The 57,671-nt window shown below is 45.1% G+C and carries 56 protein-coding genes and 1 other annotated feature (1 of these 57 only partly in view); of the genes, 39 read left to right on the top strand and 17 right to left on the bottom strand.

The features are described 5' to 3' along the window. Positions 1-434: the 3' end of a tyrosine--tRNA ligase gene (tyrS, locus tag L5M49_RS05400; RefSeq protein WP_219250080.1), read on the top strand. The gene continues 760 nt to the left of window position 1, outside the view; 434 of the gene's 1,194 nt are visible here — the last part of the coding sequence; its start codon lies off the left edge, out of view; its stop codon occupies positions 432-434. Positions 435-533: 99 nt separating this feature from the next. Here tyrS and L5M49_RS05395 read toward each other — a convergent pair whose 3' ends face one another. The 8 genes from L5M49_RS05395 to gltB all read right to left on the bottom strand — a co-directional run bounded on the left by L5M49_RS05395 (position 534) and on the right by gltB (position 10,546). Further along, the gene (locus L5M49_RS05395; protein WP_113940677.1) at positions 534-962 is read right to left on the bottom strand and encodes a hypothetical protein; all 429 of its coding nucleotides are present in this window, start codon (positions 960-962) and stop codon (positions 534-536) included. A 126-nt stretch (positions 963-1,088) separates the two neighbouring features. After that, positions 1,089-1,580 (bottom strand): nuclear transport factor 2 family protein, encoded by a 492-nt coding sequence (locus L5M49_RS05390; protein ID WP_028760847.1) that lies wholly within the window; start codon positions 1,578-1,580, stop codon positions 1,089-1,091. Between the two features lies 1 nt (position 1,581). After that, positions 1,582-2,208, bottom strand: coding sequence for a trimeric intracellular cation channel family protein (locus L5M49_RS05385; RefSeq protein ID WP_105249873.1), 627 nt, complete (start codon positions 2,206-2,208; stop codon positions 1,582-1,584). Continuing rightward, positions 2,205-2,582 (bottom strand): DUF2721 domain-containing protein, encoded by a 378-nt coding sequence (locus tag L5M49_RS05380; protein ID WP_263265621.1) that lies wholly within the window; start codon positions 2,580-2,582, stop codon positions 2,205-2,207. The genes L5M49_RS05385 and L5M49_RS05380 overlap by 4 nt, the downstream gene beginning before the upstream one ends. Before the next feature lie 56 nt (positions 2,583-2,638). Then, positions 2,639-3,628 carry a cobalamin biosynthesis protein gene (locus L5M49_RS05375; protein WP_028760845.1) on the bottom strand — a complete coding sequence of 330 codons (990 nt, stop codon included), beginning with the start codon at positions 3,626-3,628 and terminating at the stop codon, positions 2,639-2,641. A gap of 22 nt (positions 3,629-3,650) precedes the next feature. Then, positions 3,651-4,361: a 5'-methylthioadenosine/adenosylhomocysteine nucleosidase gene (locus L5M49_RS05370; RefSeq protein ID WP_173246143.1), complete on the bottom strand. Its 711-nt coding sequence runs from the start codon at positions 4,359-4,361 to the stop codon at positions 3,651-3,653. A gap of 323 nt (positions 4,362-4,684) precedes the next feature. Beyond that, complete coding sequence (locus L5M49_RS05365) at positions 4,685-6,091, bottom strand: FAD-dependent oxidoreductase (RefSeq protein ID WP_263265590.1); 1,407 nt, start codon at positions 6,089-6,091, stop codon at positions 4,685-4,687. Positions 6,092-6,097: 6 nt separating this feature from the next. Next, the gene (gene gltB, locus L5M49_RS05360; protein ID WP_263173314.1) at positions 6,098-10,546 is read right to left on the bottom strand and encodes a glutamate synthase large subunit; all 4,449 of its coding nucleotides are present in this window, start codon (positions 10,544-10,546) and stop codon (positions 6,098-6,100) included. 587 nt (positions 10,547-11,133) lie between these two features. Between gltB and L5M49_RS05355 the strand changes: the two genes are divergently transcribed. The 3 genes from L5M49_RS05355 to oxyR all read left to right on the top strand — a co-directional run bounded on the left by L5M49_RS05355 (position 11,134) and on the right by oxyR (position 13,827). Next, complete coding sequence (locus L5M49_RS05355; RefSeq protein WP_028760841.1) at positions 11,134-12,063, top strand: TIGR01212 family radical SAM protein; 930 nt, start codon at positions 11,134-11,136, stop codon at positions 12,061-12,063. Positions 12,064-12,267: 204 nt separating this feature from the next. After that, the gene (locus tag L5M49_RS05350; RefSeq protein WP_028760840.1) at positions 12,268-12,633 is read left to right on the top strand and encodes an Hpt domain-containing protein; all 366 of its coding nucleotides are present in this window, start codon (positions 12,268-12,270) and stop codon (positions 12,631-12,633) included. Between the two features lie 282 nt (positions 12,634-12,915). Continuing rightward, complete coding sequence (gene oxyR / locus L5M49_RS05345) at positions 12,916-13,827, top strand: hydrogen peroxide-inducible genes transcriptional activator OxyR (protein ID WP_105249867.1); 912 nt, start codon at positions 12,916-12,918, stop codon at positions 13,825-13,827. A 55-nt stretch (positions 13,828-13,882) separates the two neighbouring features. Here the strand turns inward: oxyR and L5M49_RS05340 are convergent, their stop codons facing one another. Both L5M49_RS05340 and mutH read right to left on the bottom strand, forming a co-directional pair. Next, positions 13,883-14,950 carry an adenylate/guanylate cyclase domain-containing protein gene (locus L5M49_RS05340; RefSeq protein ID WP_105249866.1) on the bottom strand — a complete coding sequence of 356 codons (1,068 nt, stop codon included), beginning with the start codon at positions 14,948-14,950 and terminating at the stop codon, positions 13,883-13,885. Between the two features lie 122 nt (positions 14,951-15,072). Then, positions 15,073-15,744, bottom strand: a complete 672-nt coding sequence (mutH, locus tag L5M49_RS05335; RefSeq protein ID WP_131523041.1) for a DNA mismatch repair endonuclease MutH — start codon at positions 15,742-15,744, stop codon at positions 15,073-15,075. Positions 15,745-16,434: 690 nt separating this feature from the next. Here mutH and rppH point away from each other — a divergent pair. From rppH to L5M49_RS05285, 10 genes are all read left to right on the top strand, one after another. Further along, a complete protein-coding gene (gene rppH / locus L5M49_RS05330) occupies positions 16,435-16,959 on the top strand; it encodes an RNA pyrophosphohydrolase (protein ID WP_006080762.1) in 525 nt (174 codons plus the stop codon). Positions 16,960-16,982: 23 nt separating this feature from the next. After that, positions 16,983-19,217 carry a phosphoenolpyruvate--protein phosphotransferase gene (ptsP, locus tag L5M49_RS05325; RefSeq protein ID WP_263265589.1) on the top strand — a complete coding sequence of 745 codons (2,235 nt, stop codon included), beginning with the start codon at positions 16,983-16,985 and terminating at the stop codon, positions 19,215-19,217. Between the two features lie 59 nt (positions 19,218-19,276). Further along, positions 19,277-20,077, top strand: coding sequence for a sulfite exporter TauE/SafE family protein (locus tag L5M49_RS05320; RefSeq protein ID WP_028760835.1), 801 nt, complete (start codon positions 19,277-19,279; stop codon positions 20,075-20,077). A gap of 42 nt (positions 20,078-20,119) precedes the next feature. Continuing rightward, the gene (gene lgt / locus L5M49_RS05315) at positions 20,120-20,929 is read left to right on the top strand and encodes a prolipoprotein diacylglyceryl transferase (RefSeq protein ID WP_263184803.1); all 810 of its coding nucleotides are present in this window, start codon (positions 20,120-20,122) and stop codon (positions 20,927-20,929) included. Then, a complete protein-coding gene (gene thyA / locus L5M49_RS05310; RefSeq protein WP_105249861.1) occupies positions 20,926-21,720 on the top strand; it encodes a thymidylate synthase in 795 nt (264 codons plus the stop codon). Before lgt ends, thyA begins: the two co-directional genes overlap by 4 nt. Positions 21,721-21,837: 117 nt before the next feature. Beyond that, positions 21,838-23,007: a Na+/H+ antiporter NhaA gene (gene nhaA / locus L5M49_RS05305; protein WP_168823431.1), complete on the top strand. Its 1,170-nt coding sequence runs from the start codon at positions 21,838-21,840 to the stop codon at positions 23,005-23,007. 2 nt (positions 23,008-23,009) lie between these two features. Then, positions 23,010-23,396: a hypothetical protein gene (locus L5M49_RS05300; RefSeq protein ID WP_105249860.1), complete on the top strand. Its 387-nt coding sequence runs from the start codon at positions 23,010-23,012 to the stop codon at positions 23,394-23,396. A gap of 115 nt (positions 23,397-23,511) precedes the next feature. Further along, positions 23,512-24,420: a transcriptional activator NhaR gene (gene nhaR, locus L5M49_RS05295; RefSeq protein WP_028760830.1), complete on the top strand. Its 909-nt coding sequence runs from the start codon at positions 23,512-23,514 to the stop codon at positions 24,418-24,420. An 85-nt stretch (positions 24,421-24,505) separates the two neighbouring features. Continuing rightward, positions 24,506-24,754: a succinate dehydrogenase assembly factor 2 gene (locus tag L5M49_RS05290; RefSeq protein ID WP_028760829.1), complete on the top strand. Its 249-nt coding sequence runs from the start codon at positions 24,506-24,508 to the stop codon at positions 24,752-24,754. Further along, positions 24,735-25,175 (top strand): protein YgfX, encoded by a 441-nt coding sequence (locus tag L5M49_RS05285; RefSeq protein ID WP_263265588.1) that lies wholly within the window; start codon positions 24,735-24,737, stop codon positions 25,173-25,175. The genes L5M49_RS05290 and L5M49_RS05285 overlap by 20 nt, the downstream gene beginning before the upstream one ends. A gap of 28 nt (positions 25,176-25,203) precedes the next feature. On the opposite strand, the gene nadB is transcribed toward L5M49_RS05285, so the two are convergent. After that, positions 25,204-26,817 carry an L-aspartate oxidase gene (gene nadB / locus L5M49_RS05280; RefSeq protein ID WP_219253001.1) on the bottom strand — a complete coding sequence of 538 codons (1,614 nt, stop codon included), beginning with the start codon at positions 26,815-26,817 and terminating at the stop codon, positions 25,204-25,206. 190 nt (positions 26,818-27,007) lie between these two features. Between nadB and rpoE the strand changes: the two genes are divergently transcribed. The 12 genes from rpoE to L5M49_RS05220 all read left to right on the top strand — a co-directional run bounded on the left by rpoE (position 27,008) and on the right by L5M49_RS05220 (position 37,111). Then, positions 27,008-27,586 carry an RNA polymerase sigma factor RpoE gene (rpoE, locus tag L5M49_RS05275; RefSeq protein WP_028760826.1) on the top strand — a complete coding sequence of 193 codons (579 nt, stop codon included), beginning with the start codon at positions 27,008-27,010 and terminating at the stop codon, positions 27,584-27,586. Positions 27,587-27,627: 41 nt separating this feature from the next. Continuing rightward, a complete protein-coding gene (locus L5M49_RS05270; protein WP_263265587.1) occupies positions 27,628-28,254 on the top strand; it encodes a sigma-E factor negative regulatory protein in 627 nt (208 codons plus the stop codon). A 12-nt stretch (positions 28,255-28,266) separates the two neighbouring features. Continuing rightward, positions 28,267-29,199, top strand: a complete 933-nt coding sequence (locus L5M49_RS05265; protein ID WP_263265586.1) for a MucB/RseB C-terminal domain-containing protein — start codon at positions 28,267-28,269, stop codon at positions 29,197-29,199. A 10-nt stretch (positions 29,200-29,209) separates the two neighbouring features. Next, entirely contained in the window at positions 29,210-29,683 is a 474-nt protein-coding gene (locus tag L5M49_RS05260; RefSeq protein ID WP_105249858.1) for a SoxR reducing system RseC family protein, read from the top strand. Positions 29,684-29,849: 166 nt separating this feature from the next. After that, a complete protein-coding gene (gene lepA / locus L5M49_RS05255; RefSeq protein WP_028760822.1) occupies positions 29,850-31,640 on the top strand; it encodes a translation elongation factor 4 in 1,791 nt (596 codons plus the stop codon). 194 nt (positions 31,641-31,834) lie between these two features. Continuing rightward, positions 31,835-32,752 carry a signal peptidase I gene (lepB, locus tag L5M49_RS05250; protein ID WP_028760821.1) on the top strand — a complete coding sequence of 306 codons (918 nt, stop codon included), beginning with the start codon at positions 31,835-31,837 and terminating at the stop codon, positions 32,750-32,752. Position 32,753: 1 nt separating this feature from the next. Continuing rightward, a complete protein-coding gene (gene rnc, locus L5M49_RS05245; protein WP_012088603.1) occupies positions 32,754-33,434 on the top strand; it encodes a ribonuclease III in 681 nt (226 codons plus the stop codon). Continuing rightward, complete coding sequence (era, locus tag L5M49_RS05240; protein ID WP_263265585.1) at positions 33,431-34,447, top strand: GTPase Era; 1,017 nt, start codon at positions 33,431-33,433, stop codon at positions 34,445-34,447. Before rnc ends, era begins: the two co-directional genes overlap by 4 nt. A 28-nt stretch (positions 34,448-34,475) precedes the next feature. After that, a complete protein-coding gene (gene recO, locus L5M49_RS05235; RefSeq protein WP_263265584.1) occupies positions 34,476-35,186 on the top strand; it encodes a DNA repair protein RecO in 711 nt (236 codons plus the stop codon). A 70-nt stretch (positions 35,187-35,256) separates the two neighbouring features. After that, on the top strand, positions 35,257-35,994 hold the full coding sequence (pdxJ, locus tag L5M49_RS05230; protein WP_263265583.1) for a pyridoxine 5'-phosphate synthase: 738 nt from the start codon (positions 35,257-35,259) through the stop codon (positions 35,992-35,994). After that, a complete protein-coding gene (acpS, locus tag L5M49_RS05225; protein ID WP_105249855.1) occupies positions 35,994-36,377 on the top strand; it encodes a holo-ACP synthase in 384 nt (127 codons plus the stop codon). Before pdxJ ends, acpS begins: the two co-directional genes overlap by 1 nt. Positions 36,378-36,586: 209 nt before the next feature. Next, entirely contained in the window at positions 36,587-37,111 is a 525-nt protein-coding gene (locus L5M49_RS05220) for a DUF962 domain-containing protein (RefSeq protein WP_105249854.1), read from the top strand. Positions 37,112-37,252: 141 nt separating this feature from the next. On the opposite strand, the gene L5M49_RS05215 is transcribed toward L5M49_RS05220, so the two are convergent. Both L5M49_RS05215 and L5M49_RS05210 read right to left on the bottom strand, forming a co-directional pair. Further along, positions 37,253-38,527 (bottom strand): HlyC/CorC family transporter, encoded by a 1,275-nt coding sequence (locus L5M49_RS05215; protein WP_113940661.1) that lies wholly within the window; start codon positions 38,525-38,527, stop codon positions 37,253-37,255. Between the two features lie 99 nt (positions 38,528-38,626). Next, a complete protein-coding gene (locus L5M49_RS05210; protein ID WP_028760813.1) occupies positions 38,627-39,415 on the bottom strand; it encodes an inner membrane protein YpjD in 789 nt (262 codons plus the stop codon). Between the two features lie 289 nt (positions 39,416-39,704). Between L5M49_RS05210 and ffh the strand changes: the two genes are divergently transcribed. The 11 genes from ffh (at position 39,705) to L5M49_RS05155 (ending at position 50,729) form a co-directional block, all read left to right on the top strand. Continuing rightward, complete coding sequence (ffh, locus tag L5M49_RS05205; protein ID WP_006080787.1) at positions 39,705-41,078, top strand: signal recognition particle protein; 1,374 nt, start codon at positions 39,705-39,707, stop codon at positions 41,076-41,078. A 217-nt stretch (positions 41,079-41,295) separates the two neighbouring features. After that, positions 41,296-41,547: a 30S ribosomal protein S16 gene (gene rpsP, locus L5M49_RS05200; protein ID WP_006080788.1), complete on the top strand. Its 252-nt coding sequence runs from the start codon at positions 41,296-41,298 to the stop codon at positions 41,545-41,547. A gap of 20 nt (positions 41,548-41,567) precedes the next feature. After that, positions 41,568-42,098 (top strand): ribosome maturation factor RimM, encoded by a 531-nt coding sequence (gene rimM, locus L5M49_RS05195; RefSeq protein WP_263265582.1) that lies wholly within the window; start codon positions 41,568-41,570, stop codon positions 42,096-42,098. Between the two features lie 15 nt (positions 42,099-42,113). Continuing rightward, positions 42,114-42,860 (top strand): tRNA (guanosine(37)-N1)-methyltransferase TrmD, encoded by a 747-nt coding sequence (trmD, locus tag L5M49_RS05190; RefSeq protein WP_028760810.1) that lies wholly within the window; start codon positions 42,114-42,116, stop codon positions 42,858-42,860. A gap of 34 nt (positions 42,861-42,894) precedes the next feature. Next, positions 42,895-43,248 carry a 50S ribosomal protein L19 gene (gene rplS / locus L5M49_RS05185; protein ID WP_006080791.1) on the top strand — a complete coding sequence of 118 codons (354 nt, stop codon included), beginning with the start codon at positions 42,895-42,897 and terminating at the stop codon, positions 43,246-43,248. 260 nt (positions 43,249-43,508) lie between these two features. Next, positions 43,509-44,600 carry a 3-deoxy-7-phosphoheptulonate synthase gene (locus L5M49_RS05180; RefSeq protein ID WP_113940660.1) on the top strand — a complete coding sequence of 364 codons (1,092 nt, stop codon included), beginning with the start codon at positions 43,509-43,511 and terminating at the stop codon, positions 44,598-44,600. 27 nt (positions 44,601-44,627) lie between these two features. Continuing rightward, entirely contained in the window at positions 44,628-45,767 is a 1,140-nt protein-coding gene (tyrA, locus tag L5M49_RS05175; RefSeq protein ID WP_263265581.1) for a bifunctional chorismate mutase/prephenate dehydrogenase, read from the top strand. A gap of 216 nt (positions 45,768-45,983) precedes the next feature. Continuing rightward, positions 45,984-47,648 (top strand): hydroxylamine reductase, encoded by a 1,665-nt coding sequence (hcp, locus tag L5M49_RS05170; protein WP_113940658.1) that lies wholly within the window; start codon positions 45,984-45,986, stop codon positions 47,646-47,648. Between the two features lie 74 nt (positions 47,649-47,722). After that, positions 47,723-48,898 carry a hybrid-cluster NAD(P)-dependent oxidoreductase gene (locus L5M49_RS05165; RefSeq protein ID WP_263236495.1) on the top strand — a complete coding sequence of 392 codons (1,176 nt, stop codon included), beginning with the start codon at positions 47,723-47,725 and terminating at the stop codon, positions 48,896-48,898. 156 nt (positions 48,899-49,054) lie between these two features. Beyond that, on the top strand, positions 49,055-49,390 hold the full coding sequence (locus L5M49_RS05160) for a hypothetical protein (RefSeq protein ID WP_105249849.1): 336 nt from the start codon (positions 49,055-49,057) through the stop codon (positions 49,388-49,390). A 43-nt stretch (positions 49,391-49,433) separates the two neighbouring features. After that, positions 49,434-50,729, top strand: a complete 1,296-nt coding sequence (locus L5M49_RS05155; RefSeq protein WP_263265580.1) for a cation:proton antiporter — start codon at positions 49,434-49,436, stop codon at positions 50,727-50,729. Positions 50,730-50,903: 174 nt separating this feature from the next. On the opposite strand, the gene L5M49_RS05150 is transcribed toward L5M49_RS05155, so the two are convergent. Together L5M49_RS05150 and hpf are read right to left on the bottom strand one after the other, a co-directional pair. Then, positions 50,904-52,898: a chorismate mutase gene (locus L5M49_RS05150; protein WP_263236491.1), complete on the bottom strand. Its 1,995-nt coding sequence runs from the start codon at positions 52,896-52,898 to the stop codon at positions 50,904-50,906. 41 nt (positions 52,899-52,939) lie between these two features. Beyond that, positions 52,940-53,056: a sequence feature (Phe leader region), on the bottom strand. Positions 53,057-54,726: 1,670 nt separating this feature from the next. Beyond that, on the bottom strand, positions 54,727-55,083 hold the full coding sequence (gene hpf / locus L5M49_RS05145) for a ribosome hibernation-promoting factor, HPF/YfiA family (protein ID WP_105249847.1): 357 nt from the start codon (positions 55,081-55,083) through the stop codon (positions 54,727-54,729). A gap of 299 nt (positions 55,084-55,382) precedes the next feature. On the opposite strand from hpf, the gene L5M49_RS05140 reads away from it, so the two are divergent. After that, positions 55,383-56,075, top strand: a complete 693-nt coding sequence (locus L5M49_RS05140) for a cytochrome b/b6 domain-containing protein (RefSeq protein WP_263265579.1) — start codon at positions 55,383-55,385, stop codon at positions 56,073-56,075. Positions 56,076-56,148: 73 nt separating this feature from the next. Here L5M49_RS05140 and L5M49_RS05135 read toward each other — a convergent pair whose 3' ends face one another. Further along, positions 56,149-56,598, bottom strand: a complete 450-nt coding sequence (locus tag L5M49_RS05135; protein WP_028760800.1) for a c-type cytochrome — start codon at positions 56,596-56,598, stop codon at positions 56,149-56,151. Between the two features lie 190 nt (positions 56,599-56,788). Between L5M49_RS05135 and trpR the strand changes: the two genes are divergently transcribed. Continuing rightward, on the top strand, positions 56,789-57,064 hold the full coding sequence (trpR, locus tag L5M49_RS05130; protein ID WP_028760799.1) for a trp operon repressor: 276 nt from the start codon (positions 56,789-56,791) through the stop codon (positions 57,062-57,064). Positions 57,065-57,128: 64 nt separating this feature from the next. Here the strand turns inward: trpR and L5M49_RS05125 are convergent, their stop codons facing one another. Beyond that, a complete protein-coding gene (locus L5M49_RS05125; protein WP_028760798.1) occupies positions 57,129-57,500 on the bottom strand; it encodes a hypothetical protein in 372 nt (123 codons plus the stop codon). Positions 57,501-57,671 lie beyond the last annotated feature (171 nt).

Genomic DNA, 57,671 nt, shown 5'->3' with positions numbered 1-57,671 from the left:
ACTTGATGTGGCGCTACTTTGAACTACTGTCATTCCGCCCACTGGCTGAAATTGAACAGTTTAAGCAAGATGTGGCGAATGGGTCTAACCCACGTGACATTAAAATCGCCTTAGCTAAGGAAATTATCACACGTTTCCACGATGCAGCGTCTGCCGAAAGTGCGCATCAAGCCTTTGTCGATCGTTCTAAGGGCATGATCCCCGATGATATCGAAGAAATTGAGTTAGCTGCTGGTGAAGGTATTGCGATTGCCAATCTGTTGAAAGACGCTGACTTAGTGTCATCGACTTCAGAAGCGATGCGGATGATCAAGCAAGGCGCGGTAAAGATGGACGGCGAAAAACTAGAAGATAGCCGTGTGACTTTGTTAGCGGGTACTGTTGCTGTATTCCAAGTCGGTAAACGTAAGTTTGCCAAAGTGACTTTGGTATAGTGACGTTGGTTTAGTTAGGTTTACGCTACAGTAAGTTTAAACGAACAAAAAGAGCGCCTTAGGGCGCTCTTTGTTTTTGAATCTTTTGACAATACAAGATTAAGGCGCTGTGCTGGCCTCATGCTCGGCGATATTACATCTGTCGGTGCCAAAGTGTTGCCCACCACTGCATTTCCATGCCAATTGGGCCGAACTTACCTGCCAAAGTTTAGCGTTTTGTTTCAGTGAGATAATCAACAGCATCTGTGGATGCTGCTTGGAAAGCTCGCTCACTTGATAGGTTAAAATGCCGTCTTTATTGGTTTGAGTTCGCACTAAGGTAAATTTGTTGCCTGCATATTGGCTGCTGATTTTATTGGGATCTTCCGACCAAGGCTGATGTTGTGCCTGAGCGGTACGTAGTTGTTGATTAAAATGGCTTACTGGCTGAACGGCGTAGGAAACGATAATGGGCTGTAAGGCCTGTGCTTTGGGGGCCAGTATTAAGCCATTAAGGGCGAGTAGGGCAATCAATCCAAAAAACTTCATACAAACCTCATTGAAACGAAACGGCTCAGTCAATTTTTCAAAGGTGAAATACGCAGTGGTATTGACTCATTGTTAGTTTCGACTCGTTTTTAGGGATCAAGTTTCAAAGACGGGTAAATTTTGTGACTACTGCATCGCTAATTGGTCTGACATGGTCTGGTAATCAATTAGGTCGACATGTTCCGTTACTCTGCGATTGAGCATGTCGATCTTAAGGCTTGTCACACCAGGTATCGCAACATCGATGATTTTCCCCGGTTTGCCAAATTGTTCACCTGGACCCTTGAAATGGTAGTTACCTATCATCACCACTAAAGAGCCTGCATTATACATATGTTCTATGTTGAAGTTGTACTCGAGCACGCCCTCGTGGGCACGCTCAAGGAAGTCGATAATGAAGCGGCCGCCAGTGTATTTACGGTTGGCGGTTTTGTCGAAGAAGACGCTTTCGCGGTTATAGAATTTTCGCAGTGTCTTATAGTCGTGTTCAGTTAGCGCATTCATATATTTTACGGCTAACTGCTGTTCTTGTGGCATTTCACCTGAGTTGGCTTGCGCCGCTGCAGGATTGAGGGCTGGAACAAAAATGAGGCACAAAATAAAACACAATATTCGCAAACTATTCCCTCTTGGTCTTGAGATCAAAGGCCGGTAATGAAAGATGCCACTTGATGGCACTTAAGCGGATTAACAGGGCACTGGCCATCGCCAGAAACAGCGCCATTTTTTCACCCATACCGTAGGCTAAGCTCACGGTATAGCCGATACCACCTATGATCGAAGCTGTGGCATAGACTTCTGTGCGTAAGACCATAGGAACTTGTCTACACAGTAAGTCTCGAATAATGCCTCCTCCCACGCCTGTGATCAAGCCCATTACGACGGCAATCATCCCACTCAAGCCCATATTGAGGGCCTTTTCAGCACCTATCACGGTAAAGAGGGCCAATCCAAAGGCATCTGCGACGGGTAAAATATACTCTGGTACCTTACGAGGGCGACGGACTAATAGCAAACAGACGAGCACGGTCGCGAGGATCACTATGATGTAATTCGGGTCGCGGATCCAGAACACTGGCGTTGCACCAATTAAGGCATCACGAATACTGCCACCACCGACAGCGGTAACCGAGGCGAGCACTATTACGCCAAAGGGGTCCATTCTATGGCGTCCAGCGGCAAGTGCGCCGGATAATGCAAATACAGCGGTACCCCATAAATCAAAAAAGTAGATCCACTGGCTCATTTACTCATCTCTTTGATATGGATATTTAATGCGTCAACAGAGATGCGGATTTCAATCACAGATAAAATCAGTGAATAGAGCAAGAGCAGTAGGCTAGCGCCAAAAATCACTGAGCCGGTTTTATTAAAGCCTATATAGATAAAAATCATACACAGTACGCATAGGGCAAAGCTTGACACGCCTGCTTCCTGCATTCGACGAATGATAGTAATACGCTGGCTCAGGTTCTTAATTTGATCTTTATGTACGGGTTTTTCACCATTGCTTAAATTTCGGATTAATGCGGCTAAGGCAAAAAAACGATTGGTATAAGCTAATAATAACAATGAGATAGCAGGAAATGACAACGCAGGTGTTGTTAATGAAACATGCATGTTTTCGAGCAAGATGGTCAGCCTTTAACTTCACGTTGAGATAATGCGGCATCATATCACAGGCTTTGTAACCAACGTAAACTTGCCCATAACAAGGGCAGTATAATGATAAAGCTAAACCAGATAGCACAGGCACGTGAGGTCAGCTTAATTGCAGGCGTGATGTCATCACAGGTTGGCTGCGGACCGTAGCACAATTTATCCACATTGATACGCACGCCAGCAAACTTCTGTGGTCCACCGAGCTCGATTCTCAAAATACTGGCCACGAGATTCACACTGAGAACATAACCTCGAATAGCGTGATGATTTTTAGGGGCTCTAAAAAGTTTTGCAAACGCCTTAGGCCCGCCTTGAATGGCGAGCGACAGGCTCCACAACCAAGCCGGAATCGCCAGCAAGATAATCGATACACCATTCACAGTACTGCAGAAATGTTGATACTTTGGTTGAATGGGCGGCCAGCTCAATTCGAGTTGTTTGAGCATTCGCACAGCTAGCACTAGCGGTGCTCCAGCAATAGCGAAAAAGAAAATGGTCGATGCTGTGCCGTAAATAGGCGCTGTGGCGAGTTTTTCTATGGTGGCTTTGGCTAGGCCGATTTCCGACAAACTATCGGTATCGCGCACTACCCAAGGCTGTAAAAGCTTTTTTGCGCTGGCATTGTCTCCACGTTTTAAGGCTTTAGCGATTTCATCGGCGACTTGGCTAAACCCTGCATCGGTTAAGCATAGATAAAGCACCAAAAATTCGAAAAACCATGGAAAGGCGGCCAGTTCGAGCAAAAAGGTGATAATGGCCCAAAACGGAAACAGTAACAGCATCATAGCTAAAAAGCCTGCTGTGGCTTGTTGGCTTGGAGAGCGTTCTGGGCGATTTACCTTGGCGGCGAGTTGCTTAGCTAAATGGCCAAACCAAATAAGCGGCTGCATTTCCCGTGGTAATGGCGCTAACCGCGCCAATAACAAAGCAAAAAAAAGTACCAAAAAGCCTTCAAACAAAGCGCCATCTATCTCGACAAGTTGTTGATAAAAAGAGGTGTGCATTCGGTACTTTCCACTTAAGTGATTATTTTATTGCGCTAGGATTCAGTTGCTCAAGCAGCAACATCACCATCAGAGCCGAGTGATAACCCGCTTTGACAATATAAGAGTCGAAATCCACTGGCGAGTCATTGTTGGCGTTATCCGATAAAGAGCGGATCACCACAAATGGCACTCCAAACTGATGACAAACTTGAGCGATTGCCGCGCCTTCCATCTCACAGGCAGCCATAGTCGGGAAGTTTTTGAGCATGGCTTGGGTGCGAACAGGATCGCAAATAAAGCTGTCGCCAGTACAAATCAAACCTTCAATCGCTTTGACTTCACCCAGTTGAGCAATCGCTTTGTTGGCTGCTTCAACTAAATGTGCGGCAGGAATAAACGCAGCAGGTTGCTGCGCCATTTGGCCAATTTCATAACCAAAGGCGGTGACATCCACATCATGGTGACGCACTTCAGAAGAAATCACGATATCGCCAATGGCCAGCGAATCCACAAAACCACCGGCAGAACCAGTATTGATCACCGCATCCGGCGCATATTTTTCGATGAGTAGCGTGGTCGCAATACTTGCGGCGACTTTACCTATGCCTGAGCGAGTCACTACTACGTCTTTACCCGCGAGAGTACCAGCAATAAATTCAATACCAGCAATGGTTTGCGATGTCGCATTTGTCATGGCGGCGATCAGGTGAGCGACTTCTGGCTCCATTGCGCCAATAATTCCAATTTTCATGGGAGACCTTTTTGATTCAACACTTAAAGAGTGGGACACGGGAATGCTGGCTAATATACCACACAGTTTTATGCAGTCGTTATGGCGAGATTGGGATTGCTTGATAATCGCGGGGTAAAACGCGGGAGGGTTAACGAAAAAAGTGCGCTCCTAAGATGCACGCTTTCATCTATCTATTTTATCCATCAACCGATTGCGATAAGTCACTAGCCAATGGCTGAACTCGTTTGCACGAGTCCAGCCATTGGAGTGCTTGTTAAAATGACAAGGGTAAAATGTTTTTTACCTGTAAAACAAACACGTTGGCGCTTAATCTATAGCGCTTAGTCTAAGTAATTAAGAATACCTTGGGCGGCATCGCGACCTTCGGCAATGGCTGTCACGACTAAGTCAGAACCACGCACCATATCACCACCGGCAAACACCTTCGGGTTGGTGGTTTGGAATGGGTTTTCATCTAACTTACTCGCTTTGACTCGGCCCCATTGATCGAGCTCGATACCGTGTTCGGCAAACCAAGGTGCTGGGCTAGGTTGGAAACCAAAGGCGATAATAATGGCATCGGCTTCGAGCAATTGTTCGCTACCAGTAATCGCTTCGGCGCGTTGACGACCGCTTGCATCGGCCTTGCCCATGGCTGTTTCGACGCATTCAATGCCGATCACTTTGCCATTTTGGGTTTTAATCGCCACAGGTTGACGGTTAAACAGGAAGTTAACGCCTTCCTCCCGCGCATTTTGCACTTCACGACGTGAGCCTGGCATGTTGGCCTCGTCCCGGCGGTAAGCACAGACTACGCTGCTGGCACCTTGTCTGACGGCTGTGCGCACACAATCCATCGCAGTATCACCACCGCCTAATACCACCACACGTTTACCTGCAAGGTTCAGGTAGGGCGTTTCAGTATTCTGGGTGCCCATTAAATGATGGGTGTTACCAATCAAATAGGGCAGGGCTTGGTATACGCCTTGGGCATCTTCACCCTCAAGGCCTGCTTTCATCGCGGTATAGGTGCCCATACCGAGGAAGACGGCATCGTATTCTTCGAGCAGTTTAGTAAATGGGATGTCCTTACCGACAGTGACACCGAGTTTGAACTCAATGCCCATGCCTTCTAATACACTGCGACGGGTCGCCATAACGGCTTTGTCGAGTTTAAAAGACGGAATACCGTAGGTGAGTAGACCACCAATTTGTGGATATTTATCAAAGACCACAGCTTTAACACCGTTGCGAGACAGAATATCCGCGCAGCCTAAACCCGCAGGACCCGCACCGACAATCGCCACTCGTTCAGGGCGTGGCGTGACCTTGCTCATATCGGGGCGCCAGCCTTGGGCGATCGCTGTGTCGGTAATGTATTTTTCGACATTACCGATAGTGACAGCGCCAAAGTCGTCGTTCAGAGTACAAGCACCTTCACAGAGTCTGTCTTGTGGACAAACACGGCCGCAGATTTCGGGCAGAGTGTTGGTCTCATGTACTAAATCTGCCGCTTCCATGATGCGACCTTGTTCCGCTAGCTTGAGCCAGTTAGGAATATAATTGTGTAGCGGGCACTTCCACTCACAATAAGGATTGCCGCAATCTAAACAGCGGTCCGCTTGCTCAGCCACTTGAGGCTGAGCAAAAGGCTGATAGATCTCAATAAACTGAGTCGCACGTTTAGCCGCAGGGTGTTTAGCGGGGTCTTTACGACCCACTTCAATAAATTGAAAATCGTTACTCATGCGCCATTACCCCGCTTTTACAACTAATTCTGGGCTCGATTTCTCTAATTTGAGCAGATCGGCCACGGCAATATTTTTAGGTTTTACTAATACGAAGCAATCTAACCAGTTACCAAAATCACTTAAGATCATCTTGGCATGTTCGCTGCCCGTTTCGGCCACGTGGGCTTCAATCAGACCTTTTAAATGTTGTTGATGAATAGGTGATTCGAGTTTTTGAGTATCGACAAGCTCAGTATTCACACGGCGATTGAAGCGGCCGAATTGATCGAACACATAGGCAAAACCGCCTGTCATCCCAGCGCCGAAGTTCACCCCTGTTTTGCCAAGGACAACCACAATGCCGCTGGTCATGTATTCGCAGCCGTTATCGCCAAGCCCTTCAACCACAGCAATCGCCCCAGAGTTACGGACTGCAAAACGCTCGCCTGCTTGACCTGCGGCGAAGAACTTGCCGCCCGTCGCGCCGTAAAGACACGTGTTACCGACAATGGCGCTACGCTCACTTTGGAACGGGCTGCCAATTGGCGGGTAGATGACGATTTGGCCGCCAGACATGCCTTTACCCACATAGTCGTTGGCATCGCCGCAGAGTTTTAACTCAAGGCCAGGACTGTTCCACACGCCAAAGCTTTGGCCGGCACTGCCGTTAAAGCTCAGTTTGACCGGTGCTTTGGTGCCTTTGACGCCGAGTGTGCTTGCGATATAGCCTGACAACGTCGCGCCAACGGAACGGTCTGTGTTGTTGATGCTGTAAGCGGCATCGAAACTCTCGCACTTATCGACAGCGCTTTGGCATTCGTTTAATAAATGCTGGTTAAGCAGCCCTAAATCGGCCGGTGGATTGGTTTCTTGCCAAGTGCGTGACGAGGTTGCAGGCACCTTGGGTTGATACAAAATCGGTGACAGATCTAAGCCTTGTTGCTTCGCGGTTTGGCCTTCGAGGGCATATAACCATTCACTGCGACCGACTAAGTCTTCAAACTTGCTCACCCCTAAGGTCGCCATCCATTCACGTACTTCCTGTGCAACAAACTCAAAGTAAGTCATCACTCGCTCTGGCAGACCATGGTAATGGTTGTCACGCAGGTTTTTATCTTGCGTTGCTACGCCAGTCGCACAGTTGTTCAAGTGGCAAATACGCAGGTATTTACAACCTAGGGCGATCATAGGCACAGTACCAAAACCAAAGCTTTCGGCGCCTAATAACGCGGCTTTAATCACATCGGTACCGGTTTTTAAGCCGCCATCGACTTGCAGGCGAATTTTATGACGTAGACCATTTTCCACTAGCGATTGATGCACTTCGGCTAACCCTAGCTCCCATGGACTGCCCGCATATTTCACTGAGGTAATTGGGCTAGCACCTGTGCCGCCGTCATACCCTGAAATCGTGATCATGTCCGCATAGGCTTTGGCCACGCCGGTGGCGATAGTGCCCACACCGGGTTCTGACACAAGTTTCACTGAAATCAGCGCTTTAGTATTGATTTGCTTCAAGTCGAAAATCAGCTGGGCTAAATCTTCGATAGAGTAAATATCGTGGTGCGGCGGCGGTGAAATCAAGGTCACACCAGGACGTGCATGACGCAGTCCGGCGATTTCAACACTCACTTTATGGCCGGGTAACTGACCACCTTCACCGGGTTTTGCCCCTTGGGCGACTTTAATCTGCAACACATCGGCATTAACTAGATAATGCGCCGTGACGCCAAAGCGTGCCGAGGCAATCTGTTTAATTGCTGAGTTGCGTTCAGTATTAAAGCGGCGTGCATCCTCACCACCTTCACCTGAGTTCGAGCGGCCACCTAAGCGGTTCATCGCGATAGCCAGTGCTTCATGGGCTTCAGGGCTCAAGGCGCCGATACTCATGGCGGCGCTGTCAAAACGTGAATATAGATTTGATGCCGCTTCTACATCGGCGACATCAATCGATGTTTGCGCGCCCTTAATACCGATTAAGTCACGCAGTGTGGCCACGGGACGATTGTCGACGAGTTCGGCGAATTTTTTATAGCTCGCGAAGTCTTTGTCAATCAATGACGCTTGCAAGGTGTTGACCACATCAGGGTTGAAGCAGTGATACTCGCCGCCCTCAACGTATTTCAGCAGGCCACCTTGCGGTAATGGCACATGGGCACGGTAGGCCGCTTTGTGCAGAATAGCTTGGTCTTGGGCGATGTCTGCAAAGCCTGCACCCTCGATGCGGCTAATTACGCCTTTAAAACACAGTTCGATCACTTCGCTGGCAATGCCTATGGCTTCAAATTGTTGGCTGCAACGATAGGAGCCGACAGTGCTGATGCCCATTTTGGACATGATCTTACGCAAGCCTTTTTCGATGCCGTAGCGGAAGTTCAACATCAATGCCGTGGTATCGGTTAAGTCATGGCGTTTTGCCAGTTCGGAAATTGACTCATACACTAAATACGGATAAATCGCCGTGGCACCAAAGCCAAGCAATACAGCAAAGTGATGCGGATCTCGCGCCGATGCGGTTTCAACAATAATGTTGGTGTCGCAGCGCAGGCTCTTATTCACCAGCATTTGTTGCACAGAACCGACCGCCATGGCCGCGGGGATCACTTGCGCCGTTTTACCTATGGCTCTATCCGAAAGGATCAACAAAGTCGTGCCGCTGCGGGCTAAACGCTCGGCTTCGGCTGTGATACGGCGAATGGCACTTTCTAAGCCTTCCTGTGGTTCGTAATTTAAATCGACAATATTGGCGCGATAGTAAGTGCTATCTAATCCCAGTAACTGGTTAAAATCACTGAATAATAAAATAGGTGAATTGAACATTACCCGGTAAGCATGCCCAGTCGTTTCATTGAAGAGGTTCTGTTCACGGCCAATACAAGTGGTCAACGACATGACGTGCTTTTCACGTAAGGGGTCGATAGGTGGATTCGTTACTTGAGCAAATTTCTGCCTAAAATAGTCATACAGTGAACGTGACTTTTTCGACAATACCGCCATAGGTGTGTCGTCGCCCATGGAGCCTGTGGCTTCTTCACCTTGCTTCGCCAATACCCAAATGACTTGTTCTAATTCCTCACGGGTATAGCCAAATTGTTTTTGGTATTGCAGCAATAGTTCAGGGCTTAACTCGCTGGCACCGTGCTGCTCTGAGGCTAAATCTTCCGCTGGCGTTAAAGTACGGCTGTTTTTCGCCATCCACTCTTTGTAAGGGTGGCGGCGTTTAAGATCGTTATCAATTTCAAAAGATTGGTACAGGCGGCCGTTCAAGGTATCTAATACCAGCAATTCGCCAGGCCCAACACGGCCTTTTTCAATCACTTCATCGGCGGCGTAATCCCAAATTCCGACTTCGGAAGCTAAGGTCAAAATACGATCTTTTGTGATCACATAACGCGATGGACGCAGACCGTTACGGTCTACGGCGCAGGCGGCATGGCGACCGTTGGTCATCACAATACCAGCCGGACCATCCCAAGGCTCCATGTGCATAGAGTTAAAGTCGTAGAAGGCTTTTAATTCGTCATCCATTTCTGGATTACTTTGCCAAGCAGGCGGGATCAATAGACGCATGGCACGGTATAAGTCCATGCCACCAGATAACAGCATTTCCAGCATGTTATCTAAAGATGAAGAGTCTGAGCCTGTTTCATTCACAAAGGGAGCGGCCTGCTGCAAATCTGGCAGTAGCGGCGAATTAAACTTATAGGCACGGGCACGAGCCCATTGACGGTTACCCGTAATCGTATTGATTTCGCCGTTATGGGCTAAATATCTAAACGGCTGAGCTAATGGCCATTTAGGAGAAGTATTCGTTGAGAAACGTTGATGGAATAGGCAGATAGAGCTTTTTAAGCGAATGTCCGCGAGATCGGGATAAAACGCGGGCAAGTCCACAGGCATCATCAGACCTTTATAGACGATAACTTGGCCTGACAAACTCGCGACATAGAAGTCTTTGTCGTCGGTGATTTGCTGCTCTAAGCGGCGACGCGCCATATAAAGGCGACGTTCCAAGTCTTTTTCACGCCAGCCAATGGGGGCGTTGATCAGTACTTGGTAGATTTGTGGCAGGCTAGCCTTGCCAATTTCACCTAACACATCGGGATTGACAGGCACCTTGCGCCAGCCTGCAATACTTAAGGTTTCACGCTCGAGTTCGCGCTCAAGAATAAACTTGGCTTGGTCAGCCAGTTCATCATCTTGACTTAAAAACAGCATACCTACGGCAAATTTTCTGCTCAAATGCCAATCATTTTCCGCGGCAATCGCTTCAAAAAATTGCACGGGTAATTGCATTAATAAACCACAGCCGTCGCCAGTGCGACCGTCGGAGGCAATGCCCCCGCGGTGCTTCATGCGATCTAGACCATGGATTGCCGTGCGCACTATACGGTGGCTGGCTTCGCCATCCATCTGTGCTATCAACCCAAAACCACAATTGTCCCGCTCAAAACTGGGATGATATAAGCTCATACAAAAACCTCCCTAGACCTCAACTGATTACTACTCGGGGAGAAAATGTAAAGACTTTCTATAGATATGCACCCGAACCACCCAAATTAGCCTGAGATTCAATAAAGGTCAAACCAAAAATTTGCATAAAACATGGGTATTAATTCATGTTTTATACACAAATCACAATTGCCTTACGTTAACGTCAACAGTAAAATGTGCCGTATAACATTATGAATAAAAAGAATTTTAAAAACTATCAAACTCAAAATTTACCAAGGTGTAACATGCTGGTGGGATTGTTTTTGATTTAGAAATAGTGATTTTTATTGCAAACACAGTAAATAGATAAAAAATTAAAATTGTTGAATTGTTATTCATTTTGGTGTGAGCAAGATCTCAGCGGTAAGCTGGCTAATTTGAGGATGCGCACATTTATGATAATAACGGTATGAGTCAGGCGGGAATTTGATGTAGCGCCAAGAAAACTCTCGCTACCTTATTTACACTAAGCTTTTTCTTCTATTTGTTCACGTATTTTCTTTTCTATTTGTGATTTTATCTTGGTTATTCTCAATGAAGCGATATGAAATTTGGTGGGTGCTCTGATGGGGCTTGATGCATATGTGAACACCTTTGGTGCCGTTTGTAAGGCGCGATATGGCACCCGACTGCGAAAACTCACTATAGATGCCAAGTTTACTTGCCCTAACCGTGACGGCACTTTAGGGCGCGGAGGTTGTACTTTCTGTAATGTGGCGTCATTTAGCCATCAAACTGCCGATGTATTGAGTATTACTGAGCAACTCGAACAGGGTAAGAGCCGCTATCGTGAGGCGAAGCCTCAGGCACAAGCCGATAAATTTATTGCTTATTTTCAAGCCTATACTAGCACTTACGATGAATATCAAGTGTTAATGGCTAAGTACGATGAAGCGGTTAAAGATGGCGAGATAGTCGGTTTATGTGTTGGAACTCGCCCCGATTGTGTGCCGAATAATGTACTGGATTTACTGGCGCGCTATCAGGAAAATGGTGTCGATGTGTGGTTAGAGCTCGGGTTGCAAACAGCCAAAGATGAAACACTGCGTAGAATTAACCGTGGCCATGATTTCGCCTGTTATTGTGACACTGTGTCGAGGGCGAGAGCTCGCGGTCTTAAGGTGTGCACTCATCTCATTCTTGGCTTACCCGATGAAACCCATAGCGATTATATGGCGACTTTAGCTGCTGTATTGCAGCAGGGCGTTGATGGCTTGAAGCTACATCCTTTGCATATCGTCGAAGGTAGCACTATGGCTAAGTCGTGGCGAAGTGGGCGCTTACCTTTATTGAGTCTTGAGGATTATGCCCACAGTGTCGGCGAGATTATCCGCCATACCCCCCTAGAAGTTATTTTTCACCGTGTCACCGCTTATGCGAAAAAACCTATGCTATTAGCACCCGATTGGTGTGCCTATCGTTGGGATGGATTGGTGGCGATTGTGGATAATTTGCAGCTTTATGGTGGACAAGGGCACGCATTAGCGCAACGATAGAGGCAAGTTAGTGGGATAAATTTACTCCCTAAATGTTATGTCGTCGCTATTATTTCGTAAGCGTTTATTTACGACTATTAGTTTGTTTTTTGTTAATTTTAATCTGAATTAGACCATGAATATCGCTATAAGTTGCACTGACAATTTTAGTGGGTATCATGTGATAAATTCGTTTTAAGCATTGAACCACTTAAGGGAGGCCTTATGGCCACAGTTGAATTAGAAGCAATCCTAGATCTCAATACTCTCGAACAGTACTGCAGCGCCATTGGTGCCGGTACCTTACTCAAGAGTGTGGTGTTATTTGAGCAGTTAATGCCTGAATATGTTGGAAATCTAGTGAAGGCTAACGACGCAGCAGACAAAGATACCTTATGTTCAGAAGCACATAAATTTAAAGGTGCTGCAGGTTCTGTGGGGTTAAAACGTATTCAGCAGATCGCCCAATTATTACAGCATGGCGAAGAAGCAAGATGGGATGCTGAACATGGCTCTTGGGTTGCTGACATCGTTGAACACGCGAGTGCAGATTTACAACAGTTAAAGTTATTCCTCCAAGCCAAAGCATAAAATATTACTTGCTAAGGTAAGTTAAGGCGCAGCAATAATGTCTATTGTTGCGCTCAATTGAGTGAATCTTGCATTGGTTTTACGATTAAGTTTGTTGTTTTCGACATTTTCTTGTTAGCGCTTTTCCCATCTTATTTTGTTACTCCCACTTAAGTTTTACGGCGAACCGATTGAATATCGATTCGGGTCACAATCCTGATATCTTATGCCGCGTTATTGCTCATCACTTATGCTAAAGTAGATTTAATTTCTTAATTCATAACCTTAATGGCAATCGAGAAAATGAAAAGTTTACCTAGCTTAAAAAACTTATTCTATTTGGTGAATCTCCATCAAGAGCAGAATTTTAACCGCGCCGCTAAGGTGTGTTTTGTCAGTCAATCAACGCTTTCAAGTGGGATCCAAAACCTAGAAGAGCAGTTAGGACATCAGTTGATTGAGCGAGACCATAAGTCATTTATGTTTACCGCCATTGGTGAAGAAGTAGTGCAGCGCGCCCGTAAAATTCTCACTGATGTGGATGATTTGGTGGAATTAGTGAAAAATCAAGGTGAGCCGATGACGGGGGATATTCGCTTAGGCTGTATTCCAACCATAGCGCCTTTCCTATTGAGTCGTGTGATCCGCCAGTGTCAGCAATCTTATCCGGCGATGAGTTTATTATTGAAGGAAGATACCACTGAGCGTTTGCTAGATGCTTTGGGTAAAGGAGAGCTGGACTTATTGATCCTAGCGCTACCCGTTGATACTAGCGGTTACCACAGCATGAAAGTGGGCATAGATCCTTTCAAAATGGTGGCCCACAAAGATTTAGCGGGTGGCATACATCAACCTATTGATTATCAAACTCTGCCGGACGAGAGTATTTTTCTTCTGCAAAGTGAGCATTGCATCACAGGCCATGCTATTACTGCATGTCAGCTAGGTGATAGTGCGAAAGTCAATCCGTTTGCCGCCACCAGTTTGCATACTTTAGTGCAGATGGTGAACAGTAAACTGGGCACCACGTTTCTTCCGCAAATGGCCATTGACGCGGGTATTTTGAATGACACAGATTTAGTGGTGATGACGCCACCGGGTGAGGCACCTTACCGTGATATCGGCCTGGTCTGGCGTCAAACCACCAGTCGGATCTTAACTTTCCGCACTTTAGGGTTAATGATCCAAAAATTATTAACTAAGGACGAGGAATAAACTGACTGTAACAGCAAAGCATTAATTCAAGCTAAAGCTTAAAGTCGATTACAAATCAAAGCGGGGAAACGCCAAACACTTCAATTGAGTGTTGTTTCCCTTTGAGTTTGACTGGGCCTAGATTTGATAGGTGATACTGAGTGTTGGGGTTATCTAAACGTCCCGCGAGTGCGCCCGAAATCAACATGCGCTGTCCTAGTGGATTACATTGGTCTTGCAGTCTTGCTAAGGTATTGAGCACGTCACTAAAGAAACTAATTTCTTGTTTCTGTACACCAACAACTGCAGCGACGACTTGGCCACAATGGGCCGCCGCTTTAAATTTCGGCACAAAGCCATAATGCTCTTCAAAGTAGCGGCGTTGCCAGTTCAGTTGTTGGCTAAATTCAAAATAAATATTCATGCAGCGGTCGTGAACTATCCCTTCTTCTAATGGCCAGTGAAGCAGCACTGCATCTCCCATATAGCGGTAGATTTCAGCTTCGTTATTGGACACAGTATCTGAAAGTAAACTAAAGCTGTCTTGGATCAATCGACTAAAACGGTAATCGCCAAGTGATTCGGCATGTGTGGTTGAGGCGACCATATCTAAATAGAGGAATAAGCGCTGCTCATATCTTGGCTTGTGGTATTTACCAAGGCCTATGTTGAGTAAAATACGCGGCCCGACTAATAATGCCATTTGCTCGACAAAAGCTAAGCTGACTCGTACAACGACCAAATATACGATCAATGCTTGGAATGAAGGACTATAGAGAATGTGCGCCGTCAGCATTTGTCTGAGGGTCGACATGTGATTTTCGATGGCCCACATATTTAAAAACTGAGTCATGTAAGCTAACGTCGTAGCACCCAGTAATAAAAACAAGCCCTTAAAGATGACTGAAAACACATAGGGGAGGCGATTGATTGCACTGAAATCGGCAATGACGTTCGACATCCAATGTAAGCTGCCGAAAATAATCCCCATGTAGATAGCAAGTGTTGCGAGATCAGCCGAACTTACCGCCCATTGGGGCAGCTCTGGTGATTGGGCATATCGAAAAAACACGAATGCAGCCATGGCAATCGCCCAAGCTAAAATCGCAAAAAGGAGTTTTTTCGCTTGTCTACGTGCTCTCACTGCTTGATTGGTATCCGAATACGGCTGTGATTTCAGGATGCCGTAGTTTATAGAAAAGAGTCACCTTAGTGCCAGTGAAATTTGTGATCTGGATCAATCCAAGTCCATATCGTTACTAAAAATTAACCAAATACCTTATTAAGTATCATAGCAGTGAAACTGGTCTTTAAATAAAAGCCCCTAGGGTTGGTCATTTTGAGGCTACCATCTTCGGCAATGCTTTGTGTTAACGCCTTACTATTAGCGGCCTTAGGGCGCAATTGCAGCACTTCGCCGTGGCGCGCTGTAAGCCTCTCTACTTTTCCGAGGGCGATAAGCTCCATGATCTCTTCCCAATCCTGTTGCAGTAATTGCAACTCGTGCGGATCCGGTTCCCACAATATTGGCGTACCTATACGGCGCTCACCCACAGGAATATGCCTCTCTCCTTCAACGGGTACCCAAAGTACTCGCTGTAACTTATGGCAGACTAAGCTGTTTTGCCAGGTTAATCCTTGGATATTCGATAGCGGCGCCACGCAGACATATGTGGTCTCCAGCGGTCGCCCCTGTGTATCAATGGGGATAGTTTTTAGCTCGACCCCTAAATGTAGAAAATCTTGCTCAGGTTTAGAACCCGCCGTTGCGCCTAATTCCATTTCGATTAGTTGACCGACCCAACCTTTATCGCGTTTAAGATCCTTGGGGACACGAATGCTTCTTTGGCTGGCTATCTGCGCCAAACTCACGCCCGCCATCATGTTGGCACGTTCGAGTAGTTCAGATAGATTTTCAGGGGGGATAATTCGATTCATGGCTGGATTTTACTTAAAAATAACCGCTTAGCAATGGTGGTTAAAAAATGAGCCCTACAGGGTGGATTAACTTGTACCGAATGTTTTTATTCTAAGTGACTGATTTTAAATTTTATATCCGTGTTAACCCCCGTTTTGCAAAAAAGTGTTCAAAGTTACTCTCTGCTTTCCCTTGCGTTCCCCACATACTTATCCACAGATATTATGGATAACTCAGTAAAGTGAGCCTCTTAACCTAATAAAAATCCTAAGTCAATGCGAATAAAGTGCATTTATTCTGGCTTTTGTGGACAGTTGTGGACACTATTTGTGTATAAAGTTGAGTAATATCGCGAGAATGATATAAATACTTCTTGCTGGTCAAATAATGAGCTTTATTGGTTTTTTAGTCTAAAATAAATCGTGATTAACGTGCAAGTTTATGAATTTGTTTGCCATTAAGTTTTAACTCTAAATTTTAAAAACGATGGTAAATAGATGTTTTTTGAACGTTATAACAAGTTCACCTGAGTTTCAAACAGAGATATCCACAGAAAATGTGGATATCCCCGGATTCCATCCCCTAGCATTGTTGATAAATGTCTTTTAAGTCAGATGTTATCCAAAGCTTAGGATAAAATAGAGGTTTGCTGAGAGACTAGCTTTATGAAACAATCAGTTTATTAAAATTTAATGTGATTTGGAGTCCATGTGATTGATAGCGACGGCTTTCGCGCAAATGTGGGCATTATAATTTGTAACAGATATGGCCAAGTCATGTGGGCTAGACGTTTCGGTCAACACTCATGGCAATTTCCTCAAGGTGGCGTCGATGATGGCGAGACAGCAGAAGAGGCTATGTACCGTGAGTTGTATGAAGAAGTGGGCCTAAGACCTGAACACGTGCATATATTAACCTCGACCCGTTCTTGGTTGCGCTATCGTTTGCCAAAGCGTTTAGTGAGGCAAGACAGTAAACCTGTGTGTATCGGGCAAAAACAAAAGTGGTTTCTGTTACAACTGAAAAGCCAAGATAGTGCGATTAATTTGAGTTCTTCTGGACATCCTGAATTTGACGATTGGCGCTGGGTAAGTTATTGGTATCCTGTGCGGCAAGTGGTGTCATTTAAGCGTGATGTTTATCGTAAGGTGATGAAAGAGTTTGCGGTAACGGCATTGTCATTCCAAACCCTAGAAATACCTAGGAAACGGGGAAGACAAAAAACAACGGGCTGATTTTCAAAAGAGGATTGAAAACAGTGTTAAATACGCTTAGGGATATTACTCAGGCTGTGGCATCAGCCCACAGTTTGGAAACCGCATTAGAAATCTTAGTTTCATCGACTAAAGCGGCGATGGAAACCCAATGTTGCTCCATCTATATCCTAGAAGAGCAAGAACTCGTGTTATCTGCAACCGATGGCCTTGAAAAAAGCGCCGTTGGTCGAGTACGTATGCCGCTGACTGAAGGTTTAGTTGGACTCGCTGCCCAGCGAGAAGAGGCCGTTAATTTAGCCGATGCTCGGCTTCATCCAAGGTTTAAGCTTTTTCCTGAAGTCGCCGAAGAAGAATACCGCGCTTTTTTAGCTGTACCTATTATCTATCAGAAGGCTGTGGTTGGGGTGATAGTGGTACAGCAGGCGAGTGCTCGCCAATTCAGTGAGGGCGAAGAAGCCTTCCTGATGACGCTCGCCGCCCAATTAGCGATGGCGGTGCGTGGCTTAAAACAAAAAGCACAAGTCAGCTCCCATCATCAACAAATTCTGTTTCAAGGTACTTCAGCATCAAACGGTATCGCCATTGCGTATGCCTTCGTACTTGGTGGGGAAATTCCCCTTGAACAGCCTGAGGTGCGTTCTGACGATATTGCCTATGAATCGAGCCGCTTAACCACGGCTATGGTGCGTTGTAAAGAAGCGATAGGTGCCTTATCTCAACGGTTTGATCGTGAGCAAGATGACGAAGTTGTCTCCATTTTCAATGCATTACAGTTACTGCTCGATGATGCTAGTTTAGGCGGCGAATATACCCGTGAAGTGCAATTAGGTTGGGCTGCTGAGTCGGCGGTGAGCCGAGTGTCTCTACGTTATATTCAACAGTTTTTAGCAATGGAAGACCCTTACCTTAAGGAGCGGGCTAGCGATATTCGCGACTTAGGTCAAAAAGTATTGCGCCAACTTATTGAGCCAGAACGTCTAGAGCTTGAGCCCGATAAACCTGTAATCCTCATTACCCGTGAAGCCGATGCGACTATGTTGGCTGAGTTCCCAAGGCAAAAGCTTGCGGGTATTGTCACTGAGCTTGGTGGCGTAAACTCCCATGCCGCCATTTTAGCCCGTGCCTTAGGTGTGCCTGCTATTACAGGTGTAGAGCAACTGTTATCCGCCAATATTGACCAAAAACTTTTGGTCGTAAACGCAAGCCGTGGTCAGTTATTGGTGTCGCCATCACCTGCGATTGTCGGTGAGTATCGTAGCCTGATTTCGGCACAAAAAGCCTTGCAACGCCAGTATGCCCAAGAATTAGCGCTGCCTTCTGTAACCTTAGATGGTTCACGTATTCGCTTGTATCTCAATGCGGGATTACTCAGTGGTGTTGCCTCTGAAATTGCAGAGGGCGCCGACGGTATTGGGCTTTATCGCACTGAAATTCCTTTTATGCTGCAACAGCGCTTCCCGAGTGAATCTGAGCAAGTTAAAGTCTATCAACAGGTCTTATCGGCCGCGTCCGGTCGACCTGTGGTGATGCGTACTTTAGATGTGGGGGGCGATAAACCTTTACCGTATTTCCCGATTAAAGAAGACAATCCTTTCCTTGGATGGCGCGGTATTCGCTTGTCTCTGGATCATCCTGAGCTGTTTTTGGTGCAGTTACGGGCCATGCTACAGGCTGGGGGAGACGGTAAACAGTTAAGTATTTTGCTGCCTATGGTCAGCAACTTAGATGAAATCGATCAATCCTTAGAATATTTGCAACAAGCCTATGTTGAATTAAAAAACGATGTTAACAGCGACATAGTGATGCCACGCATAGGCATTATGCTCGAAGTGCCAGCCATGTTATATCAGTTGGATGATGTGGCAAAACGAGTGGATTTTGTCTCTGTTGGTAGTAATGATTTAACCCAATATTTATTGGCTGTTGACCGTAATAACCCACGGGTGAGCTCGTTATTTGACAGTTATCATCCTGGAATATTGCGGGCTTTGCATCAGGCGCACCTCGATTGTCGATACCATAAACTCGATATTAGTATCTGTGGAGAGCTTGCGGGCGAACCTATGGGGGCCATTTTGCTGGTGGCTATGGGATACGATCAGTTGAGTATGAATCAGGGCAGTTTAGCGCGGATCAATTATCTATTGCGTCGTGTTGCGCGGGCCGATTTAGATCAATTACTTGCTAAAGCGCTGAGCCTATCAAACGGCTTCCAAGTGCGTGAGCTGGTTAAAGAATATTTGACCAAGCAGGGTCTCGCAACAATTCTTAATTAACTAATGCTGTGTTTTGCTTTAAGCTAAGGCCCTCAATTTATCACGCTGTAGGTACTCGTGTGGATAGTTTGTTGTTGGTGTTCTTTATTTGCTTGGCTTTAGGCGCATTTGTCGGCTTTATGGCAGGATTATTAGGTATCGGTGGTGGCTTGATTGTAGTGCCGGCACTGCTTTATATTTTGCCATCGGTCGGTATTAGCTCTACTCAGCTCCCCCATATTGCAATTGCCACTTCGCTAGCAGCCATTATTCTCACCTCTATTTCGTCGGCACGTGCCCACCATAAGCGTGGCAATGTGCCTTGGGATTTATTCAAATCAATGTTACCGGGCCTGATTATAGGCGCGCTGGCTTCAGGTTTTATTGCTGAGCGTATTCCCGCTGATAAGTTACAACAAGGTTTTGCCATCTTTGTGATTTTAATGACAATTCAAATGGCTTATCCCGTTAAGGCCGAATCAAATCGTCAATTACCTAATTCAGTAGTGCTTTTTGTTGTATCGGCTTTTGTTGCGGTTTTGGCAGGTTTGACCGGGATAGGTGGCGGTATACTGATAGTGCCATTTTTGACTTTTTATGGTTTACAGATGCGTCAAGCCGTGGGCTTTTCTGCTGCGATGGGCTTCTTAATCTCTCTTTCTGGCAGTTTCGGCTATATTATTGCAGGTATGAATGCCCCTGAGTTGCCCTATGGTACCTTAGGCTATATCTATTTACCTGCATTGTTTGGTTTAGTAATCACTTCTGTCTTGATGGCGCCTGTGGGGGTAAAAGCGGCGAGCACTTGGCCAACACCTGTACTTAAAAAGATATTTGCATTGTTACTTCTATGTGTCGGCCTTAAGTTAATTCTGACCTAGTTTTTATGTTTATCTTTGTTTTAGGCTGCTAATGGATGTGTTATGGCGTTGAGTTTCCCCAATATCGATCCCGTGATCGTTTCATTTGGACCGTTTAATCTTTTTGGACAAACCTTTGAACCGGCACTGCGTTGGTATGGTTTTACCTATTTAGTCGGATTTGTTGCGGCCATGTGGTTGTTGAACCGCCAAGCCGACCGTTCAAAAGGGATATGGACGCGGGAGCAAGTTTCAGATTTACTCTTTTATGGTTTTCTTGGGGTGATTTTAGGTGGTCGTATCGGTTACGTGCTTTTTTATCATTTCGATTATTTCCTCGCCAGTCCCCTCTATTTATTTAAAATCTCGGAAGGTGGCATGTCCTTCCACGGCGGTTTGATGGGCGTGATTACGGCGATGCTTTATATCGCGTGGAAACAAAAACGTACTTTTTTTGCTGTCGCCGATATGGTGGCACCTGTTGTGCCTATTGGTTTAGGCGCTGGTCGTATTGGTAACTTTATTAACGGCGAGCTTTGGGGACGAACCACTGATGTGCCTTGGGCTATGGTGTTTCCAACCGGTGGGCCTGACCCACGTCATCCATCCCAGTTGTATCAGTTCGCCCTTGAAGGCGTAGCATTATTCCTATTACTTTACTGGTTTAGCAAACGTACCGATACAGTCGGTGCGGTCTCTGGTATGTTCTTAGTCGGTTACGGTATGTTCCGTATTATGGTTGAAACTGTGAGGCAACCCGACACACAGTTGGGACTCTACTGGGGATTTATGACTATGGGGCAGATACTCTCTGTGCCTATGGTGTTAATCGGTTTGTACTTGATTTTTCGTAAGCAAGGTAAGCAGCAATGAAACAGTATTTAGACTTAATGAAGCACATATTAGCCGAAGGCGTGGATAAATCGGATCGCACAGGTACTGGGACTCGCTCGGTATTTGGCTATCAAATGCGCTTCGATTTGAGCAAAGGTTTTCCTTTGGTGAGCACCAAAAAATGCCATATGCGCTCTATCATCCATGAATTGCTGTGGTTTCTGAAGGGTGAAACTAACGTTGCCTATTTACGCGAAAACAAGGTCAGCATTTGGGATGAATGGGCCGATGATAATGGCGATTTGGGCCCAGTTTATGGTGCCCAGTGGCGCAGTTGGCCAACCCAGAGTGGTGATGCTATCGATCAGATTTCGCAAGTTATCGCCCAGATAAAATCTCAGCCAGATTCTCGCCGTCTTATCGTTTCTGCGTGGAACGTGGGCGAACTGGATAAAATGGCTTTGGCACCGTGCCACGCGTTTTTTCAGTTCTATGTAGCCGATGGTAAATTATCTTGTCAGCTGTATCAGCGTAGTTGTGATGTGTTTCTTGGTTTGCCATTTAATATTGCCAGTTATGCTTTGTTAACTATGATGGTCGCCCAGCAATGTGACTTGGCCTTAGGTGATTTTGTGTGGACGGGTGGCGATACCCATTTATATTCTAATCATATGGAACAGACGGCACTGCAGTTAAGTCGTGATCCAAAACCGCTGCCGACTATGACTATTGTACGCAGACCTGAGTCGATTTTTGACTATCAATTTGATGATTTTGAATTAACAAACTACGCTCCACACCCTCATATCAAAGCCCCTGTTGCTGTGTGATGTATGTTTTTTAGCCTAACACTTCGGGATAACCGAGGTGTTAGGGAGAAACTTACGATTATATTTGTTATTACAATTCGTCTACACTCAATTCATTATGATTTTTAGGAGTGCAAGATGGAAAAAGCAATTAGAAATTTTCTGAGCCAAGAGTCGGCTGGCGGTATCCTGTTATTGGTTGCTGTTGCCTTAGCCATGCTGATGGCCAATTCCCCCTTATCTGGACTTTATCAAGGCTTTTTAGGCACTGACGTTCAAGTCAAAATTGGCGAGCTCAACATACACAAGCCACTCATCCTGTGGATAAACGATGGCTTGATGGCCATATTCTTTTTGCTGATTGGTTTAGAAGTGAAACGTGAGTTACTTGAAGGCGCCTTATCGAGTGTCGCTCAAGCTTCCCTGCCTACCTTTGCTGCCATTGGCGGCATGTTAGTCCCTGCTGGTGTGTACTTACTGTTTAACTACGGTGATCCTGTCACACAAGCGGGCTGGGCTATTCCTGCCGCGACCGATATTGCCTTTGCCTTAGGTATTATGGCGCTGCTCGGAAGCCGCGTTCCTGTTTCACTGAAAGTCTTCTTACTTGCTTTAGCTATCATCGATGACTTAGGCGTCATAGTGATTATCGCGCTGTTTTACAGTACTGACCTATCAACCATCAGTTTAGTGATTGCCAGTTTAGCGATTGCGGGCCTGGTCGGGTTAAACCGCAAAGGGGTTACTTCACTTTTACCCTATGGCATCTTAGGGTTAATTCTTTGGGTTGCCGTTCTTAAGTCTGGAGTGCATGCGACTCTGGCTGGCGTCATCATTGCTTTTTGTATTCCATTGCGGGCAAAGGATGGCAGTTCACCCTCAGAAGGCTTAGAGCATAGTTTGCATCCTTGGAGTACTTTCCTCATTTTGCCAGTGTTTGCTTTTGCCAATGCGGGCGTTTATGTCGGCAATATGAATTTGGAGACGTTAATTTCTCCTGTTCCTGTTGGTATTGCATTGGGCCTGATGTTAGGTAAGCCAATCGGTGTAATGTTATTTAGCTTTATTGCGGTGAAACTAAAATTAGCTCAATTGCCCGATGGCGTAGGTTGGAAGCAAATTGCCCCCGTCGCGGCCATGTGCGGTATTGGTTTTACTATGTCTATGTTTATTGCGTCATTAGCCTTTGAACATGCAGACCCTATGTACGGTGACTTAGCACGCCTAGGGACCTTAATCGGTTCGATTATGGCAGCGTTAGTCGGGTATTTCTGGTTATCAAAAGTGTTACCTAAGAAAGGAGTATAACTATGATAAAGTTGAAATTAATGGGAATAGCAACGCTCTTATGTTTATCGACAACCGCGACGGCATCGCAAATTTCGGCCTGTAATCAGGATGCAAACTCGCAGACTTGCCAAAGCTATCTTGAAGGAATAGTGGATGGCGCTTTGATGTTTAAATCTGATTCCTTAGGGGCGAGATTAGAAACTAATGGTTATGAATCGAGGGCACTTAAGTATCGCGGTGGTAAACGTTTCCAAGAAGCGAATCGAACCTATTGCGCCGAACGTATTCCAGAACGTAACGTTTTAGTTTCAGGAGTCACTGAAGCGGTAAGTCTGGGGAATGCTGCCGATTTGGAGCAGTTACAAGGCATAGTTACTAACTTACTCGACTGCCAGCGTTTAAAGTAACTTGACTGGGAATCATCAGGTTTTTAATCATCTGATTTTAAACTAATCGAGTTTAAAATAACACAGTAACCCCTCAGCGCTTTGGCGTTTGAGGGAGCATTAACAGCGGGTTAGCATGCTGCACTTGAATTATAACCACTTGTATTATTTTTGGATGATTAAGAAAAAGGGCTCAGTCGCGAAGGCGGCCGAAGCCCTATGTTTGACGCCGCAAACGATAACGGGGCAAATTCGTGCCTTAGAAGATAGGTTAAACGGCAGTCTGTTCAAGCGAGTCGGGCGGACATTGGAGGCGACAGAATTAGGTGAATTGGTGTTTCGCTACGCCGATAAGATGTTTAGCCTTAGCTATGAAATGCTCGATTTACTTAACTATCAAAAAGCGGATGCCATGTTATTCGAGGTGGGTATTGCCGATGCCTTATCTAAAGCTTTAGTCAGCCGAGTGTTATTATCCGTAGTGCCTAATGACAATTCTATGCATTTAGCCTGCTATGAGGCGACTCACGAGAGCCTAATGGCGCGTTTACGTGAGCATAAACTGGATATGATCCTTTCGGATTGTGCAGGTGAGTCACTGAAATACCCTGAAATTTTATCTAAAAAATTAGGCGAGTGTGGCGTGAGTTTTTTCTCCGCTGAGACTTATAGCGCTGATTTTCCTGCCTGTTTAGAACAAGGCCAGCTATTAATCCCCGGCCGTAGAACTTCACTCGGACAACAGCTATATCGCTGGTTTGACGAGCAAAATCTTAAAGTCAGTATCTTGGGCGAGTTCGATGATGCGGCCATGATGAAGGCCTTTGGTTACCTTAAACGAGGTATTTTTGTCACACCGTCGATTTATCGCCAAGAAGTGATTTCCCATGGTATGAATTTGCTCGGTGAAACCACCGATGTGAAAGAGGAATACCATGTGATGTTTGCCGAACGTATGATCCAACATCCTGCGGTAAAGCGATTATTGGATACAGATTTTAGCGATCTCTTTGAGGGACTCGATACGCAAGTACAACAATGCTAATTTTGTGAGTCAATATGAAGGGTTAATCGACACTTTAGTCAGTGAACTGATAGACTAATGCCAAATCTGTGTTGGGAGAAATACCTTGGAATTAATGAACATCGCAAGGGTTCGCTGGGCATGTCGTCGTGGGATGCTGGAATTAGACGTCTTGCTTCAACCTTTTGTTGAAAACTTCTATCAAGAAATGTCCGATGAAGATAAAACCGTGTTTATCCGTTTGTTGGAATGTGAAGATCCAGAATTGTTTGCTTGGTTTATGGGCCATGAAGTGTGCCCTGACACTGAACTGGCTCGTATGATAGTGAAAGTCCGTGGAAGACCGGCACCATAGTTTCAGCGTAAAAGCCTCTTTCGACCAACGACTCTCGTTGGTCGTTTTTATTGGTGTCTGTTCTAGCTCATTTCTGCTTTGGCCCCAAAGCGACATTATCGCCTTATCTCTGCTTAAATACTTGTTTATCGTACTTGTTAGTATTTTTTTGCTGTCGCAGTTGTGGCGACTGCAGCATTGGCGTTTAGATTTTGTGCTGAGTGATAAAGGCGAGGGACGTTTGTCAACGGGGGAGCACTTTCAGGTACTAAAACGCACTTGGGTCACGCCCTTTGTTTGCTTGATTTATATCGAAGTGGATACTCAGCTACGGCTCTTGCTGATTTGGGCAGATATGTTAGACGATACTGACTATCGACATTTATGTCGGCTGTTGCTGCGGGCTAAAATGCAACAGACTAAACCTCATTCTGAGATTTAGTCTGTTTATGATGAAGTCACCTATGCGGTTACTTTTCAGGTAGTAAAATAGTCGGGCGAGGCGCGTCTAATTTCTCTGGATGATCGATATTAAAATGCAGTCCACGGCTTTCTTTACGCTCCATGGCACAGCGAATAATTAATTCGGCCACTTGCACTAAGTTACGTAATTCTAGCAAGTTATTGCTAACCCTGAAGTTACTGTAATATTCCTGAATTTCTTGCTGTAACATCAGGCAGCGGCGCAGTGCTCGCTCCAGACGTTTATCTGAGCGTACAATTCCAACGTAGTCCCACATGAATAACCGCAGTTCGTGCCAGTTATGGGCGATGACCACTTCCTCATCCGAGTTCGACACTTTACTTTCATCCCATGCTGGAATTTGTCCCGGGATTTGAATTTTATGCAGTTGGCTTTCTATGTCCTGTGACGCCGCACGGGCAAACACTAAACATTCGAGTAACGAGTTACTCGCCAGACGATTGGCGCCATGTAAGCCCGTATAGGCGACTTCACCAATGGCATAGAGGCCATTGAGATCCGTCTGACCGTGCATATCTGTCATTACACCACCGCAGGTATAGTGTGCGGCGGGAACCACAGGAATCGCATCTTTAGTGATATCGATTCCCAGCTCTAAGCAACGGCTATAGATGGTCGGGAAATGCTTCATCACAAAGTCAGCATCTTTATGGCTGATATCTAGATAGACGCAATCGGCACCCAGACGTTTCATCTCATAATCGATGGCGCGGGCAACGATGTCACGGGGAGCTAACTCGGCGCGTTCATCAAAGTCCGGCATAAAGCGGCTGCCATCTGGACGACGCAGATAAGCCCCTTCACCACGCAGGGCTTCGGTGAGTAAGAAGTTGCGCGCATCTGCGTGGTACAAACACGTTGGATGGAATTGGTTGAACTCCATATTCGCCACGCGGCAACCTGCACGCCATGCCATGGCAATACCATCACCACTAGCGACATCGGGGTTTGAGGTATATTGATAAACCTTTGAGCTACCACCAGTCGCTAACGCGACAAACTTGGCCTTAACGGTTTCGACGTGTTCTTCATTGCGATTCCAGACATAAGCGCCTAACACACGATTACCTGGGCGATTTAATTTACGGGTGGTGATGAGGTCGATGGCGTTATAGCGTTCTAAAACGTGAATATTGGGGTGGGCGAGTGCGCGTTCTTGCAGTGTGGTTTGCACTTCTTTGCCTGTGGCATCGGCAGCGTGCAGAATACGTCTGTGGCTATGGCCGCCTTCACGGGTTAAATGGTAAGGTGCATCTTTTGCGTTCCCGTCTGTGGTTTCTTCTTTATCGAAGGCGACGCCACATTCGATAAGCCATTGCATCGCACTCTTGGCATTTTCAGCCGTGAAAGTGACAACGTCTTTGTCACATAAACCCGCCCCTGCGATTAAGGTGTCTGCAACATGGGATTCGATAGTGTCACTTTCGTCGAAGACGGAGGCGATACCGCCTTGGGCGTAGTAAGTCGACCCTTCCGAGAGTGGGCCTTTTGAAAGCAGAATTACTTTTGCTTTTTCAGCAAGATGCAAAGCTAGTGTCAGACCTGCGGCACCGCTACCTATGACTAATATGTCAGATTGGTGTTCAACTACTTGTTTCATCGGGTATCATGATGTGACTGAAGAGTGCCAACTATGGTAAACCAACTCACCGATTATGGGTACTTTCCTTTTTACCTTACTTTTTTTGTATAATTTTTAGAACTTTTTCAAAGCCCGCGAGTCTACATAAGTGAATATGATTCGAGCGACTGAGAAATCAGCATTTTAGATTTAGGAGAAGTCGGCTCGGATGAGTGGACAATTAAGTGATCAACAATTAGTTGAGCGCGTACAACAAGGTGATAAAAACGCTTTTAACCTGTTAGTGCTTAAATATCAAAGTAAAGTCATTAGCTTGATATCCCGTTATGTACGGAACCAAGCGGACGTTGCTGATGTGGCACAGGAAGCGTTTATCAAAGCTTACAGAGCTTTGCCAAACTTTCGCGGTGAAAGTGCATTTTATACTTGGTTGTACCGCATCGCAGTAAACACTGCGAAGAATTATCTCGTATCACAGGGGCGTAGAACGCCTGCGAATGATGTTGATGCAGAAGATGCCGAATATTACGAAGGCAGTGACGCGCTGAAGGAGTTTGCCTCCCCAGAACGGCTAATGTTATCGGATGAAATCAAAAAAGTGATTTTCGATACATTAGAGACCTTGCCTGAAGAATTACGAATGGCCATCTCATTGCGTGAACTCGATGGTATGAGTTACGAAGATATTGCCATAGTCATGGATTGTCCTGTCGGGACCGTAAGATCACGTATCTTCCGAGCACGAGAAGCAATCGATAAAAAGCTCCAGCCTTTGCTGGAAGCCTAAATTCTTATTTTAAGAAACCCTTATATTTAGACAGGTGAAAAATGGATAAATTAGGTCAAGAATGGGTATCTGCCGCAGTCGATGGAGAGACTGATGAGCAGACCATGGCAGAGTTATCTGCTGATACACATTCACATGATAAATGGCATAACTATCATATGATAGGCGATGCCATGCGTGGCGAATTGCCGCAGACTATTGTGTTAGATCTCTCTGCTAGCATTGCCGCCGCCATTGAGCTTGAGCCAGCGATAGTTGCGCCTAAGCATCATGCGTCTAACGTTGCTGCACCTGTAACGCCACAAATTGCCGCCAATTCGGAGCAAAGCCGCGTCGTACCTTTATTTAAGCAATTTGGTCAATATGCCATTGCTGCGACGGTTGCTATGTTTGCGATTGTGGGTGTGCAGAATTACAATCAAACCGCCGATGATGCCGCGTCACCATCGCCCGTGTTAATTACAAGGCCGCTGATTGGTAGCGCATCACCTGTGAGCCTACAAACCGGTCCTGTACAACAGAATCAAGGCTATACCAATGATCAGGTGAATGAGCAACGTCGCCGAATTAATACTTATATCCAAGATCATATGTTGCAACAACGATTGAATACTGGTGCGGTTGTAGAGGACAATACCGAGGTCGTACCCGTTCCGGTCAATCAATAACGAGGAGTTAGCTTGCGTCTAATCCTGTTGGCTTTATTAGCCTTGGTCTTTCCTGCAATCGCGCAGGAAGACATGCCTGCCAAAGCTTGGCTCGAGAAAATGAGCCAGGCTTTACGAGAGAAAGAGTTTAAAGCATCGATTATTCAACTTCAGGCCGATCATATTCGGCCTTTGGTTTACCTGCATGGTAAGGTGAATAATCAAGAAGTTGCCTTTCTAGAATACCTTAACGGTCCACCTAAAAATGCAGTGCGTGTCGGTAATCGTGTCACCTTTATTGAGCACGATGAGCCTGCGTATAGTATCGTTTCTAATCATATTCAAGGTGTCTGGCCTGCTGCTTTCTCTGCCAATATGGCGGACTTAGAAGTGGGTTATCAGTTTGTACTCGGTGGCCGTACCCGTATCGCTGGGCGTCCGGGGCAAATGATCCGCCTGTTGCCTAATGATGAATTCCGTTATGGCTTTCAAATTTGGCTTGATATGGAAACCTATCTGCCGCTGAGATACGACATGCTGACTCAAGATAAGCAATTACTTGAGCAGATCATGGTGATTGAACTCATTGAATTCAGCGAGCCGCCAGCTATTTTGCAAGAGGCCTATAAGCAAGAGTGGCCGGCAGTTATCGATCAAGCCGAGCGCCAAGACGGTCAAAACTGGCAATTTGCTTGGTTACCCGCAGGTTTTACTGTGGTAGTGCGCGACCACCATAGATTAATTGGCAGTCACGAAGCGGTGGAATACATAGCACTGACCGATGGACTGGCAAATATTTCTGTTTATGTGGCGCGTGCGGGTACGAGTCCATTGCCTGAAGAATTAATTACCCGTAATGGCTTGTCATTAGTCTCAGAAAAAGTCGGTAATGCCGAAGTGGTTGCTGTGGGTAAAGTGCCGACAGAAACCTTAACGCGCATTGCTAAAAGTCTGACGCTAGAATAGGACGCCGATTATGATGGAAGAAATTGCCAGAGTCGTCTCCAGTGATAGTCAAGGCTGGTTGACGGTTGAAGTGGAACTTAAGAGTACCTGCAAGAGCTGCAGTAACAGTGAGTCTTGCGGGACCTCTGCTGTCGCTCAGGCTTTTTCCTCGAAAACCCAGCAATTTTCTATTCAGAGTGACCGCCGCTGTGAGGCTGGTGAATTACTCAAATTAGGCCTTCCCGAGAGCGTGATCCTCAAAGCCGCGGCATTAATCTATTTAATGCCGCTGTTTGGCCTGTTTGTCGGCGCGGCCTTAGGACAATTTTTAGGCCAGTTGCTTGAGTTTAATCCTAACCTAGGTGCCATGGGCTTTGCGGCCGTTGGTGCCTTGATTGCGTGGTCTTTTGGTAAGCAACAGGCTAAACGTTTAGAAGTTGATGCTCAGCCTGTGATTTTGGCCTATTTAGGTAGGAGCATCAATTTAAACGAATTAGCTCAATAATTTCAATGTGTTATTTTTTATCAAATAACAGCTAACTGCGGTTTTGGGCGTTGTTTTATCGGCCTGTCTTAAGTAGGAGTGAATGTGATTGGTATTGAAACCGCAATCAGGTACAATTTCGCTCCTTTGAACCGTATCCATTTTCAGTATTAGTCATTGCAGCATAATGAAACAAATTAGAAACTTCTCAATTATTGCCCATATCGACCATGGTAAATCGACGCTATCAGATCGTCTTATTCAGGTTTGTGGCGGTTTAACCGACCGTGAAATGGATTCTCAAGTTTTAGATTCTATGGATCTAGAACGTGAGCGTGGTATTACGATTAAGGCACAAAGTGTCACTTTGGATTATAAAGCCAAAGATGGCCTTGTCTATCAACTCAACTTTATTGATACCCCAGGTCACGTTGACTTCTCCTACGAGGTCTCGCGCTCATTAGCTGCCTGTGAAGGTGCTTTGCTGGTGGTTGATGCGGGTCAGGGCGTTGAAGCTCAGACACTGGCAAACTGTTATACCGCGCTGGATATGAATCTAGATGTGGTACCCATTTTAAACAAGATTGACTTACCACAAGCCGATCCAGAACGTGTTGCTGCCGAGATTGAAGATATCGTCGGTATTGATGCGATGGATGCTGTGCGTTGTTCGGCTAAAACCGGTGTCGGTGTCGACGAGGTTTTAGAAGTTATTGTTGCCAAAATTCCACCGCCAGAAGGCGATCCTGACGCACCATTGCAAGCCTTGATCATCGATTCTTGGTTTGATAACTACCTAGGCGTAGTGTCTTTAGTGCGAATTAAACACGGTAGCCTGAAAAAAGGTGACAAGTTTAAGGTCATGTCTACTGGACAAAACCACACTGCGGATCGCGTCGGTATTTTCACCCCAAAACAAACTGATAAAACCGAGCTTAAAACCGGTGAAGTCGGCTTTGTGATTGCGGGTCTGAAAGAAATTCACGGCGCGCCCGTAGGTGATACGTTAACTTTAGCCAAAAATGGTGCTGAAAAGCCGTTACCTGGTTTTAAGAAAGTGAAGCCACAGGTATACGCTGGCGTATTCCCAATTTCGACCGACGAATATGAAAACTTCCGTGATGCGCTGAACAAACTCAGCCTGAACGATGCGTCATTATTCTTTGAACCTGAAAGTTCTTCGGCACTCGGTTTTGGTTTCCGCATTGGCTATTTAGGCCTGCTCCACATGGAAATCGTACAAGAGCGTTTAGAGCGTGAATACAACCTAGAGTTGATCACCACTGCGCCAACCGTAGTGTACGAAGTCGTGATGACTAGCGGCGAAACGATTTACGTTGATAACCCGTCTGATCTGCCTGCGATTAACAACATTGAAGAAATGCGTGAGCCGATTGTTGAGGCCAACATTTTAGTGCCAAAAGAATACTTAGGTAACGTGATTACCCTGTGTATTGAAAAACGTGGCACCCAAGTGAACATGGTTTACCACGGTAACCAAGTGGCTGTGACTTACCATCTGCCAATGGCGGAAGTGGTCATGGACTTCTTCGACCGTTTGAAATCCACTAGCCGTGGCTATGCATCACTCGAATATAACTTTATTCGTTTCGATCCTGCAGACATGGTGCGTTTAGATATTCTCATCAACGGCGACCGAGTCGACGCCTTGGCTATGGTTATCCATAGATCAAACATTCGTCACCGTGGTTTAGCTTTAGTGGATAAGATGAAAGAACTTATTCCACGTCAGATGTTTGATATTGCGATTCAAGCGGCGGTGGGCAGTCAAATTATTGCCCGTTCAACCGTAAAAGCCCTGCGTAAAGACGTAACGGCTAAGTGTTATGGCGGCGACGTTTCTCGTAAGAAAAAACTCTTAAATAAACAAAAAGAGGGTAAGAAACGGATGAAGCAAGTAGGTAACGTTGAGGTGCCACAAGAAGCATTCTTAGCGGTACTTAAGCTAAACGAGTAATCGTTAGCATAAGAAGTGACAATTTAGTTGACTATTGCGCCGCTGTTTGCGGCGCTTTAGTTAGGTTATCGCATTGGTTTATAACTTTGGTTTACCAAGGTCGAATACGGTAAGTTAACTAAAGTATGATATTCGCTGAGTTAGGCACCAGTTAGGCACCTTTAATTATTTTTAAGGCAGGAGTTCAATAAGCAATGGCAGCGTATTTTTCCATTATTCTAGTGCTAATCACCCTGATCTCAGGACTTATTTGGTTAGTCGATGTGCTCGTTTTCGCCCCAAAGCGTCGTGAGAGTTTAGCGTTAGCAAAGGCATCACAAGCGAATTTAACTGAAGAAGCTGAGTACCAAATCATTCGTGAGTCGACCATAGTCGAAACCGCGCATTCTATCTTCCCTGTGATTGCCTTTGTGTTGATCCTACGTTCATTTATTTATGAGCCATTTCAAATCCCATCGGGCTCTATGATGCCAACCCTCTTAGTGGGCGACTTCATTCTGGTGGAAAAATTTAGTTATGGGCTTAAAGATCCCGTATGGCGAACCAAGCTGGTTGAAACTGGCGAGCCCAAACGCGGTGATGTGGTGGTATTTAAGTATCCTGAAAATCCCGCCATTGACTACATTAAGCGTGTAGTCGGTTTGCCGGGTGATAGAATTATTTACCGTAATAAACAGTTGATGATCCAAAAGGCCTGTGGCGTTGAGCAAACAGCTTGTCCAGAACCGCAAGTTATCGCCCGCACAGAGATCAGTCGTGGTGATTACAGCCAAGATGGTGTGCCATTACTGCGTTATAAAGAGGAATTGGGTGATGTCGCCCACGATATTTTGATCAACCCAAGTCGACCTGACATGCTGGGATATTTTAAGCGCGAAGGTAATTTACCCGCGGGTGAGTTTTTAGTGCCAGAAGGCCATTACTTTGCCATGGGCGATAACCGCGATAACAGTACCGACAGTCGTTTCTGGGGCTTTGTGCCAGAAGAGAACCTTGTTGGTAAAGCGGTAGCGATTTGGATTAGTTTTGAATTTGACCGTTCAAAAGCCGACTTCCTCCCAACTTGGGTGCCAAGCGGTGTGCGTTTTGAGCGTGTAGGTGGAATTAAATAGCATGGAACCGATTAAAAATTTGCCACGTTTGTGTCGTACTTTAGGTTATGAGTTCAAGAATATTGAGCTTTTGACTCAAGCGCTGACCCACAGAAGTGCGGCAAATAAGCATAATGAGCGCTTAGAGTTTTTAGGTGATTCAATTTTATCTATCGTGATTTCTGATGCTTTGTATCATCAGTTTCCGAAGGCAACCGAAGGCGATTTAAGCCGGATGCGTGCCACCTTAGTTCGCGGTGATACCTTAACTATCATCGCCCAAGAGTTTAAGCTCGGCGATTATTTATATCTCGGTCCTGGCGAGTTGAAAAGTGGCGGATTTAGACGCGAGTCGATTCTTGCCGATGCGGTTGAAGCCATTATTGGCGCCGTTTACCTTGATTCCGATCTCGAAGTTTGCCGTGCATTACTGCTGAAATGGTATGCCGAGCGTTTGGCCGAAATTCAACCTGGGATCAGCCAGAAAGACGCTAAGACATTACTGCAAGAACATTTACAAGGGTTTAAAAAGCCGCTGCCTGATTACCAAGTAATCAACATAGAAGGCGATGCCCACGATCAGACATTTACCGTTGAATGTCGTATTGAAGACTTGAGTCAAAGCGTCATTGGTGTGGCGAGTTCACGCCGTAAAGCCGAGCAAATCGCGGCCGCTCAAGTATTGGAGTTACTAAAGAAATGACCAAAAAAACAGACTTGTCAGGTATCGATGCTGGAAAAGCGGCAACTGAGCCGAGTTTAGATGAATTACTGGCAAGGATGAATGCGGCCGCGCCAACGCCGTCGGCCCAATACGATGTCACTTATTGCGGCATGGTGGCGATCATTGGTCGCCCTAACGTCGGTAAATCAACGTTAATCAACCGTTTGCTTGGTCAGAAGGTAAGTATTACTTCTAAAAAGCCACAAACAACGCGCCACCGTATCATGGGTATTCATACCGATGGTCCGAAGCAAATCGTGTTCATCGATACACCAGGTTTACACATAGAAGAGCAGCGGGCGATTAACCGCCTGATGAACCGCGCAGCAGCCAGTTCGCTTGCCGATGTGGCTATGGTGATTTTTGTGGTCGATGGCATGACGTGGACCGCCGATGATGAGATGGTGTTGAGTAAATTACGCCGTGGCGGTGAAGAGCGTCAGACAATTCTGGCGATTAACAAAGTCGACAATATCAAAGACAAAGAATCGCTGTTCCCGTATTTGGAAGAAGTCGCCAAAAAATATCCTTTCGATGAAATTTTGCCGATTTCAGCCAGTAAAGGTACCAACGTTAAGCGCATTTTAGAGCTAGCGGCGGCGTCGATTCCTGAAGGACCTTTCTTCTTCCCCGAAGATTATGTCACCGACCGTTCGCAACGTTTTATGGCGTCGGAGATTGTGCGTGAAAAACTGATGCGCTTCTTAGGTGATGAATTACCCTATGATGCGACAGTTGAGATTGAACAGTTCAAGATGATGGAAAATGGCGTTTATCAAATCAATGCCTTGATCCTTGTTGAGCGTGAAGGCCAGAAACGTATGGTGATTGGTAGCAAGGGCGAACGTATTCGTACTATCGCAACTCAAGCTCGCTTAGACATGGAGACCTTGTTTGATAATAAAGTTTTCCTCGAAGTGTGGGTGAAAGTGAAATCCGGTTGGGCCGATGATGAACGCGCCTTACGTAGCTTAGGTTACGGCGACGATTAAGCATTAATTCCAGCGAGCGCGCTTACCGATGAAACGTGGTTACGTTTTACATCATCGCCCATATCGAGAGTCCAGTGTCTTAGTTAACCTCTTAGTTGACGGCATTGGACGGGTCGATGTGGTTGCCCGAACCGGCAGCGGTAAGCGCTCTATCAAGAGTATTCTCCAGCCCTTTCAACCGCTGATCTTCGAATTTAGCGGTAAGTCTGAATTAAAAACCTTAACTCAAGTCGAAGCCGCTGCGCCTGCTGTGCCTCTTTCTGGCCAGAGCTTGTTTGCTGGCATGTATATCAATGAGTTATTGGTTCGCACTTTGTCTGTACAGCACAATGCCGAAGAGTTGTTCCTCATTTATCATCAAGCCTTAGTCGGCCTTGCCGCGAAGTTTTGCCAATCCCAACTGCGTTATATTGAGCTCACCTTGCTGCGGGAATTAGGTTTTATGCCTTCTCTTAGCCGCGATACTCAAGGTGAACCACTCGTACCTGATGATTATTACCAGCTCGTGCCTGAGTTAGGTTTTCAATTTGTGCTCAACTCCCGTGCTCGCAATGCCTATCAAGGTGCAATGTTGACGGCGCTTAACGATAACCTGCTCACCGAAGCACATTTTTTGAGCGCGAAGTTGTTGATGCGCTCCCTGTTAACGCCATTACTCGGGACTAAACCTTTGTTGAGTCGACAATTGTTCGTCAGCACTGCCGTACCAACTAAGATTGATGGGAATAATTCGCCCTAGCTCCTGTTTTTTAGCGTGAGCCTAAGTACAATAGGCCGCAATATCAGCGTTAAACATTAAGGAGTTCCCGATGAGCCGTATCTTATTGGGCGTGAATATCGACCATATTGCTACTCTGCGCCAAGCCCGTGGCACCAGTTATCCTGATCCTGTGCATGCTGCTGCCGTTGCTGAACATGCTGGCGCCGATGGCATCACTATTCATTTGCGTGAAGACAGACGCCACATCATAGACCGCGATGTATATTTGTTGGCAAAAACCTTGAAAACCCGCATGAATTTTGAATGCGCTGTGACCGAAGAAATGCTTAATATCGCCTGTGAAATTAAGCCGACCTATGTCTGTTTAGTGCCAGAAAAACGTCAAGAAGTCACCACTGAAGGCGGTTTAGATGTAGCGGGGCAGTTAGATAAAATCACTGCTGCAGTGACTCGTTTAGCCGCTGAGGGGATTCAAGTCTCCTTATTTATCGATGCCGATAAAATCCAAATCGATGCTGCCGTTGCCTCAGGCGCACCGCTTATCGAAATCCACACTGGCTGTTATGCTGATGCGAAAACGGAAGCAGAAGAAGCCACTGAGTTAGCGCGTATTCGCGAAATGGCAAAATACGCCCATGGCAAAGGTTTAGTGGTTAACGCGGGTCATGGTTTGCATTATCACAACGTGAAACCGATTGCGGCGATTCCTGAGTTATATGAACTCAATATCGGCCATGCGATTGTCGCACGTGCCGCCATTGACGGTTTGGCGACAGCAGTGAAAGACATGAAAGTGTTAATGCTTGAAGGTCGTCGAGGCGAATAATGGCGATTGTCGGCCTAGGCACAGATATCGTTGAGATTGAGCGTATTCAGGTCCATGTGGCACGCGCCGGTGACAAGCTAGCTAGACGTGTGCTGACCGAGGCTGAGTTGGCCATTTATACTGCCCATAGTCAGCCAAGTCGTTATCTTGCCAAGCGTTTTGCTGCAAAAGAAGCCGCAGCAAAAGCCCTCGGTACGGGTATTGGCCGCGGCGTGTCGTTTCAGCATATTCACATTGGTAACAATGAGGACGGTGCACCGACGATTCACTTTACTGAGGGGGCGTTGACGCGCTTACAGCAGCTTAAAGCGACGGTTGGGCATATCTCTATTGCCGATGAAAAATCCTATGCGATTGCGACGGTAATCATAGAGTCTCAATAAACCCGAGTTTTGTGTTTGTCGTCTATCAAGAAGGAACCTCAGGGTTCCTTTTTTCATTTATGGATGGGTATCAAAATAAGTGCCAAATCAGTTAATGCAACAATTTATTTACTTTTGCTGTTCAGCTTAATTGTTTTACGTTAGTTTATGGCTTGCGCGTCGCTCAATTTGGCGCACGTAAAAGCAGGGGCAAATGAAGAGGAACCCGCATGAAATCCGCCGCAGAGCAGTTATCGACCTACAAAAGTGTGCATTTAAATCAGCGTAATATTCAGACCCATTTTATTGGCATCCCACTGATTATTTGGTCTGCTTTCCTGTTGTTGGCCACAGTGCGTATTCCGCTGGGCAGTATGGGGGAGACAAGTTTAGCAGTGATAGTCGGTATATTCGTGTTGGCCTATTATGTCCGTTTACACTTAAGGCTTTCAATGGGGCTCATATTATTCATGGTACCTGTGCTGCTCACGACCGAGTGGGCGGCGCATATCGCCGGTGCCACTTGGCTTGCCCTAGGGGTATTTGTGGTGGGCTGGGTGTTCCAGCTAATCGGCCATCAATATGAAAAAGCCAAGCCTGCCTTTGTGGATGACTTAAATCAGCTATTAATTGGGCCATTTTTCTTAATGGCGGAAGTGTATTTTATGTTGGGCTTAGAAAAGGCGCTGAACGCCCAGATAACGCCAATGGCGCTTGAGAAGCGTCGTATACTTGAGGCGAAAAAGTCTGCATAGCTTGGCTAGATAGTGAATTAGAGTCGATAGATTAGCACTAAAGGTATAGCTCGGGGGAGCATCATCGCTTGGAGGAAATCATCGGCCGGACCACATCTTAACTTGTGTGGTTCGGCCAATTTTTATGCTCAAAATTGAGGGTTAAACTCTGGGGGGATGATAATACAGCGGGATAATTCTCACTGTATTAATCATATTCTCTGACACATCAATTATCTCTAATGGATAACCTGCTAAACGTAAACTGGTATTCGCAGAAGGAATTTCCTCCAGATACTCCAGAATCAGGCCATTGAGGGTTTTAGGGCCATCGGTGGGAAAGTTCCACTTCATTTCTTTATTCAAATCGCGGATCGTAATGCCCGCATCGACTAAGTAGCTGCCATCTTGCTGGACCTTAATGTCTTCACTCGGGGTGGTCAACATAGAAGTGGTAAAGTCGCCGACAATCTCTTCGAGAATATCTTCGAGTGTTACTAGACCTTGAATATCACCATATTCATCAACGACTAAGCCGATGCGCTCTTTATTTTGTTGGAAGTTAGCTAGCTGCACATTGAGTGGCGTACCTTCTGGCACAAAGTAGAGTTCTTTCACTGCGCGCAGCAAAGATGACTTGCTAAATTGCTCTTTAGATTGGAGGCGCAGGGCATCGCGTAGATGAATAAAGCCCACTGCATCGTCTATGGTGTCGCGATACACTAACACTCGGGTATGTGGACTTTGGATCACCTGGCGATTGATAACCTTAAATTCGTCATTGACGTTAATTCCGTAGATATCTGAGCGTGGCACCATAATATCTTCAACGGTGACTTTCTCTAAATCCAAGATAGATAACAGCATTTCTTGGTGGCGTCGGGGGATGAGTGCCCCAGCCTCATGTACCACTGTGCGCAACTCTTCTTGGCTTAGTGCATCGCTACTATTAACTGTTTTTATCCCCATCAAACGTAAGATACCTGTGGTTATCAAATTAACGCTTGAGACAACATAGGCAAAGGTCGAGGAAAGTATAAGTAGCAGTATGCTAGAGGGAAAAGCAATACGCTCAGGATTTAGCGCTGCGATGGTTTTTGGCGTGACTTCAGCAAAAACGAGCACGACTAACGTAAGCACGCCTGTTGCAACAGCGACCCCTAAGTCGCCCCAAAGACGCATCCCAATGATAGTCGCAATAGCCGATGCGGAAATATTGACTAAGTTATTGCCAATTAAGATCAATCCAATCAAACGGTCAGGACGCTCAAGCAACTTCAAGGCTCTAATCGCACCTTTATGGCCATTGTTGGCTAAGTGGCGTAGACGGTAACGGTTGAGAGTCATCATTGCGGTTTCTGAGCCTGAAAAATAGGCAGAGAATAGGATAAGCACTAGTAAAACGATCAGGAGTGCGCTTGTCGATATAGCGTCCAAAAAAGGCTCCAATGTGGCCAGTAAACTTAAGTAAATACCGACATTTAAAAAAAGTGTCAAGTCGGCCGCAGCAATAACTGCCCCAGCCGACTTAAATGTTTAGTTGAGGATTAATTCTTTGACAATGCGCGCGCCAAAATATGCGAGCGAAAGTAAGGATGCGCCAGTCAGAGTATAAATGACAGCGGTACGAATTTTACAACCGACCCAATACTGTTGCCACAGCATAGTAATGTATACAAACCAAGCCATTATCGACAGAATTGCCTTATGACCTTTACCATCGGCGAACATATCTTCAAGGAAGATAAAACCAGTCGCGAGCGACAAACTGAGCAAGATAACGCCGATAATCACTAGGTGATACAGTTGTTTTTCAACTGTCATCAGCGGCGGAATGCCAGGGCTCAGCATAAATTGTTTTTTCTTCAGTTTATTTTGGATCATCGCCAGTTGTATCGCATACAGGGCGGCAATCATCAGGGCGCTGTAGGCCATGAGTGACAATACGACGTGGGCTAATACTTCAGGATAAAGCTCAAAATGCGTGATGAATTTAGGCGGCAATAACCAGAGTAGGGCAACCGAAAGCACTGAGCAGGCGTAAACCACGGGCACGACGACGATGACTTTCAGCCTGAACATCAATATCGTAAAAGTAAAAGCGATAATCCAGTTCACTAAGGAAATCACATTCGTCAGGCTAAAGTTTTGGCCATCTGTGGTGAAAATCACTTGTGATAATGCTGCAGCATGCAAAATAACCGCAATAGCGGCAAAGCCTGCGACAGCACGGCGATTCGGACCGTCTGGGTGAAATAATCGACTCGTCACTAGTACCAATGCAATGCAATAAAAAAACATGGCTGAGGCAGAAAAGATGACCATGGGTAATTAGCCTATTTGTGTAGTTAAAGGTGCCTTAAAAACGGGGCATACAGATCAATATTTTCCCTAGAATAACATGAGCTGTCGGCAAATGGGCAGTGACATGAGTTGCAAAATTTAGCAGATTCTTATTGTTAGGGTTAAATAGTGTGTCGATGACAATAAAACATGACTCAGCGCAAGTAAAACACTTAACCACAATCAAGATGGGTGCAGCAGTAGCATAATGCGCATGCATCGTTATAATACAGCCCATCAATCGAGATTCTTAAAGGTATAGAACAGGACGATGTTTGAGAACCTAACCGACAGACTGTCACGCACACTGAAAAATATCAGTGGCCGTGGTCGCTTAACTGAAGAAAACGTTAAGGAAACCCTGCGCGAAGTGCGTATGGCACTGCTGGAGGCCGATGTTGCCCTGCCTGTGGTGCGCGAATTTGTTAATAACGTAAAAGAACGTGCCGTTGGCCAAGAAGTCTCTAAAAGCTTAAGCCCAGGTCAAGCCTTTATTAAGATAGTTCAAAGTGAACTTGAAAAATCCATGGGCGAGGCGAATGAAGCCCTAGATTTAGCCACTCAGCCGCCAGCTGTGATTATGATGGCAGGTCTGCAAGGTGCGGGTAAAACCACCAGTGTGGCCAAACTGGGTAAATTTTTACGTGAACGCCATAAAAAATCGGTATTGGTGGTCAGTGCCGACGTTTACCGCCCAGCAGCGATTAAACAGCTTGAGACGTTAGCGCAAGAAGTGGCGGTGGAGTTTTTCCCATCGGACGTCAGCCAAAAGCCAATCGACATTGCTAAAGCGGCGATTGCCCACGCTAAATTAAAGTTCATCGATGTTGTGATCCTCGATACCGCGGGTCGTCTGCACGTTGACGAAGCCATGATGGACGAGATCAAAGGCTTACACGCTGCGGTCAAGCCTATCGAGACCTTGTTCGTTGTTGATGCTATGACAGGTCAAGATGCGGCAAACACCGCTAAGGCGTTTAACGAAGCTTTACCACTGACAGGGGTGATCTTAACCAAAGTCGATGGTGATGCGCGCGGTGGTGCGGCGTTATCGATTCGCCACATTACGGGCAAGCCGATCAAATTCCTTGGTGTCGGTGAAAAGACCGACGCGCTAGAACCGTTCCATCCCGATCGTATCGCCTCACGCATTTTGGGCATGGGCGATGTGTTATCGCTTATCGAAGAAGTTGAGCGTGGCGTCGATAAAGAAAAGGCCATGAAGCTGGCTTCGAAAGTGAAGCAAGGTGGCAGTTTCGATTTAGAAGATTTCCGTGAGCAGTTACAGCAAATGAAAAACATGGGCGGCATGATGAATATGCTGGAAAAACTGCCCGGTGTCGGTCAGTTGCCCCCAGAAGCCTTAGCGCAAATCCAAGACGGCAAGATGACAGGTCAAATGGAAGCCATCATTAATTCGATGACTTCCAAGGAGCGTAAGAACCCTGATTTAATCAAGGGCTCACGCAAACGTCGCATCGCTGCCGGTTCTGGCACGCAAATTCAAGATGTAAACCGTTTATTGAAACAGTTTACTCAAATGCAAAAGATGATGAAAAAAATGTCTGCTAAGGGCGGCATGCAAAAAATGATGCGCGGAATGCGTGGCATGATGCCGCCAGGAATGAAATTTCCGGGACGTTAATCGGGCATTTTTAGTTAAACTTAGCACTTTATCAGTCGGTTGACTCTGGCAACAATGAACCGCTTACTGAGGGCGCAGGCGTAATAATCGCCATCTTTGGTTGCATTCGTTGGAAAGTCAGGTAAAATCTTCCGGCTTTCTATCTGGGACTCTTCGCGAACACGGGGTTCCAGTTTTTATTTTTGCTTCAAGCAAATCATTAGAGGATTGAAAACGCATGGTTACCATTCGTTTAGCTCGTGGCGGCGCAAAAAAGCGTCCATTTTACAACATCGTTGTTGCTGATAGCCGTAACGCTCGTGACGGTCGTTTCATCGAGCGTGTTGGTTTCTTCAACCCATTGGCCCGTGGCCAAGAAGAAACTTTACGTTTAGACCTAGCTCGCGTTGAGCACTGGGTTTCTAACGGTGCAGCTGCTACAGAACGTGTAGCAAAACTGATCAAAGACGCTCGTAAAGCAACAGCTTAATAGCGTTAAGGTATAGATTGATGAGCAGTAACCAACAGCCAGTCGTACTGGGGAAATTAGGCTCCTGTCATGGCATTAAAGGTTGGCTGAAAATCACCGCCTATACCGATTCTGTTGAAGGTATCTTTGACTATTCACCTTGGCTTATTAAAGAAAATGGTGAATGGCGCGAAATAAAGGTCACCCAGTGGCGTTATCAAGGCAAGGCCGTTGTTGCTTTACTTGATGGCGTAGAAACACGGGAGCAAGCGCAAATGCTCACAAATTGTGAGATTGCGATTTTGCCGGAACAGATGAACGATTTGCCAGCAGATGAATTCTACTGGCGTGATCTCATCGGTTGCGAAGTGATCAATACGACAGGCTATAACATGGGGATTGTCGATCAGATCGTGGAAACAGGATCGAACGACGTATTACTCGTTAAAGCCAACGCTAAAGATAGTTTCGGCAAAGTGGAACGTATGATCCCCTTTGTCCCTGAGCAGTTCATCAAAACGGTGGATCTGCAAGGTAAACAGATTTTAGTGGATTGGGATCCTGACTTCTAAGTCGAGGTACAACAGATGTGGTTAGGGGTAATAACCCTGTTCCCAGAGATGTTCCGTGCCGTGACAGACTTTGGTGTTACGGGTCGAGCCGTGAAAAACGGCCTGCTCGAGTTGCACACGTGGAATCCCCGTGATTTCACCCATGATAGACACAATACGGTAGATGACAGGCCTTACGGCGGTGGTCCCGGAATGTTGATGATGGTGCAACCCTTGCGCGATGCCATCCATGCAGCGAAAGCCGCAGCGGGTGAAGGTGCGAAGGTGATTTACTTGTCACCTCAAGGACGCAAGCTGGATCAGCAAGGCGTCACTGAGTTGGCTCAATCATCACGTTTGATTTTGGTCTGTGGTCGATACGAAGGTATTGATGAACGCATCATTCAAACGGAAGTGGATGAAGAGTGGTCGATAGGGGATTACGTGCTTTCGGGCGGCGAATTACCAGCGATGACTCTAATAGATTCAGTATCGAGATTGGTTCCTGGCGTGCTAGGAAAACAAGCTTCGGCGGAGCAAGATTCTTTCTCCGACGGTTTACTGGATTGTCCACATTACACTCGCCCTGAAAGCTTGGATGGTCTTGACGTACCGGCAGTGCTGCTAAGTGGCAACCACGAACAAATTAGACTCTGGCGTTTACAGCAAAGCCTTGGTAGGACTTTACTTAGACGGCCAGAATTATTGCAAAATCTAGCTCTGACTGACGAACAAACGACTCTATTAGCGCAGTTCGTTGAAGCAATGAACAAGCATGCTTAGTCGTAGCTCAGTTAATTCTAGAACGGAGTAAGTTATGAACAACATCATTAAAATGCTCAACGATGAGCAAATGAAACAAGACGTACCTGCGTTTGGTGCTGGTGATACAGTAGTCGTTCAGGTTCGTGTTAAAGAAGGCGATAAAGAGCGTTTACAGGCTTTTGAAGGCGTTGTAATTGCTAAGCGTAACCGTGGTCTGCACTCTGCATTCACAGTACGTAAAATCTCTAATGGCGAAGGTGTTGAGCGTGCTTTCCAAACGCACAGCCCACTGATCGCTAGCATTGAAGTTAAGCGTCGTGGTCGCGTTCGTCGCGCCAAACTGTACTATCTGCGTGATCGTTCAGGTAAATCTGCACGTATCCGTGAGAAGCTGGCAACTAAGTAATAGTTACCGCTACAGAAAACAAGACGTAGTGTTCGCACAGAAAACCGCCCTAGTGGCGGTTTTTTGTTGCTGTTTTTTGAGTATTTATACTTGATCTAAAGAGAATGAACAGGCATAGTGGTCGCCTGCTTGTAATGGTGTAGCATTACAGGATTACATTGCGATGGATTTACGCTATTTTTTATCCGAAATGAATACCCAAGCTGACTTGAAGTCCTGCTTCGACAACTGGGTTAAACACTAAGTCTTAGGTGGTAAGCATGCAACAAGATACGATTAACAACGTACACATCAGTTCAGAGAAAGTCTTAATCACGCCGCAAGAGCTTAAAAATGCCTTGCCACTCTCTGAGCATGCTTATCGCTATATCCTCAATGCCCGTAAAACCGTGGCTGATATTGTTCATAAGCGTGACAATCGAGTATTGATTGTCACTGGCCCTTGCTCAATCCATGATATCGCCGCCGCAAAAGAATACGCTTTAAGGCTTAAAACTCTGCACGATGAACTCAGTGATGAGTTTTACATCTTAATGCGAGTGTACTTTGAAAAGCCGCGTACCACGGTAGGTTGGAAGGGCATGATCAACGATCCCGATATGGATGAATCCTTCGATGTCGAAAAAGGCCTGAAAATGGCCCGTGAGCTAATGATTTGGTTGGCCGAGTTAGGACTGCCTGTTGCCACCGAAGCACTCGATCCTATCAGTCCTCAGTACATTTCTGAGCTTGTCACTTGGTCTGCTATTGGCGCTCGCACCACTGAATCGCAGACTCATAGGGAAATGGCATCGGGTCTTTCTATGCCGGTGGGCTTTAAAAATGGCACCGATGGTAAGCTCGATGTAGCGATTAATGCGCTAAAATCGGCGGCCAGTAGCCACAGATTTATGGGCATAAACCAACAGGGCCAAGTCGCATTATTGCAAACTGCAGGTAATCCCGATGGCCATGTGATTTTACGCGGTGGTGCAACGCCCAACTATGATGCGGCGAGTGTGGCAGAGTGTGAAACGCAGCTCCATAAAGCCAAACTCAATGCACGTTTGATCATCGATTGCAGCCATGGCAATTCATCCAAAGACTACAGCCGCCAAAAGCCTGTCTGTGAAGATGTGTTCGAGCAGATTTATAACGGCAATAAGTCGATTATTGGCGTCATGCTAGAAAGTCATTTAAATGAAGGCAATCAAAGTTGTGATAGGCCATTAAGCGAGCTAGCTTACGGTGTTTCTGTAACAGATTCTTGTATTAATTGGGAAAAAACAGAAACCATTTTACGGGAAGGTGCAGCGAAGTTATCTTCAATACTTCCAACGCGTTTCGATATGCTTAAAGTAGCTAACGCTTAAATTGGTTACAGCTTAATGGACTCAGGTATGAATGAAAAAACAACGGCCGAATTAGAACACCTTCGCGGCCTGATTGATGGTGTTGATCAGCAATTACTGCACTTACTGCGTAAGCGCTTGGATCTCGTTGCGCAAGTGGGCACGGTGAAACACGGCGCCGGTTTACCTATTTATGCACCTCAGCGTGAAGCCGCCATGCTGGCTAAACGCCGTGAAGAAGCAAAAACTATGGGGATCGAGCCGCAGTTGATCGAAGATATTTTGCGTCGCTTGATGCGTGAGTCTTACCTTAATGAGAAAGATGTAGGCTTTAAACAAGTCAAAAAAGATTTAGGAACTGTGGTGATTATCGGCGGTAAAGGTCAGCTTGGTGGTCTATTCTCACAAATGCTGACCTTATCTGGCTACCAAGTGAATTTGCTCGATAAAGACGATTGGCAGCAAGCGGATAGCTTATTTGCCGATGCGGGCATGGTGTTAGTGACTGTGCCGATTGCGATTACTTGCGAGCTTATTCGTGAAAAGCTGACCCAATTACCAGCCGACTGCATTCTGGCAGATTTGACCTCCATCAAGACTGAGCCGGTTAAAGCCATGCTTGAGGCGCATTCTGGTCCCGTCGTTGGTTTTCATCCTATGTTTGGTCCTGATGTGGGCAGTCTGGCGAAGCAAGTCGTGGTGGTGTGTCATGGTCGCTCGCCGGAAAAATACCAGTGGTTGCTTGAGCAGATCGCCATTTGGGGGGCGCGGATTGTCGAAGCAGAACCAGAGCGTCACGACAGTGCGATGCAGCTAGTGCAGGCAATGCGTCACTTCTCGACCTTTGTGTATGGTTTGAATCTGTGTAAGGAAGAGGCAGATATCGATACTTTACTGCAATTTAGCTCGCCGATTTACCGATTAGAATTGGCTATGGTAGGGCGCTTATTCGCCCAAAGCCCAGAGCTTTACGCCGATATTATTTTTGCACAGCAAGATAGCCAGCATGCTATTGGTGATTATTTAGATAACTACCGTGAAGCGTTAGAACTGCTAAAACGGGGTGACAGGAACGAGTTTATTAAGCAGTTCCAAAGTGTCGCCAAATGGTTTGGGGATTTTGCCCCTCAATTCCAGCGCGAGAGTCGTATTATGCTGCAATCGGCAAATGATATGAAAACCAATTAATAAATAAACAGTTACTCTTTAAAACGCCCATCATTGATGGGCGTTTTTTTATGGATTTTTAACAGGTCACATTGTATTAATTAGCAATTGCTTAAGGTGATCTTTCTCTAACATTTAGCATCTCACTTTAGAAATGACTGTCGCTTATGGCACGTTTAGGTAGACTAGTTTTAAACATGTAAAAATAAAGCATGAATTTAAATTAGGAGTCTATCCATGTTCTGTATTCAGTGTGAGCAAACCATTCGTACACCCGCTGGCAATGGTTGTAGTTATTCCCAAGGTATGTGTGGCAAGTTGGCGGCAACGTCCGATCTGCAAGACTTGCTGATTTACATGCTACAAGGCGTGTCTGTATATGCGGTTAAAGCTCGCGAGCTGGGCATTATCGATGCTGAAATTGATAGTTTTGTGCCTAAAGCCTTTTTCGCGACCCTCACCAACGTCAACTTCGATGATGAGCGCATTATGGCCTATACCCAGCAGGCGGCTAAGTATCGTGCTCAGTTAAAAGCTTCTTACGAAGCGGCTTGTGAACAAGCCGGTATTGCTGCTGAGCAAGTGCCGCAAGTCGCTCAGTTAGTGCTGGGGACCAGTAAGATTGAAATGCTAGCGCAGGCGCCGATTGCACTGCTGAATAAAGATAAGCATGAAGTTCATGAAGACATCATGGGATTGAGGTTATTGTGTTTATATGGCCTTAAGGGTGCGGCTGCTTATATGGAGCATGCTCGCGTGTTGGGTCAGACTGATGCTGATGTGGCAGGGCGCTTCCATGAAATCATGTCTTTCTTAGGTGAGCCGAGTGTTGATGGCGATAAGCTGTTTACTACTGCTATGGACATAGGTCAGTTGAACTACCGCATAATGGCAATGCTGGATGCGGGGGAAACTCAAGCCTTTGGTCATCCTGAGCCAACTGTGGTCAACACTAAGTCAGTTAAGGGCAAAGCCATACTAGTCTCTGGCCATGATATGAAGGATTTAGAGCTTATTCTCGAGCAGACTGTAGGCAAGGGTATCAATGTGTTTACCCACGGTGAAATGCTTCCTGCACTAGCGTATCCAGCCTTTAAAAAATATGCACATCTTGTCGGAAATTACGGCAGTGCTTGGCAGAATCAACAGCAAGAATTTGCCAATTTCCCTGGCGCTGTAGTGATGACATCTAACTGTATTATCGATCCAAATGTGGGTAGTTATAGTGATCGTATCTTTACTCGCAGCATAGTGGGCTGGCCTGGTGTGGTGCATATCGAAGGAGATGATTTCTCGGCTGTCATTGATAAAGCGTTAGCCTTAGAAGGCTTTATCTATGATGAAATCCCACACACTATCACTATTGGTTTTGCCCGCAATGCCTTGATGGCCGCAGCGCCCGCCGTGGTTGAAAATGTGAAAAGTGGTGCGATTAAGCATTTCTTCCTTGTTGGCGGTTGCGATGGCGACAAAGCCGACAGAAGCTACTTCACTGAACTTGCTAAATCCACACCTAAGGATTCAATAATCCTGACGCTAGGCTGTGGTAAGTACAAATTCAATAAGCTCGAATTTGGTGACATTAACGGTATTCCACGTTTGCTCGATGTGGGCCAATGTAACGATGCCTATTCAGCGATTCAGTTAGCGATTGCATTAGCTGAAGTGTTTGAATGTGATATCAATGAATTACCTCTGAGCTTAGTGCTTTCTTGGTTTGAGCAAAAAGCCATTGTAGTACTGCTGACGCTGTTGTCACTTGGCGTTAAAAATATTCGAACAGGCCCGACGCCACCTGCGTTCCTGACGGCCAATTTAGCCAAAATTTTGGAAGATAAGTTTGGCTTGCGTAATACCACGACAGTCGAAGCCGATTTAAAAAATATGTTAAACGTGGCTTAAATCAACCAAGAATTGTTGCTGAACTGCGGTTTTGGCTTGTTTACTGAGGCCGCAGTGTTTTGTGGGTAAATGCTATGAACATGAGTGTGATAGCGGGAGCGCGGGCATTATCGGTTTCGCCCCATAAACCCGGAAGTGTTAATCAAATAGTGTGCGTCGAACGCTGGAATGAAACCTCGGATGTCGTGAGTTTTCGTTTTCAAGCGGGCGAGCCGATGAAGTTTGACTATAAACCCGGTCAGTTTATGACCTTTGTGCTTGAGATTAATGGCGAGCAAGTGTGCCGCAGTTATACCTTGTCATCATCGCCATCTAGGCCCTATTCCTTGATGGTGACGATTAAGCGTGTTGTGGGTGGACTCGTATCTAATTATCTTATCGACAATCTATTACTCGGCCAGAGTGTACGAGTGCTGCCGCCCGCGGGGCAATTTAATCTGTTTGATATTGCTCGGCTAAGCCATAAACAGCCAGAGACTGAAAAGTTAGATGCTAATCTGTTAGCTATAACGGCGCAGAAATACCTTTTTTTGAGTGCTGGTTGCGGTATTACCCCCATGTACTCTATGTCGCGTTATCTGACTGATACGCAAATTGATGCTGATATTGCCTTTGTGCACAGTGCGCGATCAGAGAATGATATTATTTTTAAGTCATCATTGGCGACTATGGCCAACCGTTTTAATGCATTTAAGCTCAGATACGTACTTGAGACTGTCACTGAAACACTGGGGTGTTCACCAAAGATAGCATTCGATTTCGGGCGGTTAAGTGCACAGATGCTACCAACCTTAGTACCTGATTTTGCAGAGCGTACTATCTACCTTTGTGGGCCAGAACCTTATATGCAAGCGGTGAAAACCTTATTGGTCGAACTCAATTTTGATATGAGTCGGTTATACCATGAGAGTTTTGCCACGGCCGAGAAAGTTGCCCGCAGTCAGCTTATGCAAGCAAACTCGTCAGATGGAACGAGTGAAAACCCACCAGAAGGGGCTTTTACCTTGTCTATTGGCGATCGAAGCACGACGCTAAATCAAGGACAAAGTCTGCTGGAGGGAATTGAGGCCGAAGGGTTGCCGATTATTGCGGCCTGTCGTTCGGGCGTTTGCGGCGCGTGTAAGTGTCAAGTCTTGGAGGGAGAAACGGTATCGACAAGCGTGATGACACTGACTGCTGCAGAAATTGAAGCCGGTTTTGTACTCGCTTGCTCCACAAAATTAGCATCCGACGTGACACTTAAACTTTAACGTGCTGCTAATTAGCGTCATTTACTTGTGACTTATTTTTAAATGGATGGAAATATTTTTAATCCTTAGTTGCGCTTATCTCAGTGAGAACGTAAGGTTAATGACAAGGGCGTATGATGTTTGCGCCCAGTCTATTAGTCTGGCTGGAGTCTCTCAATGACAATGACAACCACTTATGCCGCAAAAATTGAAGACCGTACTCTGGGACATTTGTTGTACGCCTTGATGTCGGGTTTTCCCTTATTATTACTTCCTGTGCTGCTAAGTTTGTTCATTAATGTTTCCCAACGCCAATTCCATGGTAATCCATTATTGGCGTCGCATTTACGTTGGCAACGGCATTCTAATCTCGCCTTTCTTGGCTTACTAGTGCTCGGCTATTGCGTTCCACTGACTTGGCTCAGTCTTTCGATTTATCTCTTTGGGATCATTTGGTTTTGCCACAGGATCATTAAAGGGTGGTTAAGTCTATTGGATGGTTTAGAAATCTAAACTTGTGCTAGAGTCTCTAAATTGATGATTTTTAGAGGCTCTTATGTCCAGCTACCAAATTCTGTGTGTCCTCTGCGCGTTGGCGCTAGTGACTTCGGTTATCTCCTCTCGCGTCCATAAACTGCAGGAAACTGTGGCCATTACTGCTATTGCCCTAGGAATGAGTTTGTTGTTGCTCCTAGGGGGAAAGGCTTTAGGTGGGGACGTTTATGTGTATTTTGTCTCTGGCTTAGAGAAACTCGATTTTCAAGCTTTACTGCTCAATGGCATGCTCGGTTTTTTACTCTTTGCCGGCGCATTACAAATCCGCTTAAAAATACTGAAGCATCAAAAGTGGGAGATCCTAATCCTTGCTTTTATAAGCACCTTATTGTCGACATTTATTATAGGTGGGCTATTATTTTGGTTTGCGCCTATGCTAGGTCTCCCGTTACAATTCAGCCACTGCTTACTGTTCGGCGCCTTGATTTCGCCCACAGATCCTATCGCTGTTTTGGCTATTTTAAAGAAAATGGGTGCGCCGGAAGATATTGCGATTCAAGTAGAAGGAGAATCTTTATTTAACGATGGCATAGGGTTAGTGATTTTTGTGGCAATATCGCAATTGGCTTTCTCCACCGAGCCACTGACGTTTATCCATATCTCTGAGTTATTTATTCGTGAGGCGGTAGGTGGGGTTATTTACGGTGGCGTGCTTGGTTTTCTGCTGCATCATTTTTTCCGCTATTGCGAGGAAGAAACGCAATTAATGCTAGTTACCCTGCTGATCCCAACCGCGGGATATGTCATGGCGGATGTGCTTGGTGTTTCTGGTCCTTTAGCTATGGTGAGTGCGGGGATCATCATAGGAAATTTCAGTGTGCCTAAGTTTTTTGCTCGCAACGAGCGAGTGAAACTATTTACTTTTTGGTCGCTGATTGAATCCTTCTTTAATGCCTTACTCTTCCTATTGCTTGGTTTATTACTTTTGTTAGTCACTTTCAAAGCGCCATTATGGTGGTTTATGTTTGTGGCTATACCAATAGTCTTGTTGGCGCGTGCAATGAGTGTGTTATTACCTTATTTAGGCTTTCGATTGTTTAAGTCATACAACCCCTATGCAGAGACGATTTTGATTTGGGGTGGCTTAAGGGGAGGATTAGCCCTCGCTATGGCGATGAGTTTGCCAGAGGGTATCGTCATAGATGCTATTGGTGGTGTGGAGCTGCGGGAGTTGCTGTTAGTGATGACCTATGCCGTCGTCGTATTTTCGATTCTAGTGCAGGGCTCTACTATGACAGGGCTTATCCGTAGGAGTAATGCCGTTACTGAACCATCGAGTGCTGTTGGCTCTTCTTAAAATGCATAAAGGCTCACTGCGCTGCAATACTAAACAATATTAAGCCTGCTAGTCATTACACTCGCTAGCAAGCTTGTCTGAGTCAATTAGGGATAAAAGAAGCCTCATTTATCCCTTAACACACTTCGAACTAACCACATTTCACTTTAAATTAAATCACTCAAGATCAAAGCTTTAATTTGCCCGATATAATTCCCGTACCACAGCGCTTATTAAGTTAAGCGACTCATGGTCATCACTGCTAGCTAGTGGACAATTGAGTATCAATCCATCCACTTTAAGCTGTTTAATTCCCTGTGTTTGAACCAATAGGGCATCATCTGATACGGCATAACTTGGGTTGATTAAAATCGGCAAATGGCTCGTGGCTTTAATCTGGATCAGACTCGCTAAATCGAGTGAAGGTAGATTGGCATTATTTAAGGTTCTAATGCCAGAGTCACACAGAACCAGTTGCTGATTGCCTTGGCTTAAAATGACTTCTGTTGCCGTGAGTAATTCTTCAAAACTTGCCATATCGTTACGCTCAAGTATTAATGGTATCGGTAGGGTTCCAGCTTGAGTCAGTAAAGTTTGGTTAAACATCTGCTTGCCTGCGAGGAATAACATATCGGCGTGCTGGACTGCTAATGGCATATCGGTTTCTTGCGCTATGGCAATAATGCACACTAGGCCATATTGATGCAGGATTTGGCGTAGTTTAGCGAGAGTAACTTCTGCCATAGTCAGTTGATTAACAGCGCTGAGCAAAACGGCTTGGAATCCCGCTTCTTTAAGCTGCTTCACTTGCTGCTCGAAAGCCGATAACGCTAAGTGTGAAATGTCATTGTTCAGTGTGATTTGGGCTATGGCACAGACATGCCCTGCACCGATTGTCATTGCGCCACAGTTGATTTCACTGGCTTGCTCTTTATAGACTTTGCTATATCGAACTGGACTGGCATTAGAACCATTTTCGCTGATGACTTGATCCTTAGAGGTGCTGGGCTCAATCAGTAGCTGGCTGTTGCTCAGCTGTGTGGGCTTGACTGTTTCACAAGGATAACAGCCTAATACTTTGATAAAACGGGTGATTCGCTCGAGTTGCTTTAAACCCGCCTGCATGGATTCACTGGAGATATTCGCGTCGATATCCAAATAGAACATCTCTTCCCAAGGTGTTCCTGGAATCGGGCGTGACTCTAATTTGCTCATGTTTAACTGATGCGCTTTTAGAACCAGTAAGGCTTCCACTAAAGCACCGGCTTTTTGGCCTGTTGCCATGATCAATGTAGTCTTAGCGGGTAACTGCTCTGGTACGGCAACGGCTTTGCGAGCAACAACGATAAAGCGACTTTGGTTGATCTTCTGATTAGCTAAACCTGCTTCTATGGACTCAAGTTGATAGAGTGCACCACCTTCGGCGCTGCCAATCGCTGCTGCACTGTTATCTGGACTTTGGTTTACCTTTTCCATTGCTTCTGCGCTGCTTGAGCAGTATTCCAGTCTCAAGTCTTTGTGTTGAGTTAAATATCTGCTGCATTGGCTAATAGGCTGAGGGTGGGCATAGACAGTTTTGATCTCAGCTAATTTACTGCCAGCTTTTCCTAGTAGGCAATGGCTGACTTCAATCGTCGTTTCGCCAACAATCGACAGACTGGTGTGCTGTAGCACGTCGTAGACTTCGTTGATTGAACCTGAAGATGTGTTCTCAATCGGCAGGAAACCATAATCAGCATGTCCAGACTCAACGGCTTGCACTATTTCATCGAAACTTTGGCAACCTAAGTCCAGCATTTCAACTTGGCGACGTTGGCAATAGCGTGTAGCTGCGAGATAAGAGTATGAACCTCTAGCACCGAGGTAAGCGATACAATACTGTTGTTTTTGTGTCTCTGGATTGGCGCGGCCGTGAAGGTAAGCTTGTTGATTCAATACTGAATCTTCAATGATGCTCTGGTAAAGGGAGATAACATAGTGGGCATCTAATCCTTTCTCTCTGCCTTCTTTCACGAGTCGAGCGAGCAGTTCTTTTTCCCTTTGAGTATCTCTGATGGGTCTGACATCTACTTCTTTGCTACGGGCTACTTCTAAACTTAAGCGACGGCGCTCAGCGAGTAATGCCAGCAGTTCATTATCCAGATGGGTGATCTGCTCTCGGGTTTGATTTAAAGGCTGTGGTGTATGCATTCTGACCTCAATTGCCGCCATGTATTTTATCAATCGTTTAAGACAAAAAAGCCTCCCAGTTGGGAGGCTTTGGATTTTTACTTTCGTTTTTACACAGTAAATCCGCCTCCTAGAGTGGGGGTGTAAAAAAGAAAGTAAAAAAAGCTGCTGTTATCATTTTCATGGTCTTAAAACTAAAGGGCTAGGGCTTAGCTGTCAATCAAAACTTTCTTAAAGGTAATCTAAAAAAAGCGCACCCGAGGGTGCGCTGGTTTGGTTCAAGTATGTATATATGGTCAAGCGAGTTTATCCTCCTTATGGTCAGTGTGGGACAAGGTAACACATTCGTTTATCTTACATTTACGTGTAACAGTAAAACGTTGACAACTCACTAGATAACGACTTGCATTTACAATGAACATTAACAAGTACTTTATGCGGCATAGCGTATAACCTTGAAACTATGCAGTTTGCAGTACCAGCGAACTTACGTTGACATGTCTTGCACTTATATTTTAACAATTAACACTTGCATGGAGCTATAACATTAAAAACTAACACTAACAAAACGAACATTAAAAACTAACACTAACAAAACGAACATTTAAAAATAAACGATTTACGGCTCATTGGTTGTACTAGGTACATTTTGCTGTAAGAACAGCTTAGCCTTGTCACGCGTTTAGGTCTTGCTACTTACATTATTACCATTATTACCATTATTACCATTATTACTTTTTACTTTAAAACCTAACATGTTAATACATGGAGCGTATAAAAAGCTCTCATTTACTGTTATTACAATTTTCGTCAAGTCTAGATTTTCTCCTTTTTAGTTGATAAGTAAACATTATTTAAGGTGTCTATAAATATCAAAAATCAACTAATGGTAAACGTTAACACATTACATAAATAAACATTTATACGATTTACAGTTTTTACTATACAAATAACACTAAGTAAACTAATGACTTTTAATCAAACCAACGTATTGCACTTACATTAAACACTTACATTAAATCACACGCTAAAAACGCTAACTAACATATCAGTGTAAATATGACTCTCTTCATATAACTAATCTACATCTAACTAAACGTGACAGTTGTTACCTCATTTATCTCAGTGTTTAGCACGTATTGGTGCTGACCCGTTTTACAATAAACGCTTTTATTCATGTAGCTTTTGTTAATGTGACTTTTGTTTATGTTTACCTAGGCCTCCATTGTGGATATAAAAAATTTGATAGTTAAAGGTTTTGCTAATGTACTCGTTGTACTGTACTCGGCTCCTTATGTTAACTCTGGTATTCAGCAATGCCGACTGTTTCTGGTGGTCATCCTGATATTGGGTCAAAATTGAGTACTGCTTTTAGTGAATGCCAACATACTTGATTGTTTCTAAAATCAAATTGTTCGCTCTTGTGTTGCCTCCTTTCCAAACTTGCTATTGAAAGTGGAACCTAGTTGAAAATAAAAATTGAACTTTTAAACGTAGAAATTATAAGTAAAATTAATCATTAACAGTAAACCTTAGTACTTAAAACTATATAGCTTAGATTAGTAGTGCTCCTTAGTTATATCCAGTAACGTTACTTAGAACTTAAGATCTGTTAATCAATATTTGTAAATCAAAATTTAAAGTAAATCAACATTTGAAACGATTTAAATCCGCACCACTTCGATTCTTGCTGTCACTTTGTAAAGTGTAGTAGGTATTTAGTCAAAAGAACTGTTTTTTTCATCATTAAAATGATTGCACTAAGCTTTTGTAAAAACTGTGATCTGATTAAATATTTCTACTTTATTGCTCCCAAAGTGATGCGTTTCTCGCACTCACCAGATTTAAATTATGCCGCATCTTCCTCCTCGTACTCGTCGTCAATTTCAACAACATTATTAGTCGGTGTTAGTGATGTGGAGCGTTGAGCTTCAGGTTTGTGTGTTATGCGATTGAGCTGCTTCTCTAATTTTTGGCCCATAGCGTTAATCGCAGTATATAAATTTTCATGTTTTGCTTGAGCGAAGAGTTCTCCATTTGGGATGCCAACCGATGCTTCAATTTTGAAACCAGGTTTCTCCTCCGTAATGATTACATGGGGATTTATCATTTGCACATCATGCCTTGAAAGTTTTTCAAAACGGCTTTCAATGCGTTCGCGAATAGGAGATGTGACTTCAAGTTGCTTGCTAGTAATCTTTAGCATATTTCGAACCTTCTGTTGTTTCCTTGGATTTCAGATTACCAAGGTTCGCACTATAAAACGAGATGTAGATCACGTTTTTATGTCCATTAGATACTGTTCGTTGGATATTTGATCACTTAGACAAATATCAATAATTCTTGGCCGAAAAGCCTTGTATTGCCAGCTAAATGAGGCCATATTCGATGGGATAACTCCGCAGTCTTTGTCCTTATTTACTTATATTTACTTTAAGTTTCATCCCGAATCCCGATAAAATACTTCTACTTATTCCATTCGGTCACTTTGAGTTTGCCCATTTTATGAATACTGAACACGTTAAAATTAAGGTCTGGGATTTACCCACGCGAATTTTCCATTGGGGTATGGTGTGTCTGTTGGCACTTTTATGGTGGAGTGCCGATGCGGGCGAAATGCAGTGGCATCAAATTTTTGCTTATAGTTTGCTGATCCTTATTGGATTTAGGATCCTCTGGGGGCTCATTGGTAGCGATACGGCAAGGTTTAGCCACTTTGTTCATCACCCCAAAGTTGTACTCGACTACTTGAGATCGATTCGAACTAAAGGGATGTCTGTGGTACTTGGACACAATCCTATCGGTGGCTATATGGTCATCGCGTTGATTGGGATCATTAGCCTTCAATTAGCTACAGGCCTTTTTGCGACCGATGATATTTTTACCGAAGGTCCGCTATATAGCTATGTCAGTTCAGATACCAGTGGATTTTTGACTTGGTTACACAAAACGAACTTTAACCTTATTCTCTTGCTGAGTGCCATTCATGTACTGGCTGTGATTATTCATGCCATGAAAGGGGATAAGTTAGTTGGTGCTATGATCAGTGGTTACAAGAAAGTCTCGAAGCTTGCTTTTTCATCAAGTGCGAAGAGCGAGCTTCGATTCAAGTCTGAGTGGCTTGCTTTAGTGCTGTTCACAGTATGCGCTGCTGTGGTCTTTGGCTATTTAATGTGGCCAATAGTGCAAGTTCTGTAGATTTATACTCAGTTTGGGAACAACAAAAAGCCTGCTATTTAGCAGGCTTTTTGATGGGAAAAACAACGTCAAACTAATCTTTCTTATAAATGTCGTGACAACTTTTACAGCTTTTTCCTGTGTCCATAAAGGCTTGTTTGATTTCAGCTTGATTACCTTTTTGAGCTACAGTAGCCAGAATGGCAGCATTCTCTTGGAAGGTTTTCATTTTTGCATCAAAATCAGCTCTGTCTTGCCAAACTTTGGCTAGGGCTTCGGTATCACCTTTGTCTGAGCCATCAATAAAACCTTCGAAAGGAATTTTGGATAATGCAGCAACATTCGTTGCGCGCATTGCGAAGGTTTCTGCTTCGAAAGGTTTTTTACCTTTCATCATGGCAGCCATATCGCCGAAGTTATAAGCAATAAGACCAAATGCAGATTGGCGGTATTCAATTGCATCTTTAGAGTCTTCGAAATTGTGTGCTTGTGCAGTTGAAGCCAATAAGGTACTGGCAACGAGAGTAAGTAGTAATTTTTTCATCGTATTCTCACAAATTAGCGTCGAAGTGTGACATTGCACGCCTATTGTACACAAATTAACTTGATGTACTAGAAGCAATTTTGTCAGTTTTTGTCTGGATAAGACGGCTAAACGTAACAATTTATTTGTAAGTAGGCTAAATCTGTTAGACTGCTAATGTAATGCTTGAACAGTACTTATGAGGGTGATTATGCGAGCTAACTGGGATCTAGTATTAGAAAAAATTTTGAGCCACAGCAATTATGAAGATCTTTCTGTGTTGTTTCATTTACTGTTAACCGAAGAAGAACGTAGTGCCGTTGCCGGACGTTTGAAGGTCTTTCAATTGCTGCTAGACGGGGAAATGAGTCAAAGGCATATCGCTGCGGAATATGAAGTCAGTATTGCAACGATTACACGTTGTTCTAATTATTTGAAGAATATGTCTTCTGAGCATAGGGCGAAAGTTCAAAAATTAATTGGTTAGTGTTCATGTGGATACAACTCTTGTGAATATCATCTGCTCCTACTGTGGTGAATAGAACTAAGCCTTAAGGCGTGATGGGAAGCTTATGACGACGATAGAGGGAACGACGAACCAGAATGTATAAGCCGTAGCTGAGTAAACAGATAGCCAGAATTGGGTAAAGATCCTTGGGAAGGAATTTAAAGATAGCCAGCGCTGCTAAGAGATAGATAAAAGGTAGGAAGTTATAAATTATCTCGGGAAGATAACCCGATTTACGCCGCTTAGCCGAGTCTGTTCGACGGTTTTGAGAACGCATAACGTAGATCCTCGCGCCTAATACAAATACCACAGTTGCCGCTATCAAGGCATAGTTGATGTCGAGTGCAATAAAACTCGAACTACCGAGCGCCATGTAGCCAAAAGGCAAAATTTCGTAAAGTGGTTTGGTTAACATAAGCACTCCGTCGCTTAACTTAGGTTGATATCAATATCTAATTGAAACTATTCATATAAAATTTGAATACTTCAATTTACCAGTCAGTTATTTATCTATTACGAATATTATAAACGCTTGTGTATAAAAAATGCACGACCTTAAATTAAGGGCGTGCATCTTCAAAGGTTA

Origin of the sequence: Shewanella sp. SM74 (assembly GCF_025653725.1) — a bacterium.
Lineage (GTDB): Bacteria > Pseudomonadota > Gammaproteobacteria > Enterobacterales > Shewanellaceae > Shewanella > Shewanella oncorhynchi.
The sequence above is the reverse complement of the archived record's forward strand: the minus strand, read 5'-3'. Positions and strand labels throughout refer to the sequence as shown.

What these genes read in the sequence shown, in the direction of transcription:
- L5M49_RS05395 (WP_113940677.1), bottom strand. Translation starts at nt 962, where the DNA reads ATGAAGTTTTTTGGATTGATTGCCCTACTCGCCCTTAATGGCTTAATA.
- L5M49_RS05385 (WP_105249873.1), bottom strand. Translation starts at nt 2,208, where the DNA reads ATGAGCCAGTGGATCTACTTTTTTGATTTATGGGGTACCGCTGTATTT.
- L5M49_RS05380 (WP_263265621.1), bottom strand. Translation starts at nt 2,582, where the DNA reads ATGCATGTTTCATTAACAACACCTGCGTTGTCATTTCCTGCTATCTCA.
- L5M49_RS05375 (WP_028760845.1), bottom strand. Translation starts at nt 3,628, where the DNA reads ATGCACACCTCTTTTTATCAACAACTTGTCGAGATAGATGGCGCTTTG.
- L5M49_RS05370 (WP_173246143.1), bottom strand. Translation starts at nt 4,361, where the DNA reads ATGAAAATTGGAATTATTGGCGCAATGGAGCCAGAAGTCGCTCACCTG.
- L5M49_RS05365 (WP_263265590.1), bottom strand. Translation starts at nt 6,091, where the DNA reads ATGAGTAACGATTTTCAATTTATTGAAGTGGGTCGTAAAGACCCCGCT.
- gltB (WP_263173314.1), bottom strand. Translation starts at nt 10,546, where the DNA reads ATGAGCTTATATCATCCCAGTTTTGAGCGGGACAATTGTGGTTTTGGG.
- L5M49_RS05355 (WP_028760841.1), top strand. Translation starts at nt 11,134, where the DNA reads ATGGGGCTTGATGCATATGTGAACACCTTTGGTGCCGTTTGTAAGGCG.
- L5M49_RS05350 (WP_028760840.1), top strand. Translation starts at nt 12,268, where the DNA reads ATGGCCACAGTTGAATTAGAAGCAATCCTAGATCTCAATACTCTCGAA.
- oxyR (WP_105249867.1), top strand. Translation starts at nt 12,916, where the DNA reads ATGAAAAGTTTACCTAGCTTAAAAAACTTATTCTATTTGGTGAATCTC.
- mutH (WP_131523041.1), bottom strand. Translation starts at nt 15,744, where the DNA reads ATGAATCGAATTATCCCCCCTGAAAATCTATCTGAACTACTCGAACGT.
- lgt (WP_263184803.1), top strand. Translation starts at nt 20,120, where the DNA reads ATGGCGTTGAGTTTCCCCAATATCGATCCCGTGATCGTTTCATTTGGA.
- thyA (WP_105249861.1), top strand. Translation starts at nt 20,926, where the DNA reads ATGAAACAGTATTTAGACTTAATGAAGCACATATTAGCCGAAGGCGTG.
- nhaA (WP_168823431.1), top strand. Translation starts at nt 21,838, where the DNA reads ATGGAAAAAGCAATTAGAAATTTTCTGAGCCAAGAGTCGGCTGGCGGT.
- L5M49_RS05300 (WP_105249860.1), top strand. Translation starts at nt 23,010, where the DNA reads ATGATAAAGTTGAAATTAATGGGAATAGCAACGCTCTTATGTTTATCG.
- nhaR (WP_028760830.1), top strand. Translation starts at nt 23,512, where the DNA reads ATGCTGCACTTGAATTATAACCACTTGTATTATTTTTGGATGATTAAG.
- nadB (WP_219253001.1), bottom strand. Translation starts at nt 26,817, where the DNA reads ATGAAACAAGTAGTTGAACACCAATCTGACATATTAGTCATAGGTAGC.
- rpoE (WP_028760826.1), top strand. Translation starts at nt 27,008, where the DNA reads ATGAGTGGACAATTAAGTGATCAACAATTAGTTGAGCGCGTACAACAA.
- L5M49_RS05270 (WP_263265587.1), top strand. Translation starts at nt 27,628, where the DNA reads ATGGATAAATTAGGTCAAGAATGGGTATCTGCCGCAGTCGATGGAGAG.
- L5M49_RS05260 (WP_105249858.1), top strand. Translation starts at nt 29,210, where the DNA reads ATGATGGAAGAAATTGCCAGAGTCGTCTCCAGTGATAGTCAAGGCTGG.
- lepA (WP_028760822.1), top strand. Translation starts at nt 29,850, where the DNA reads ATGAAACAAATTAGAAACTTCTCAATTATTGCCCATATCGACCATGGT.
- lepB (WP_028760821.1), top strand. Translation starts at nt 31,835, where the DNA reads ATGGCAGCGTATTTTTCCATTATTCTAGTGCTAATCACCCTGATCTCA.
- rnc (WP_012088603.1), top strand. Translation starts at nt 32,754, where the DNA reads ATGGAACCGATTAAAAATTTGCCACGTTTGTGTCGTACTTTAGGTTAT.
- era (WP_263265585.1), top strand. Translation starts at nt 33,431, where the DNA reads ATGACCAAAAAAACAGACTTGTCAGGTATCGATGCTGGAAAAGCGGCA.
- recO (WP_263265584.1), top strand. Translation starts at nt 34,476, where the DNA reads ATGAAACGTGGTTACGTTTTACATCATCGCCCATATCGAGAGTCCAGT.
- pdxJ (WP_263265583.1), top strand. Translation starts at nt 35,257, where the DNA reads ATGAGCCGTATCTTATTGGGCGTGAATATCGACCATATTGCTACTCTG.
- acpS (WP_105249855.1), top strand. Translation starts at nt 35,994, where the DNA reads ATGGCGATTGTCGGCCTAGGCACAGATATCGTTGAGATTGAGCGTATT.
- L5M49_RS05220 (WP_105249854.1), top strand. Translation starts at nt 36,587, where the DNA reads ATGAAATCCGCCGCAGAGCAGTTATCGACCTACAAAAGTGTGCATTTA.
- L5M49_RS05210 (WP_028760813.1), bottom strand. Translation starts at nt 39,415, where the DNA reads ATGGTCATCTTTTCTGCCTCAGCCATGTTTTTTTATTGCATTGCATTG.
- ffh (WP_006080787.1), top strand. Translation starts at nt 39,705, where the DNA reads ATGTTTGAGAACCTAACCGACAGACTGTCACGCACACTGAAAAATATC.
- rpsP (WP_006080788.1), top strand. Translation starts at nt 41,296, where the DNA reads ATGGTTACCATTCGTTTAGCTCGTGGCGGCGCAAAAAAGCGTCCATTT.
- rimM (WP_263265582.1), top strand. Translation starts at nt 41,568, where the DNA reads ATGAGCAGTAACCAACAGCCAGTCGTACTGGGGAAATTAGGCTCCTGT.
- trmD (WP_028760810.1), top strand. Translation starts at nt 42,114, where the DNA reads ATGTGGTTAGGGGTAATAACCCTGTTCCCAGAGATGTTCCGTGCCGTG.
- rplS (WP_006080791.1), top strand. Translation starts at nt 42,895, where the DNA reads ATGAACAACATCATTAAAATGCTCAACGATGAGCAAATGAAACAAGAC.
- L5M49_RS05180 (WP_113940660.1), top strand. Translation starts at nt 43,509, where the DNA reads ATGCAACAAGATACGATTAACAACGTACACATCAGTTCAGAGAAAGTC.
- tyrA (WP_263265581.1), top strand. Translation starts at nt 44,628, where the DNA reads ATGAATGAAAAAACAACGGCCGAATTAGAACACCTTCGCGGCCTGATT.
- hcp (WP_113940658.1), top strand. Translation starts at nt 45,984, where the DNA reads ATGTTCTGTATTCAGTGTGAGCAAACCATTCGTACACCCGCTGGCAAT.
- L5M49_RS05165 (WP_263236495.1), top strand. Translation starts at nt 47,723, where the DNA reads ATGAACATGAGTGTGATAGCGGGAGCGCGGGCATTATCGGTTTCGCCC.
- L5M49_RS05160 (WP_105249849.1), top strand. Translation starts at nt 49,055, where the DNA reads ATGACAATGACAACCACTTATGCCGCAAAAATTGAAGACCGTACTCTG.
- L5M49_RS05155 (WP_263265580.1), top strand. Translation starts at nt 49,434, where the DNA reads ATGTCCAGCTACCAAATTCTGTGTGTCCTCTGCGCGTTGGCGCTAGTG.
- L5M49_RS05150 (WP_263236491.1), bottom strand. Translation starts at nt 52,898, where the DNA reads ATGCATACACCACAGCCTTTAAATCAAACCCGAGAGCAGATCACCCAT.
- hpf (WP_105249847.1), bottom strand. Translation starts at nt 55,083, where the DNA reads ATGCTAAAGATTACTAGCAAGCAACTTGAAGTCACATCTCCTATTCGC.
- L5M49_RS05140 (WP_263265579.1), top strand. Translation starts at nt 55,383, where the DNA reads ATGAATACTGAACACGTTAAAATTAAGGTCTGGGATTTACCCACGCGA.
- L5M49_RS05135 (WP_028760800.1), bottom strand. Translation starts at nt 56,598, where the DNA reads ATGAAAAAATTACTACTTACTCTCGTTGCCAGTACCTTATTGGCTTCA.
- trpR (WP_028760799.1), top strand. Translation starts at nt 56,789, where the DNA reads ATGCGAGCTAACTGGGATCTAGTATTAGAAAAAATTTTGAGCCACAGC.
- L5M49_RS05125 (WP_028760798.1), bottom strand. Translation starts at nt 57,500, where the DNA reads ATGTTAACCAAACCACTTTACGAAATTTTGCCTTTTGGCTACATGGCG.